This window comes from Croceicoccus naphthovorans, assembly GCF_001028705.1.
GTDB classification, from domain to species: domain Bacteria; phylum Pseudomonadota; class Alphaproteobacteria; order Sphingomonadales; family Sphingomonadaceae; genus Croceicoccus; species Croceicoccus naphthovorans.
This window is the reverse complement of the sequence record NZ_CP011770.1, coordinates 1759377-1814732: the sequence shown is the minus strand read 5'-3', so window position 1 is coordinate 1814732 and position 55356 is coordinate 1759377. Positions and strand designations below refer to the sequence as shown.

The following is a 55356-nucleotide window of genomic DNA, read 5'->3' as shown; positions in this document are numbered from 1 at the left end:
TCCTGCGCATCGGCAAGGTCGTCCGCTGCGCGGCACCATGCATAGAGCAACCAGACCCGTTCGCGCGTCACCCGGTCGAACAACATCGAGGCGGCGGCAAAGCTTTTCGACCCGCGCGCAATCGTGCGCCGGGCATGGGCCACCAGTTGCGTCCGGTCCTGCACGCGGTCAGCCCTTGGCAAGATCGGCCAGCATCAGCCGCGCTGTCGCCCGCGCCGATCCGACCACGCCTGGAATGCCCGCGCCCGGATGGGTGCCCGCGCCGACGATGTAGAGGTTGTTGATCTCGTCATCGCGGTTGTGGGCGCGGAACCACGCGCTCTGCGTCAGGATCGGTTCGAGGCTGAAGGCACTGCCCATGTGGGCGGCAAGGTCGGTGCTGAAATCGGCCGGGGTGTAGTGGAACTTTGTCACGATCCGCGAATGGATATCGGGGATCAACCGGCGGCCCACTTCGTCCAGAACGCGCTTTTCCAGCTCTGGCCCGATCTTGTCCCAATCCACCGCCAGTTTGCCCATGTGCGCGACGGGAACAAGGGCATAGAACGTGCTCATCCCCTCTGGCGCCATCGACGGGTCGGTTACGGTGGGGTGGTGCAGATAGATCGAGAAATCCTTGGGCAGCACGCCGTTGGTATAGATATCGTCCAGCAACCCTTTGTAGCGCGGGCCGAACAGGATCATGTGGTGCGGGATGCCGGGCCATGCGCCCTCTACGCCGAAATGCACGACGAACAGGCTGGGGCTCCACCGCTTGCGCGCCAGCGACTTCGCCATCTTCGGGCCGCGGCGGCTGCCCGCCAGCAGGTCGCGATAGCTGTGCATCAAATCGGCGTTGCTGGCCACCGCGTCGAAGCGTTCGGTCCACCCGCTCTTCGTCGTGACGCCGGTTGCCTTGTTGCCCACGGTATCGATCCGCGCCACCGCATCGCCCAGCCGGACCGTGCCGCCCAGCCGTTCGAAATGGCTGACCATCGCCGCGATCAACCGGTTGGTGCCGCCCTTGGCCCACCACACGCCGCCGTCCTTCTCCAGCTTGTGGATCAGGGCGTAAACCGAACTCGTCGTCATGGGATTGCCGCCGACCAGCAACGTGTGAAACGACAGCGCCTCTCTCAGCTTCGGGTTCTCGATATATTTCGAGACAATCGAATAGACCGACCGCCACGCCTGATACTTTGCCAGTGCGGGCGCGGCCTTGATCATGGTCGAAAACTTCAGGAACGGGACATGGCCCAGCTTCAGGTAGCCTTCCTCGTACACGCCTTCGGAGTATGCCGAGAACGCCTCGTACCCCGCCAGATCCTGCGGGCTGAGGCGCGAGATTTCCTGCGCCAGTTTCAGGTGATCGTTCGAATAGTCGAAGGTTGTCCCGTCATCCCATTGCAGGCGATAGAACGGCATGACCGGCATCAGTTCGATATCGTCGGCAATGTCGTGATCGGTCAGCCGCCAAAGCTGCGCCAGGCAGTCGGGATCGGTCACGACGGTCGGCCCCGCGTCGAACGTAAAGCCGTCCTTGTGCCACACGTACGCGCGCCCGCCGGGCTTGTCGCGCGCTTCGATCACCGTGGTCTGCACGCCCGCCGATTGCAGCCTGATGGCCAGCGCAAGGCCGCCAAAGCCCGCGCCGATCACGGCGGCTTTACGGGGTGGCATCTGGGCTTCGCTCATTCCGGTCCTTCCGGCGCAAGGGGAGGGGGCGCGCCAAATCCTGCCAGCACTTTGACCGCGCGCATCAATGGCACGGGCGGCTTGCCGGCCAACACGCGCAGCTTGTCGGCATGCGTACTGCGCCCTGCGTAGAAGCGTTCGACCAGCGCTTCGTCAAGCCCGTAGAACCTTTGCAGCACCTTGTAGCGGTCCGCCGGATCGGATGCGCCGAACAACATCCGGGCGAGCAGGCGGTAAAAGTTGCCCCGCCGCCAATGCGACTCTGCATAGTCGCGCGAGAATGCGGCGAGCGCGGCACTGTCCAGCGCGGGCAGGGCGGCGACCGCGCTGGCGAATCGCACCGCATCAGGCAGCGAGTAGCTGGTCAGCGGCTGGAACAGCCCGGCGCGAACGCCCGCTCGCCCGGTTCGGTTGTCCGTCTCTTCCCAGAACGCATCGAAATCGCCATCGGTGACGACCGGCAGAACACCGCTCTCGATCCGCGCGCTGGTGGGGGCTTGCCAGCCTTGGCGTTCGGCATAGTCGTGGGCGCGGGCCAGCAAAGCCTCGTGGTCGAGGTCGGGCGTATCGCTGTAATAGGTATCCTCGACGAACACGCTGCGCGGACCGAAAGGGAGTGAATAGACAAAGCGATAGCCGTCCAACTGTGGCACCGTCGCGTCCATGACGATGGGGCGGTCCATCCCGTGCGGTTCGTCGCATTCCAGCATGACGCCGACGAATTTTTGCCAGCCGCCGGAAAAATGCCGCAACAGATCGGGGGACAACCCACGCGCGTCGATCACGCCCGTCGCCGCGATCCGGGTGCCATCCTCCAGCGTAACGCTTGTCGCATCCACCGCCGCGACCGGCTGGCCGGTGATCACTGCATCGGCGGGCAGGGCATCGCGCACCGCCGCGTCGAGGTTTTCGGACGTGATGCTGCGATAAGGCGTCGCCAAAGTCCGGGTCAACGCCGGAAAGCGCACATCATAGCCCGCGTTCCACTGCGCCGCGAACATGGGTTCGACCAGATCGCGGTCCGCATCGGCAATATCGGTGGCAAAGAACGACCAGACGTGGTTGCCGCCGATCCGCTGGCCCGCTTCTATCAGCACGACCGAAAGGTTCGGGCGACGGGCCGCCAGCGCAAGTGCGATCAGCGATCCGGCAAGCCCGCCGCCGGCAATCGCGATGTCGTAACGGCCCTGCATGGCGCACCTGCTGACACGCGCAGCGCCGTGGGGCAAGCGCCTATCCGATACCATCCCCGAACCGTGCGCAAGGAACTGGCCCGTGCCGTGGGCGTTGGAAAGGAAAGTCTCCCCCGACTAAAGGATCGCACTTGCGAAATAATGCCCTCCGCCCGATTGCCGCAGTCACCCTGATAGCCAGCGGTTTCGTCGCCGCTCCCGCCCTTGCCAACAACACCGCCGCCGCTGCCGCCGCGCCGAACCGTCTGGGCGGTATTGACCGGCTGGGCGATTTCGACACCGGCACCGCCGAGGACGTCTTCGAAGGCGATTACGTCATCGTCGCCGTCGGCGCGGGCTATGTCTCGGACTATGACGGGGGCGACGAATACAGCGTGCAATACGGCGGCGCGGTAAGGGGCTCTGTCGGCGGCATCGGTTTCGCTACCAAGGGCATCGGTCTGGAACTGGACCTGATCCCGAACCTGCCGGGCGACATCGAGCTCTCGCTCGGCCCCGAATTCCGCTATCGCCAGACGCGTACCGGCGACCTGAAGGACGATGTGGTCGACCTGCTGCCAAAGCTGGACAAGACCTTCGAGGTCGGCATCGACGCGGGCATTTCGTTCAAGAAGCTGTTCACCCCGATGGATTCGCTGGCCTTCGGCGCCAGCAAGCGTTGGGACGTTTCGGGCAACGGCGCGGGCAGCAACCACAACGTCTCGGTCTCGTACTCGACCGCGCTGTCGAAGGGTATGGGCGCAGGCGTTTCGCTGGGCGCAAGCTGGTACGACGACGATTACGCCGACTATTACTATACGATCACGCCAGAGGGCAGCGCGGCGACCGGCGGGCAGCTTCCCACCTATAACGCGAAAAGCGGGATGAAGGACTGGGACGCGCGGATATTTTACGGCCTCGACCTCGACGGAGACTTCCGCAACGGCGGCCTCGCGCTAGCCGCGGCGCTCAGCTACCAGCGCCTGCAGGGCAGCGCGGCGGAAACGCCGATCGTGTCGATGCGCGGGGATCGGAACCAGTATGCGGCGCTGCTGGGCGTGGGGTATGCGTTTTGAAGGCTTAGTTCACCGCCACTTCGCTCGGATGTCGCAATTAGGGTGGTATTCGCATCCGTGGTAAGGTCCCCACGCTTGATACGGGGGACTTTCGATGCCTGGTTTGGAGACCCGTTTTTCAGGCACCGTTCCCGAAAATTACGACAGCGGGTTGGGGCCTTTCATCTTTGAGCGCTTTGCGGAAGAGATGGCTCGGCGAGCCTCGGATCTTCATCCATCGAGTGTTCTGGAGACGGCCGCTGGCACAGGAATCGTCACCCGGCGTTTGCGTGATCGTATCCCGCCGCAATGCGCCCTGATCGCCACCGATCTCAATTGCCCGATGCTCGACTTTGCTGCCCTGAAATTCGATGAGGACGAGAGCGTTGGGATAGAGGCGGCGGATGCTTGCAGACTTCCCTTTGACGATGGCGCTTTCGATGTGGTGATCTGCCAGTTTGGTGTCATGTTTTTCCCGGATCGCGGGGCAAGCTATGCAGAGGCGCTGCGCGTTCTGAAGCCGGGTGGGACATATCTGTTCAGCGTCTGGGGATCATGGAACGACAACCCATTTGGCCGGATAGCCTATTCGGTGGGGGCGGAGTTTTGCCCGAACGATCCGCCAGCTTTCTATAAGATTCCTTTCAGCTACCACGATGCCGGCAGGATCCGATCAGATCTGAAGGATGCGGGATTCGATGAACCGACAATCGATACTCTAACCCATCGCAAGGCATTGGATGATCCTGCCTTGTTTGCGCGGGGCATCGTTTACGGCAACCCGCTTGGCGAGGAATTGGTCGAACGCGGCATTGACCCTGATGTGGTCTGCAACCGGATGGCGGAGGCATTGCGGGCGCAACTTGGGGAATCGATGCCGGTTAAAGCAATGCTTATCGCGGCGACAAAGCCATGAACTATGATATGCCCCGCAGTATCGCACAGGCGCTTTACGCAGCGCCTTTCACCCTCTAAACATCGTCACGTACCCCGGGGAGCGAGCTTCCCCACTTCGATGTTTCGAAAGTGGGCGAAAAAATTCGCTGAGAGGGATGGGTAGCGCCATCCGACCCGTTGAACCTGAACCCGGTAATACGGGCGGAGGGAAGGGAGCCCGAGCCGCAAGACATCCGGGCGCTTACCCCCTCAAGCCCCGGTTGCCATGGCCCGGACGCAGTTGAAAAAGGAGGGGATTATCGTGCCTGTTATCGATGCAACCGCCTGGACAGCGACGCTGCTGGGCCTGTTCGCCACATTCGCCGCCATCGGTGCCCTGCGCAAACCGGGTATCTGGCAAACCCTTGTCAAAGAGGTTGAGGACAGCCCCGCGCTGCAGATGATCTCTGGCGTGGCCGAACTTGCGGCTGGCGCGGCGATCTACCTCGTCAATCCGTGGATTCCCGCCGACATCCTGTCGTGCGTGATGAAGACGATCGGCGGGCTTATGATGGCCGAGGCGCTTGTCGTCGTCGGCTTTTCCGACATCTATTTCCATTTCTGGCTGAAAAACCTGTCCTTCATGCACAAGGGCTGGGCGATCGCCAGTCTTGCCATCGGCGCGGCATTGACCGTGGCCGGGGCGTTTCATTTCACCTGAGCGTACAGAAAGGCTCCCCCCTCAATGGCCGACATCAACAGCAAGCTCGAAATCGGCGTAACGACCGGTCCGATCCGTGGTTCGAAGAAGGTCCACGTCGGCAACCGCCGCGTCGCTATGCGCGAAATCAGCCTGGAACCGTCAAGCGGGGAGCCGCCGGTGCGCGTGTACGACACCAGCGGGCCGTACACCGACCCCAATGCCACCATCGACATTCAGGCGGGCCTGCCTTCGCTGCGCCGCGAATGGATCATGGGCCGCGGCGATGTCGAGGAATACGACGCGCGGCTTGTGAAGCCGGAAGACAACGGCCAGCTCGGCCCCGACCGCAGCGGCGGCGTGCCCGCGTTCCCCAACGTCGTCCAGCGGCCCCTGCGCGCCAAGGCGGGCCAGAACGTCAGCCAGATGCACTATGCCCGCCGCGGCATCATCACGCCCGAAATGGAATACGTGGCAGAGCGTGAGAACCTTGGCCGCGAATTCGTGCGGCGCGAGATAGAGGGCAATTCGTGGGGTGCCGCCATCCCCGAATACGTCACCCCGGAATTCGTGCGGGACGAAGTGGCGCGCGGCCGGGCGATCATCCCGTCCAACATCAACCACCCGGAAAGCGAACCGATGGCCATCGGTCGCAACTTCCTCGTCAAGATCAATGCCAACATCGGCAATTCCGCCGTGGCGTCCGACGTGGCGGCAGAGGTCGACAAGATGGTCTGGTCGATCCGCTGGGGCGCGGACACGGTGATGGACCTGTCCACGGGCCGCAACATCCACGACACGCGCGAATGGATCATCCGCAACAGCCCCGTGCCCATCGGCACCGTTCCCATCTATCAGGCGCTGGAAAAGGTCGGCGGCATTGCCGAGGAACTGACGTGGGAGATTTTCCGCGACACGCTGATCGAACAGGCCGAACAAGGCGTCGATTACTTCACCATCCACGCCGGCGTGCGCCTGCCCTATGTGCCGCTGGCGGCCAAGCGGATGACCGGGATCGTCAGCCGCGGCGGATCGATCATGGCGAAGTGGTGCCTTGCCCACCACAAGGAATCGTTCCTGTATGAACGGTTCGACGACATTACAGAGATCATGAAGGCCTATGACATCGCCTATTCGCTGGGCGACGGTCTGCGCCCCGGCTCTATCTATGACGCGAATGACGAGGCGCAGTTCGCAGAACTCTACACGCTGGGAGAGCTGACCAAGCGCGCGTGGGAGCAGGACGTTCAGGTCATGATCGAAGGCCCCGGCCACGTGCCGATGCACAAGATCAAGGAGAACATGGACAAGCAGCTGGAAGCCTGCGGCGAGGCTCCGTTCTACACCCTCGGCCCCCTCGTCACCGACATCGCGCCGGGGTACGACCATATCACCAGCGGCATCGGCGCGGCGCAGATCGGCTGGTACGGCACGGCGATGCTTTGCTACGTCACGCCCAAGGAACACCTTGGCTTGCCCGACCGTGACGACGTGAAGGTCGGCGTGGTGACCTACAAGCTGGCCGCCCACGCGGCGGACCTGGCCAAGGGCCACCCGGCGGCACAGGTGCGCGACGATGCGCTGTCAAAAGCCCGCTTCGAATTCCGCTGGCGCGACCAGTTCAACCTGTCGCTCGATCCCGACACGGCGGAACAGTACCACGACCAGACCCTCCCGGCAGAGGGCGCAAAAACCGCGCACTTCTGCTCCATGTGCGGGCCGAAGTTCTGCTCGATGAAGATTTCGCAGGAGGTGCGGGAATTCGCGGCGAAGCAGAACCAGCCGTCGGACCGGTTCCTTGCCGCCGATGCCTCAGCCGAGGATGCGGAGAAGGGCATGGCGGAGATGAGCAAGGTGTTTAAGGAAACCGGCTCGGAGCTTTACATGGGTGCCGGGGATCGGGAGCACGATTGAGGGGGACGAGTTTGTAATAAGAAGTGCTGCGGTAATTGTATTTTCATTTCAACCGCCTAATGTCGATGCATAGCATAGATTACGCATAGGCAATAGGTGGTCGCAGTTCCATGAGTTCAATCGTACCCAATAATCCAGTTGCGTTGCCTGCAGTCGGCCAGTTTAGCGGGCCGATGTTAGATGCTCTTACTTCTGCACTAGGAGTAGAGAGATCTGTTTTGGCTAGCGACCAGCAAATAAACAACGCATGGGGCAATTTGCCACAGCTTCTGAATGAAGTTCCGGCGGAACTCAGGGATGAGGGCCTCATGCGAATGTGTGTTGCAGTCGCAACAGGGCTTTTTGATAGTGCGCTAAATTAGGGACCTATATACCTGTTTGACCCATCCCATGCCGTGGGATAAGGCTTCGCCAAAAGGAGCTCATTATGGCTAAGTTCGTTATCTCGATTGCCGATGGTCGCTTTACAACTGAATTAGAAGGCGAGAACGGCGAAGAGATTTCGGCTGAGATGGTGACAGCCTACTCTCAGATGAAAATTGGATGGGCGCTCGGCGAGATCGCAGACCGGCTTGTCGGCATCGACAATTCCTTGAATGCAATCGCTGACGCCTTGCGGGAATAGATAGCCCGGCGCGATGGCTGGGCGATCTGGCTAATTGAGCGGCTTGTCATTTATTCCGGTTATCGGGCTGGTCTCATTGTCGTCGGTATCGTTCGCATCCATATGGACCGCCAAGAGCATTTTGAGTGCAGCGACCTTCTTCTCAAGAAGGCCTAGCCCCTTCGCATCAAGCAGACCGCTGATCAGGACCTGATCGCCACGAATATCCATGTTGATCTTATTCAAGTCGTCAGCGGCGGGCGGCGGCGGAGGTGTTGGCGTATCGGCTGCGGGTTGCATTGGTGTCTCCTGTGTCTGTGCAGGAGAATCTGGGGCCTCATCGGCCCCACCACCATAACTTTCGCTTTCTCGAATATTCTCCACCTCATGGTATGTTTCCATGAAAGCGTTGATCGCGGGTCCAACGGCAGCGTCGGAAAAGCCTTCGCGCATCAGAAATGACTTGATGGTGCCCTCGCTCGGGATTCCATCGGGGAAGCGGCTATGGATGGACTGAAACAACTGGGGGGCGAATGCCGCTTTCAGTGTCGCCGAATCCCTTTCTTCCTGCGTTATGCCGTGCAGGATTTCTTCTGCGGTCTCAGTTACGCGCACTTCACCCTTGCCAGCCTTGGAGAGGAGGTCAAAATGAATGAGTGCGCCAAGCACCGTCATTGAGCGGCCAGTAAGACCTGAATAACCCATAGATTTAGCGGCATCCTCCCGAGTGATCACATTTGTTCGCTCAGTTCGATAGATTTTAGACACCATATCAATGGCTTGCCTAATTGAAAGGCTCGGGTAATTAGGGCTCCTCATCCGCGCCATGCTGCATCTCCTCATTGGAATTCTGGTCAAATACACGAAATTCCAGAGAAACGCTACTGAAACTTCCATCTGTGGAAGAAACGGTTTATAGCGGATTGACTCTGCGACCGGGCCGTGCTCCATATGTTCTGCGGAGTCCTGCAACGGGAACCGGCAGATCGGAGGTGCGTGCGATGTTAGATGTCTAAGCGGGTCCGGTAACGATAGCCGGAACGTAAAAGGGCCGACCCGAAGGCCGGCCCCTGGCTCAACCCAGCGGAGGAACCGCTGTGATCTCGCACGTGGTAATGTTGAGAATCGCATGTTCCTTCGCCAACAGCAAGAGAAATGCGATGGTGTGGGTTTGCTCCTACTTCCGTCTGCGCTTTGGTCGTGTTGAGCACGTCCGCGCACACTGGCGCTCTTTCCCGGCTTAGGCCCTAGCGTCGGTCATTGGGTTTAGACTTCGGTCTTGCCTTCCCATCATCACCTTGGCCCCGCTTCGGCGGGGCCTTTTTCTTGTCTATGCGATCCTTCAATTCCTTGGGATCAGTCTGCAAGAATCTCTGGAAGGCCTCGTCCGGGTCCATATCGAGATATAACGGTTTCTCGCGCTTATTGCCGTTTGTCACGCGATCAATTCCTTATAGGTGAGGCGTCCGGTTGTCTGTGCCAGCAGCGCATTCACGCGGTCGCCTTCGTCCAATTCCCGCAGATTGAAGCGCCATGTCATTTCACCGAGATAGCGGCTCAAATGCTTGGGCGAAAGCCAATGGTGCGTGCCGACGATCTGGCGTTTGAACAGCGCCCACACACTCTCGATGCCATTGGAATGCAGAATGTAGTGGCGAACGTATTCACCGGAACTGTGATTGACGCGATGGTGATTGTAGTCGCGGGCGAGACCGACAAACGAACCGTGCTCATCCGTCATAAGGTTTGCGCCGGGTTCGACGTGCTCGCGAATAACAGACTGAACGTTTTTCGCACCCATATTCGGCGTAATCGTCGTGCGGAGTTCGCCGCCGCGTTCTAGAACGCCCAGAACCGCAATCTTACCTTTACCGCCCTGCTTACCGCCGGTGCGCTGCCAAGCGTGCTTGTTCTTCTCTTTGCCGCCCACGAATGTCTCGTCAGCCTCGACCTCACCTTTGAGGGTGCGGTTGAAGGATTGCGTGCGGATCGCTTCGCGTAGGCGCTGAGTGACGAACCACGCGGATTTTTGCGTGATACCGATATCCTTGGCGAGTTGTGTGCTGGCGATACCCTTCTTGTGCGACGTAATCAGCCAGATCGCCAGCAACCACTTGCGCAGTGGCAGTTTGCTGTCCTCAAAGATCGTGCCGACGCGGATCGAGAACCGCTTACGGCAGTCGCCGCACTTGTGATTGCGCTTGTCAGAAAAGTGATAGACGCGGGTCGAACCGCAGTGGGGGCAAAATGCGCCGTTCTTCCAACGGATTGCCGTGAAATGGTCAATCGCCGCCTGTTCGTCGGGGATGGCTTCCATCATCTGGATCAGGCTGTTGAAGGACTTGAGCATCGGAGTTTTCCCTTTCGATGCCCCATTTATAGGTGTTTATGAGACCCAAGTCAATGGGTCACACAAGTATATAGGTCCCCTAAATTACGCCTGGAATGCTGCAGTCATTCAGCTTCGCGAAAAAGTGCGAAGTTTTGGCATTACAATTGTTCCGCAAATTATCGACAAGGATTTTGATGAGAAGAAGCTTTTAGATCTTCGTGACAGCGAGCTTTTAGATCTTTGTTTAAAGCTAAATTTAATATCAGAAACTGGCTATTTTATGCTCAGTCAGTGCAGGGATGTTAGAAATAATTTTTCTGCTGCTCATCCTACAATAGGTAAGGTTGATGATGACGTGACCCCCAGCTTTCCCCCAGCTGGGATTAGAGCCGGACCGCGTTGTTGCGCATGAGCGCGGTTGAAGCAATGGGCTGCGTAGCGGAGCCCGTAGGGCGTAGCGAAGCTGGCCATTGCTTATCCAGTTTGGCGGCGAACGCCGCCGGGGTGTCGTAGTCGAGGGAAGAATGCGGCCTCTCCCGGTTGTAGTCCTCCACCCAGGCAGCGATCTCGACGCGGGCGTGAGCCATGCTGAGGAACAAAGTCTCATTGAGCAGTTCGTCCCGCATGCGGCCATTAAAGCTCTCGACGTAAGCGTTTTGCATTGGCCTTCCCGGTGCGATGTAATGCCACTCCACACCGATCTCCCCACACCATGCCAGCACCGCATTGCTGGTGAGCTCGGTGCCATTGTCGCTGACGATCATGCCGGGCTTGCCACGCTGCGCGATCAGCTCAGTCAGTTCGCGCACGACACGGCGCCCGGAGATCGACGTATCCGGCACCGCTGCCAGGCACTCCCTCGTCACATCATCGACCACGTTGAGCACCCGGAATCGTCTTCCCGAAGCCATCTGGTCGTGAACAAAGTCCAGGCTCCAGCGCTGGTTCGGCAGCGCCAGCACCGGAGCAGGTGCTCTCGTGCCCACAGCACGCCTGCGACTGCGTCGTCGTCTGACCGCCAACCCTTCCTCACGGTAGAGCCTCTGGGTCTTCTTCCGGTTGATCATGATCCCCTCCCGGCGCAGCAGGATGTGCAGACGGCGATAGCCGAACCGCCGACGCTGGTTGGCCAGCTCGCGCAGCTTCTCACGCAGATCGGCGTCATCGTCCCGGGTGGAACGGTAACGCACGCTCTTGCGATCAGCATCGATGACACGGCACGCCCGCCGCTCGCTCATCCCGTGGCAGGCCTGGAGATGAGCGACAGCTTCCCGCTTGGCGGCGGGCGTCAGAACTTTTTTGCCAGAAGATCCTTCAACGCGGCCTGGTCCAACATGGCATCGGCGAGCAACCGCTTCAGCTTCGCGTTCTCGCTCTCGAGCTCCTTCAGTCGGCGGGCATCGGACACCTCCAGCCCGCCATACTTCGACTTCCAGTTGTAGATCGTCGCTTCCGACACTCCGTGTCGCCGGGCCAGGTCAGCGGTCTTCGCACCCGCCTCAGCCTCCTTCAGCACACCGATGATCTGCTCTTCGGAAAACCTCGTTCTCTTCATCTCGTCCGTCCTTCTGTAAGGGCCGGACTCTAATCCAAATTGGAGGAAAATCAGGGGGTCACGTCACCCAATAATCGCACCCCCTTCGTCGTCCAAGATGGTTGTTCCAGCCCGTTCATCTCGACTCAAAAACGGTCCAGCGGCTTCGCCAGTGAATCTTGTCCTAGGTTAGGGCAGGGTCGGAAGGCTTCCTGGAATATGATCTGGCACGGGAGATGTCACACCTGAAAGGAAAGACCATGGAAGACCGAACTGACACATTGAGCAGAAACGCGGATACAGATCGCGATGAAACTCATAACCTCATCGCGTCCGATAAAGTCGACGGCACGACCGTCCACGCCTCTGATGGCGACAAGATCGGCCATATATCTCATGTCATGCTTGGAAAGCGGAACGGTCGCGTCGAATACGCGGTTATGAGCTGCGGCGGCTTCCTCGGCATGGGAGAGGAATATCGGCCAGTCCCTTGGGATGCTCTCGAATATGACGTCGACGAGGGAGGTTACACCCTCAAAAGCGACAAGTCTCGTCTACCCGATGCCCCCTCTTACGAGCGTGATCGCGAGCCTGAATGGGATCGCGATTACGGGAATACGGTCTATTCGTATTATGGGATGACTTACTGACAATCTGAGACCGATCTGCTCCGGTCCTCACAGTGCCGTGGGGGCGGGGCGGGTCCATCGCTTGTGTATGATTAAGCTAAAGTCGGCATATTTTTTCCGAATTCTAAACTAACCAAGGAGTCAAGTTCATGCATTACATGCTTGTTTTCGATGGCAAAGATGGGGAGCCGGGAAAAGCAATTGAATTCGACGCTCAGGATGCCGCTGGTGCTTTGATCCATGCTCATCGAGAAGCACCGGACCGTTCGGCGACGCTTTGGGAGGGTGAGAGAGAACTATGCAAAATTCGCCGCACGGAAAATGCAGGCGTGGAACTGTGGCAAGTCTTACCGCTCGATTGAACGCTCTGACGATCTGCCAAGTCACTCTTTCAAGCAATCGAACAAAGGAGAGGCGATCCGGCCAGCTATCTGGAAGTGAGAAAAGATTTCACTTCTCGACCGGTCAGTTGAAAACGCTTCTTTCAACGGTTCCAGCCCGTTCGCCCCGTTGGATGATCGCAAATCCGAGCGGTGGAAGCTCGATGCCATGCTTGGATTTCTTGGTGACGCAACCGTCCAGATCAATAAGTTCGTCGCTGTCGTCAGTCGGAAACCATCGCTGATCGAGACTTACGTTGACGACGAAGGTCAGGCAGCGGGCCTTATCAAAGCGATCATAGGCAATCACCGGGGCAACATCGACATCGTAGACCAGTTCATCCCCGCAACGGATCAAAGGCTCCTTCCGCCGCCACGCCATCAGTGATCGAAAAAAATTCAGGACCGAATTTTCGTCTGAGTTTTGCGCCGATACAGAGAGGCAAGAGTGCTCTGGCGGTACGGGCAGCCACGCCTTTTTGGCGGTGGTGAAGCCGGCCTTTGTTTTCGACCGGGTCCACGGGATCGGCGTGCGCACGCCATCGCGGCCCGCGAAATCGGGCCAGAGGTTCTTGCCCCATGGGTCTTGCAAATCCTCGTACTCCAGCTCTGGCTGGGGCAGACCCAGTTCTTCGCCTTGGAAAATGATGCCGCCGCCCAGTAGGGTTGACTGCATGAAAAGCAATAACTTTGCCGCAGCTGCGCGATCACCTTCTTCCTCGGCGAACAATGTGAGATTGGAGACAGCCCTGACCGAATCGTGGTTGGTGAAGACGTTCATAATCCAACCGGACGCCATGAACCGGGCTCGAATGCTGAGCAGGTCACGCCAATCGTCGAGCGATTTTGCGGCGTTGATCAGGTCGAAGTCATAGACCGCGTGCAGGCGCTCTCCCCTCAAGGTATATTTCACGGCCATCCTGCTGGAATCGACATCGGCCAGTTCGCCGATTAGCACACGCTCCGGCTCATAGCTGCGCACTGCATCGCGCATTGCCTCCAGAATGGGGATCGCTTCCGGCACGTCACGATCGAATACATGCAATTGCTTGCGAAAGGGATTGTTGGGGCCGCCGCCGACCATGATGTTCGCTTCGCCACTGGGGGCAGGGGGATTGGGCCTGAGCCAAGGGTCGCAGCAGAGGCATTGTACGGCATCGAGCCGGAAACCGTCCACGCCGCGTTCCATCCAGTATTCGAACACACCGATAATAGCCTTCAGCACGTCGGGGTTGCGCAGGTTCAAGGCAGGCTGGCAGGTCAGAAAGGGATGGTAGTAATATTGGGACCGGCGCGGATCCCATTTCCAAGCCGAACCACCAAAACTGGAAAGCCAGTTGTTGGGCGGCCCGCCATCCGGCGCGCTATCAGCCCAGACGTACCAATCGGCTTTGGCGTTTTTCTGACCTGACCGGCTTTCCAGGAACCAGGGATGCTCTTCCGAGGTGTGGCACGGCACCAGATCGATCAGCAACTTCAGATTTCTGTCATGAACCGCTCCAATCAAATCCAGGAAATCTCCCATCGATCCGAACATGGGATCGACGTTGCAAAAGTCGGTGATATCGTAGCCGAAATCTTTTTGAGGTGAGGGATAGAAAGGCGACAGCCACAGACCATCAACCCCCAGACTCTCAACGTAATCGAGCTTGTCCAGCACGCCCTTAAGGTCGCCGATCCCGTCGCCGTCGCTGTCCTTGAAGCTGCGAAGATAGATTTCGTAGAACATGGCGCCGCGCCACCACTCTGCATCAGCGTGGCTCGATCTCGGATCGTGCAACATCGCTTCCGCGATCAACGCTTCGCGACCGGGCCGCATCAGCTTGAAGCCCCGAACCAGGCGCCGTGGGCGGGAACGACAAGAACCTCGTCTTCCAATACGGCGGCAAAGCTGTGCCCATGTAGCTGTTCGCCGCAGTCAATCAAATCCAGCGGGACCGGAACGTCAGTCGCCGAAAGATTGAACAAGCAGCATATATTTTGCCCATCGTATGTCCGGACAAAACCAAGTACGTCTTGGGGAACGTCGAGGAAGCGCATTTCACCTAGGCGAAGAGCAGGCATTTCCCGGCGCCAGTTCAAAAAACGGCGCATCCGATTAAGGGTCGATCCGGGTAAAGTTTCCTGTTGCCGCACCGATAGTCGACGATGGGGTTCGGTGACGGGTAGCCATGGTTTTGCCTCGCTAAAGCCAGCATGGGGTTTTTCTGCATCCCACGGCATCGGCGTACGCGCACCGTCGCGACCGATGAAGGAGGGGTAGAACTCGCGGCCGTAAGGATCGAGAAGATCTTCATAAGGAACATCGGCGTTCGGGAGGCCGAGTTCGGATCCCTGATACAGGCAGGTTGCACCACGCATGCAGGTTAGGGCGATCAGTGCGATAAGGGCTGCGTCGGGGCTCTCCTCCACGCCCAGACGTGAGACCGCACGATGAAAATCATGATTGTCCAGCGCCCAGCAAGGCCATCCATCATCAGGGCCGAAGCGCAAGTCCGTGGCAGTCTTGCGGATTGTTTCCGCGTTTAGTTCGTCGGCACCGAGCAACCAGTAGCCATAGGCGAGTTGCAGGCGATCCGGGCCGGTATAGGCGTGATGGAGCGCCTCGCCATCGCTTTGATGCAATTCGCCCAGAAGCACCCGATCATCGTATTCGTCGGCCAGCGCCCGCAGCTTTTCAAGGAACTGCAGGTTTTCTGGCTGCGCGATGTCGTGACGATGTTCCTGCAACGAATAGGGGTTGAACATGAAGTGCGACCCTTGCGGTGCTTCCGCCGGAGGATTGTCGATTAGCGAAGGGTCATGAAAATAAAATGCGCAGACGTCGAGGCGAAAGCCATCGACACCCATTTCAAGCCAGAACCGGCACACGTCCAGTACAGCTTGCTGCACGTCCTCGCAGTGATAATTGAGATCGGGCTGGTCGCGCAGGAAGTTGTGTAGGTAGTATTGCCCCCGGCGCGGCTCCCATTGCCAGGACGAACCGCCAAATACGGATAGCCAGTTGTTGGGTGGCGCTCCGCCCGGTGCCGGGTCGGACCAGACATACCAGTCCGCCTTGGCGTTGCCCCGCCCCTCCCGGCTTGCCAGAAACCACGGATGTTCACTGGAAGTATGCGACAGAACCTGATCCATCATTACTTTCAAACCGCGATCATGCGCGGCCTTCAGCAGAGACTGGAAATCCTCCAAGCTGCCGAAAAGCGGGTCGACCGAGAGATAGTCTGAAACGTCGTAGCCGAAATCACGCATCGGCGATTTGGCGAAGGGTGAAATCCAAATGGCATCAACACCCAGCTGCGCGATGTAATCCAGCCGCTGTTCTATCCCTCGAAGATCGCCGATCCCGTTCCCCGTGGAGTCCTGAAAACTGCGCGGATAAATGTGGTAGATGATTGCTCCCTGCCACCATTCCGCGCTTTCATCTGCCATTCGTACCTCGCGTCGTTGCATGTCATGAAACCCAACCGGATGAGGCAGGGCGGGTTCCGGGCCGAACTGGAAAACGGCGCCCGAAACCTCAAAGCCTGGATCAGCCGTTGACGATTACGCCGCCGTTGGGGTGCAGCACTTGCCCGCTCATGTAGCTTGCATCTTCGCAGGCGAGGAACAGGAATGCCGGCGCAACTTCGTTGGGCTGGCCGGGCCTGCCCATCGGCGTCGATTCCCCGAAATGCTCTAGCTTTTCCTTGTCTGCACCTCCACACGGGTTCAGAGGCGTCCAGATCGGACCGGGCGCAACCGCGTTCACACGAATGCCATCACCCACGAGGTTCTCGCTGAGCGATCTGGTGAATGCGGTGATTGCACCCTTCGTCGAGCTGTAATCGAGCAGGGATGCACTGCCCTGATACATCGTAACGCTGGTGCAATTGACGATGCTCGCACCTTTGCCGAGATGCGGGCGGACAGCTTGGGTAAGAAAAAACATGCCAAAAATGTTTGTCTGAAAAGTGCGTCGCAATTGCTCTTCGGTGATATTTACTATGTCGTCGTCGGGATGCTGCTCCCCTGCATTGTTGACGAGAATGTCGATCTTGCCGAACGCCTCCAGAGTTTTGTCGACGATGGTATTGCAAGCGTCTTTCGATCCAATGTCCGCCTTGATGCAGATCGCTTCGCTGCCCTCGTCCTTCACGATCGCTTTGGTCTTTTCGGCATCGTCGTCTTCAAGAAGGTAGACGATTGCAATCTTTGCGCCTTCACGAGCGTAAAGAGCCGCCACGGCGCGGCCGATGCCACTGTCCGCTCCGGTTACGATAGCCACTTTACCTTTTAGGCGGCCGGACCCCGGATAGCGCGGCTGCCAATCCGGTTTGGGTTCCAAGGCGCTTTCGTGGCCGGGAAGCGCGTCCTCGTGGATCATATCGATGGTTTCGGTCATGGCTAACTCCTTCGAGATTACAACGAAACCATCGCCTTGATGGTCCTTGCTCTACCCGAGAAACAGGTCAGCTACCCCTTGCCGCGAGACGGAATGTGAAAAAGAGGCTAGTCTGAGGCGGGAACGAGCACCCCGATTAATGTTTTCATTCCCTGAACTCGGTTGCCGAAAAAGGAATGCGCTTGCTTGCCTGGATCCCTTATTGTGGAGCCGCACCTGTGCCTTCGGCATTGCTCGAACGCTGGAACCTCGATCCCGTTCTTCTTATCGCGTTTGGGGTGGCGGCTGTGGCCTTGCAGATCTCTCGTGCAAGGGTCAGGCGTGGCTCCGCCATCTCAGTTCTTGGTTTGGTAGGTTTCCTTTACATCAGCCCTTTTTGTGCGCTTGGATCGGCCCTGTTTTCAGTTCGTGTCATCCACGATCTCATACTGGCAGCAGTGCTGGCTCCACTATCAGTGGCGACGTTCCGGCTCGACAAAACGCGTCTAGGTATCGGTCTTCCGGTCATAACCGCAATTCACGCGCTGACCTTCTGGCTGTGGCACGCGCCCCCGGCCTATGCCGCTGCGATGAGCAACGATGCGGTGTTCTGGGCGATGCAACTGACGATCGTGGGGACCGCGACGATCTGGTGGGCGAGGGTCTTGCAGGCGGCCGCACCTGCGGCGGTGTTGTCGCTCTTGGCAACGATGGTCGCGATGGGTGCGCTGGGCGCGTTGCTGACTTTTGCCCCCAATGCCATGTACGCGCCGCACTGGCTCACCACGCAGACATGGGGATGGAGCCCGCTAGACGATCAGCAGATGGCGGGCATCATCATGTGGGCACCCGCCAGCGCCATCTACCTGCTGGCTGCGCTTGCCTTGCTGTACCGCATGTTCGGCGACAAGGCGATCCATGAAGCTGCATAACCTTATCCGGAAATGGGCGGTCAGCTACACGAATGCGGGCAAGTATTCTCCCATTGGGGTCTGGTTCCACTGGATCATGGCCGCGCTTGTCCTGTTTCAGCTTTGGGTGGGCTGGATAATGACGCGCAGGCCGGTCGGCGGCGACAAATTGGATGCTTACGAACTGCATAGTGAGATCGGTTTGTCGATCCTGCTGCTTGCCATCCTGCGCTTTGGCTGGCGGCTGTTTATACCGGATCCGATCAATGATGCCGATGCTCCCGGCTGGCAAAGCAAGGCGGCGCATCTGACGCATTATCTTTTTTATGGTCTTTTCGCGCTGCTACCGTTGAGTGGGTGGGCGATGTGGTCGGCAATCCAGCCGGTGGAACCGCTGCGTCTCGCGGGCATCGTGCCGATCCCACCCATGCCATTTCATACCCTGTCGCCGGGATGGCAGTATCGCGTTCTGGATTGGGCAGAATGGTTGCACGTTCTGGGCGTGATCGGTCTGGCCGCGCTGGTTCCGCTTCACGTCGGTGCAGCGTTAAAACATCACTTCTGGGACCGCGACGATACCGTCATTGGCATTCTTCCTGAAATTCAGGACGATCCGGAGGCACCGGACCACCGGCAATATAATCCGACAGGGGTCTGATTTCATTTTCGCGCAAACCGGCAGCCGCCTTCTGCATCGCCCCCATCGCATCGCCATAGCGGCGACCGTCGCGCCATCGCTGCAATTGCTCTGCGATATAGCGGGCACTCTGATTTGTCAGGGATGGGTTCCCGAGACCGACGCCCTGGCCCTGTGATCCATGACAGCTTGCGCACGCTTGCAGGCCGCGATCCGGGTCGCCTTCCCGATAAAGCCTTGCCATCGACGTCGAGCAGCCGGGGGCTGAACCCACCCGGCTTACAGGCGGCAAGGGCATTTGTGCATAATAGGCTGAGACCGCGAGCCTTTCCGCGCTGTCCAGCTTTCCGGCCAGCCACGACATCTGCGGATGCATGCGCTGACCATCTGCGTAAAAGCCCAGTTGGCGGACGATGTATCCTGCGTCCAGGCCCGCTATACGTGGCACCAGCGCGCCATCGCCGACGCCGTCGAGCCCGTGACACGTGTGGCACGCCGCTTCCGGCCCGGCATCGGCACCGGACAGGGCAATCAATTCACCCGTGTCGTCGAACGGGTCTGCTACCGGCGCGGCACCGCAAGCAGCAAGGCATAGAAATGGTCCGAAGGCCACCGATCTGAGGGTCAGGTTATAAACGCGGCGCATGAACCTTGGGAACGGAGAGGCGATTGACCGGTTCCGGTTTGATGGCGGGTTTGCGGGATCACCCCAACGAAATCGATCGAATGGGCCGCTTTGCAGCGATGAAGAGGGCGGGTGTGGCAAGTGCGATGGTTCTGGGTCTCCTTTCCGCCTGCAAGAATCCGGTCGGTTCGCGTTACGAGCCGGACGATGCCGCACAGGAACGTGGGTTGTTGGCGATTAACGAGGCAGGGTGCGCCGCTTGTCACGAGATTCCGGGTGTCGCCTGGCCCAAGGGACGGCTCGGCCCATCGCTTGAAGGCTTCGACGATGTCGGGATGATCGCCGGACAATTGCCCAATCGCCCCGATCTGCTGGCCGCCTTTATTCGCAATGCTCCAGCCGTCAAGCGCGACAGCACGATGCCCGCGACGCCCATCACGCAACTCGAAGCGGTCGATATAGCCGCCTATCTTTACGGTCTTGACCATGATTGACGCGCTGTGGGGTTGGCCTCCGCCGGTCCTAGATCCGGCTGGTCCATATGCCGACAAGGTGACGACGCTGGCCTGGGCGCTCTTTGGCATGGGTCTGGTCGTTACGGCCATCGTTTGCGCCGCGCTGTGGCTCGCGGTGAGGGGATCGCCCAAGATAAAAGCTATGATCGGCGGAGAGCGCGCGATCTGGATCGGCGGGATCGCCTTTCCGGGCGTGGTCCTGCTGGGATTGCTCGTTTGGGGTCTTACCCTGACCGCAAGTCTTACCCAGCCGATCCGAGGCGATGAAATGCGCATCCGCATAACAGGTGAAATGTGGTGGTTCCGGGTGCAATACCTGAACGCCGATGGCGACATTGTCATGGAAGATGCCAACGAACTTCATTTACCCGTCGGGGTGCCCGTCGTGCTCGAACTTGAAGCGGCGGACGTGATTCACAGTTTTTGGGTGCCGCATCTGTCGGGCAAGAAAGACATGATCCCGGGTCGGCGCACTTTGCTACGGGTGCAAGCCGACCGCGCCGGCGAATTCGGCGGTCTGTGCGCCGAATATTGCGGAAGTCAACATGCGCTGATGGGCTTTGTCGCGATCGCACATAAAGCGTCGGATTGGCAGGCGTGGTTCGACGATCGCACCACGCGGGTCGCCCGCACAGAGATGCTTGCCGAGACTGCCCCGCCTGACGCGATGCCCTATCCCGGCGATGCAGCGGCTTATCCCATGGAACCGGAAACGTTGGAACGGTACGATGCCCGGCGCGGCATGCGGCTGTTCATGGAGAGTGGCTGCGCAGCCTGTCACCGCATCGCCGGGACCGAGGCTAACGGACTGGCCGGCCCGGATCTCACGCATGTTGGATCTCGCCGTTCGCTTGGCGCCGGCATCCTGCCCAATAATCGAGGCACGATGATGGGCTGGATCGGCGACAGCCAGTCGATCAAGCCGGGTAATCGCATGCCGAGCTATTACGTTCTGTCAGCAGAGGATATTGGCCACATCGCCGCGTTTCTGGAACTGCAGAAGTGAAGTCGGAGACCGGGTTCGACCACGCGCTCTACGATCGGTTTCCGACCGAGGCCCGGCCCGATGGCGAAGTCCGCGATCTGGAGCGGATCTGGGCCTCGCCCAAGGGCTGGCGGCGGCTGACCGCTGTAAACAATAACTACGTTGGATTCTGGTACATCGTCACGGCATTCGGCTTCTTCCTGGCGGCGGGGGTGCTGGCGCTAGGCATGCGGATACAGCTTGCTGCGCCGATGCAGGATTTTCTTGGCGTCGACACCTATAACCAGTTTTTCACCATGCATGGCACGGTGATGATGTTCCTGTTCGCGGTTCCTGCGGTAGAGGCGATCGGCATCATGCTTTTGCCGCAGATGCTGGCGGCGCGCGATCTACCTTTCCCCCGGCTTTCGGCCTACGCCTACTGGGCGTATTTCGTCGGCGGAACGATGTTCTTCCTCTCGCTTTTGGTCGGGCTTGCCCCGGATGGCGGGTGGTTCATGTATCCCCCGTTGACGTCGATTGCTTTCAGCCCCGGCATCAACACCGACTTCTGGCTGCTGGGTATCGGCTTCATCGAGATTTCGGCCATTGCCGGGGCGATAGAGATCATCGTCGGGGTGTTGCGAACCCGCGCGCCCGGTATGACGCTGGACAAGATGCCGATGTTCGCGTGGGCCATGCTGGTCTTTGCGGTAATGATCGTGGTGGCCTTTCCCAGCGTCATCTTGTGCACGATGCTGCTGGAGATAGAGCGAGCGTTTAACTGGCCGTTTTTCGACGCGACGCGCGGCGGCGATCCGCTTTTGTGGCAGCACCTGTTCTGGTTCTTCGGTCACCCGGAAGTCTACATCATCTTCATTCCCGCTGCAGGTTTGATGAGCATGATGGTAGCGACGGTCGCTCAAACCGAACTTGTCGGCTATCGCCTGAATGTGCTGGCGCTGGTGGCCACGGGCTTTATCAGTTTCGGCGTGTGGGCGCATCATATGTTCGCCACGGACATGCCGCGCGTTTCGGCTGGCTATTTCTCTGCGGCCAGCATGGCGGTCAGCCTGCCTGCGGGCATTCAGGTCTTCTGCTGGATCGCAACGCTGGCCAGTGGCAGGATCCGCTGGAGCACGCCTGCGCTGTTCGTGGTGGGCAGCGTGGTGATTTTTACCATGGGCGGCCTGACCGGGGTGATGGTCGGGATGGTGCCTTTCGACTGGCAGGCTCACGATACCTACTTCATCGTTGCCCATCTTCATTACGTTCTGATGGGCGGCATGGTGTTTCCAATGTTTGCCGCATTTTACCACTGGCACGGCATGACCAGCAGCCGCGCCCTGTCCGAACGGGTTGGGCGTTGGGTCTTCTGGCTAATGTTCGCAGGGCTGCACATCACGTTCTTTCCGATGCACCTGTCCGGTCTAATGGGCATGCCGCGCCGCATCTATACCTATATGCCCGGACGCGATCTGGATCTGCTGAACCTGATTTCGACGATCGGTGCCTTTGTCATGGCGGCGGGCATCCTGCTGTTTCTGGTCGATTGCGCCCGCCGGTTTCGCTTTACGGTCGATAGCGACGTGGGGAATATCTATGGGGGCGGCACGTTGGAATGGTTGCCGACAGGCCTTTATTCGACCCGATCGATTCCTGTCATCACGTCGCGTGAGCCGCTATGGGATCGGCCGGATTTGCCGCGCGAAGTTGCCGAAGGGCGATACTTCCTGCCAAATTCCGCAACCGGGCATCGCGAAACACTGATTACCTCTCCGCTATTGGCAGAGCCGCAATATGTGCAGTTGATGCCGGGCCCGTCTGCATGGCCACTGTCGGCGGCAATCTTCACGGCCGGATTTTTTCTTTCGCTTACCGTGCAGGCTTATGCTTTCGCCATCTTTTGCGGCCTTGTTGCCGTGGTCAGCACGCTGCGTTGGGTCTGGGAAACCGATCGGCCGATCAAGCAGGACAGGGCGGATATCGGGGCTGGCATCGAAGTGCCGATCGCGATTACCGGTCCGCAGAGCCATGGCTGGTGGGCGCTCAACACGCTGCTGGTCGTTGTCGGAATGATCGGCTTTATGGCGATCTTCGCCTATTTCTATCTCTACGGGATCAACGGCGAGGTCTGGCGGGCCCCGCCGCCATTGGGCGAAACCATCGTCATTTTGGCGGTAGAAGCCTTGGCACTCCTTGCCGCTTGGGGCGGTAGGCGGGTGCTGGCATTGCGCAGTGGCCGGTTGGCAGAGGACCTTCCGTGGATCATGCAGGCTGTTGCCGCCGCGCTTTTGACCGGCGCGCTCTGGCTGGACGTAAACGGCTGGCTGGAAAGCGGGCTGCATCCAACTGCAAGCGGGATGGGGGCAACAGTTTTCATGCTGTCCGTGCTTCAGGGTCAGGTCGTGGCGGTGGCTATTATCATGGCCATTTACCTGGCCTTTCGCGAAGCTCGCGGCATCATGACCACGCCGACCAATGTGACTATGGACATCGTCGGGCGCTTCATAGGGTATTGCGCAATACAGGGCATGGCCTTCACACTGGTCCCCCGGATATTTCCCGGTGGCTGAGTTACGCAATCCGAACGATCGGTTGATCTATCGAACGATGGTCTTGGCTTTTGCAATTTGGGCAGGGCACTTCATCCTCGCATATGGCGCGGCGCTCGTCTTTCCCGGAACGGCGACTGCAAACGGAATCGCGCTGATCGCTGCCTGCCTTGCCGTGGTTGCTATGGGCATACTGGCCTTTCGACTGCCTCGGCCACGACCGACTATAGCGGTCGGCTCTCTCTGCCTCTCGCTTGCAGCAATTGTTTTCGGCACTTTACCCGCAGTCGTGGGTTAGAGGGTGAGAGGGAGATAATCGCTTCATCCAGATTGGATGCGGGAGGACAGGAGAAGAGGCAGTCGATGGACCGCACCGTCAACCTGCAAAAACAACCTTTTACCAACACGCTGCATGCCATCGTTTTGGCTTTTCCGGTGGCGCTTTATCCTTCCGCATGGTTGGCGGATATCGCCTATTACAACACCGCCGTAATCCAGTGGACGAACTTTGCATCGTGGCTGATAGCCGGGGCCGATCTTTTTGCCGGGATCCTGCTGCTCTTCGCCGTGCTGGGCCTGTTTTTCGGACATGCTCGGCACGCGCGGGGGCGCGGATTGCTCTATCTCATTGTGGTCGCGGCGATGTTCGTAACCGGCGTCGTCAACGCTTTTCATCATGCGCGAGACGGTTGGCATTCAGTGGGGATGACCGGGCTGGTCCTTTCCGCTGTGTGCACGGTGCTTGCCCTGATTGCAGCCGTGATCGCCTACGGGAGTATCGAGCAACGGGAGGAACGCCCATGAACAGGCTTTTCCTTTCTGTCTTGCCCTTGGCGATAACCGTCGGCGCATGCGGTTCATCCAGCGATCCCTCGCTTGATCAGACCGGTGCGAACCCGGACCTTCCCGAACAGAACGACGCTCTGCTTCCAGCTATGGAAATTCCGACACCTGCGGGATGGAATGGCGAGTTGCCGACGGTCCCCGACGGTTTCAAAATCCGACCGATCGCAGAAAATCTGAAAATCCCGCGACAGCTGTTGATCCTGCCGAACGGCGACATTCTTGTCGCGGAAGGGTCGGGCGGCAAGGCGCCGAAGGTACGCCCAAAAGATGTCATCGCCGGGTGGATCAAAGGCCAAGGCAAAAGTCCGGTTGAGGGCGGTGACCGCCTTACCCTGCTGCGCGATGCGGACGGCGATGGGCAGACCGACTTGCAAACAACTTTCGCCAAAGGATTGGATGCTCCCTACGGACTCGCGTTTGTGGATGGTTCGATCTTTGTCGCCAATCAGGGAAATTTGCTTCGGTTCGAATACACTGATGGCATGACACAGGCATCTGGCCCCCCGGTTGAGGTGACGAAGTTGCCCGCAGTGATCAATCATCACTGGACCAAGGCAATGACGGCCAGTTCGGACGGTTCGAAACTTTATGTTGGCATCGGATCGAACAGCAACGTCGGCGAACGCGGTATGGATGTGGAGGAAGACCGTGCCGTCATCTGGGAAATCGATCCCGAAACCGGCGCCAGTCGCATTTTCGCGTCCGGCTTACGCAACCCGACCGCACTTGCGATTAATCCGTGGACCGACGCGTTGTGGACGGTTGTAAACGAACGCGACGAACTGGGCCCGCAGCTCGTGCCGGATTACATGACCTCGGTCAGGGAAGGGGCATTCTACGGATGGCCATACAGCTATTATGGACAGCATGTTGACCCTCGAATTCAGCCTCAACGTCCTGATCTCGTGCAAAAGGCGATCCGCCCGGATTATGCGCTTGGTTCTCATGTGGCAGCACTTGGATTGAGTTTTACGACGAGCGGCGGGCTGGGCGAGCCATTTACCGAAGGCGCTTTTGTCGGGCAGCACGGCAGCTGGAATCGCAAGGATCCCTCGGGTTACAGGGTGGTCTTCGTGCCATTCGCGAATGGCAGGCCAGCGGGCAAACCCATCGATGTAGCCACCGGGTTTCTCAAGGACGGACATGCAAGAGGGCGGCCTGTGGGCGTCGCCTATGATCGGGAGAGACGCGCGTTGTTTATTGCCGACGATGTTTCCAACACCGTCTGGCGCATTGACCCGACTGTGACAACAGAACAAGCGACCGAACCAATCCGGCGGTCTAATTCGGACTGACGGCACTGGCGCATACCCGACATATAGCGCGAGGCACCTTGGAGACTGCCGGGGTAGGGCCTAATGGTATCGCGTCTCGATATGTCTGATTAATGGATGCTAGAGAATCCAGGCAAATTCGAAACAATTCATGCCCAAGTGCGTTGAAATATTATCGTCCACATCTCTCTGAAAAGGGACGAAATATGTCGATCACAATTATTGGAATTGCAGCTGCGAGCAGCTTCGTCGCCTCGCTGGCGGCCGGTTTCTGGCTCGTGCTTCACCTGAACAGCCTTGCATCGGCCTTTGAGAGCAAAGCCGATCTGGTCGCCTCTGACACACGCGCACGTCATTCAAAGCAAGAAGTGCTGGTCGCGATCGCTGTCCTGCTTGGAGGTGCGGCGCTGTGCATTGCGTTGGCGATGGGTGTGATCGTGGCCTGATAATAGAGATCGAAACCAAGCGCATTTCTTGTGCAACCGAATTGTCGACGAAGCGCATCTTGGCCCTTTGTCGGCAGGGAAGGAAAACCAATGACATCTCCCGCCAAACACCCGTTCGCCACCGCCATTGCCAGTTCCTTGGCGGTGGTCGCACTGTCCGGCTGTGCGACTTCCACCATAGGGGCTAGTGCCGAGAGGGGCGAGGCTCGCCTCGCCGAGATGCTCGCTGGGCGAACTGCTGGCGAGCCGCAAAGCTGCATTTCTGCTTTTGCCGACAATCGCCTCACAGTGATCGACGAAACCGCCGTAGTCTACAATGCGGGCGACACGATCTATGTCGCGAGGCCCGACAATTCGCTCGATACCCAGGATGTGCTCGTCATCGAGCGCACTGGCGGCCAGTTGTGTAAACAGGACTTCGTTCGCACCGTGGACAGAACCCTTGGCTTCACAACCGGCGTCGTGTTCCTCGGCGATTTCGTGCCCTATCGCTGATCATGCGATGGAACCATCGTTGCGGCATACCGCTGGGAAGTTCACCCCGAAAAGGAAGAACAATTCCGTTCGGCATGGCGGCGGGGGAACGAGCTGATCAGGCGGAAGTATGGAAGCCTCGGTTCGAGGCTTCATCGCGCGGTCCCAGGACGATGACAAGATTTGCTTCGTCGGTGTTGCCGAATAGCCGGACGCGGCCAGCTGGCGCGAGGCGTCCGGTGGCGGCATGGCCTGTGGCGAGCTGGTCACGCGCAACTCGTTCCGCGATGCGATCTTCGCGGCGGGTAGTGATCCCATGCTGATGGGAAGTAACCGACGACCTGCTTGAAGCCGATCACGGCGAGAACCCCTGATTTGCATTCGCCGATTCAGGTCATGTATTCCGGCCGCACCAGCCGATCGAAAGTCGCTTCGTCCACCAGCCCGAGTTCCAGCGCCGCCTCGCGCAGGGTGAGCCCCTCGGCATGAGCGTGGGTGGCAATCTTCGACGCCTTGTCATAGCCAATCTCGGGCGCCAGCGCCGTCACCAGCATCAATGACTGGTCGACTAGTTGCGCGATCCGTGCACGGTTGGGCTCGATTCCCTCGACACACCGTTCGGCAAAGCTTGCCATGCCAGTGGCGAGCAGATTGATCGAGCGAATGACCGCAGCACCGATCATCGGTTTGAACACGTTGAGTTCGAATGCACCCTGCATGCCGCCGATGGTGACTGCATGCTGGTTGCCGATCACTTGCGCCGCCACCATCGTCAGCATCTCGCACTGCGACGGGTTGACCTTGCCAGGCATGATCGAGCTTCCCGGCTCGTTGGCCGGCAGGCTCAGTTCGCCTAGGCCCGAGCGCGGTCCCGAGGCGAGCCAGCGGATATCGTTCGCGATCTTGGTCAGCGCGACGGCCAGCGCGCCAAGCGCGCCAGACAGTCGCACCAAAGCATCGTTCGAAGCAAGCGCCTCAAACGGATTGGGAGCGGGCGTGAAGTCGTATCCGGTCAAATCGGACAATTCGGACGCCATCGCCTCACCGAAGCCATCGGGGGCATTTAGCCCCGTGCCGACCGCCGTACCGCCCTGCGCCAGCAACCTGACTTCCCGGAGAGCGAAGTCGATGGCCATGCGATTGGCGTCGAGCTGCGCAACATAGCCGGAAAATTCCTGCCCGAGCGTGAGCGGGGTTGCATCCTGAAGATGCGTTCGGCCGATCTTGACGATGGTGTCCCAGCTCCGTGCCTTGGCATCCAGCGCCGTGCGCAGCCGATCCAGGGCAGGAAGCAGGCGATCCGTAACCGCCAGGGTGGTGGCGATATGCATTGCAGTCGGGAAACTGTCGTTGGATGACTGGCTTTTGTTGACGTGATCATTGGGGTGCACAGGGCTCTTGCCGCCTCGGGATCCGGTAAGGATTTCGTTGGCGCGTCCGGCGATCACCTCGTTGACGTTCATGTTGCTGTGTGTCCCGCTGCCGGTCTGCCAGATCGGCAGCGGGAACTGGTCGTCATGCTGCCCCGCGATCACTTCGCGGGCGGCGGTTTCCACGGCATCGGCGAGATCTGCAGGCAAATCATGCACACGATTGACGCGCGACGCGGCCAGTTTGATGGTCGCCAGAGCGTGAATGACCTCCAACGGCATTCGCTCGTGTTTGGCAAAAGGAAAATTGATCAGGCTTCGCTGCGTCTGCGCTCCCCAATAGCAGTCCGCTGGCACGTCGACCGCGCCCAGGCTATCGATCTCGGCTCGCTTTCCCAGCATTCAATCCCCCTTTCGCGACACGGTCGTGCCCTTATCCCAGAAGTCAGATTGGCGCGCACAGTGCAGCAGTCCCGTTCGCCATCAACTACGCGAGCATGCCTAAGGGGCAATCCTCGGAGCCAAACCATGTCACGTAGATCGATCACGGCCAAGCCTTGGCTTGCTCACGGTCTGGCAAATATGACCAGCGAATTGCGACCGAAAGAGAGATTCATGCAATCGCCTTCGTAATCCAAGCGGGTTGCGGGATTGGCACATGATCGCACGAAAGCGAGTTCAAGATAAGCGAGACGCGATCACAGGTCCGAACTCCTCAGCGACGGCTCCATCAAATTTGGCGATCGAATAACGACCGTGCGCTCCTTCCCAATCGGCATCGATGTCGCGGCGTTCCGCACCGAGGCGCAACGCGATGGATCAAACCCTTTCGGGTCGAGCGGCGCGCCTGAGAAATTCGCTGTCGGCGTCGATCGCCTCGATTATACCAAGGGCTTGCCGAACCGCTTTAAGGCTTTTGGCCGCTATCTTGAATCGTGTGACAGCGAGAACCGGCCGTGCCTAATCCAAATAGCTCCGCCGACACGTCAGGAGGTTTCTGCGTATCAGGAAGTCACAGATGAACTCCAAGGCCTGACCGGTAAAATTAATGGGCAGTTTGCAGAACTTGACTGGACGCCTATCCGCTTCATCAATCGTTCGGTTCCACGTTCAAAGCTCGGGCGTCTCTATCGGCTCTCGCACTGTGGTCTCGTCACCTCCCTGGCTGATGGAATGAATCTCGTCGCTAAAGAGTTTGTCGCTGCGCAGGATCGCGAGGATCCTGGGGTCCTTGTTCTTTCGCGCTTCGCGGGGGCAGCCGAGGACATGACAGATGCGTTGCTGATAAACCCCTACGATATCGATGAGACTGCGAGAGCAATTGATGCAGCCTTCACAATGCCCTTGAGTGAACGGCTAGAACGCCATGCAAAATGTCTCGAAGTTGTGGAACGAACCGATGCCTCTCACTGGTCCGAAAGCTTTTTAAATATGCTAAAATCGAGATTACCGATGTTAGAGCCTTGGGTGTCCGGCGTCAGCGCCCATGGCACAGATTAGGTGTTGAGATTGAAGGAGGGTTTGGGCTTCGTCGTAGTGACGAAGGAACGAAGATGAAGCCCAAACCCTCCTTGCGAAAATCGCCGACGAAGGCCTCTGCCGAAGCCGTGGTGAAAGACATTCGCCGACAGACGCGGCGGCATTTCTCGGCCGAGGACAAGATCCGTATCGTGCTCGACGGACTGCGCGGTGACGACAGCATTGCCGAGCTGTGCCGGCGCGAAGGCATTGCCCAGAGCCTGTACTACACCTGGTCGAAAGAGTTCATGGAAGCCGGAAAACGCCGGCTCGCGGGCGACACCGCTCGTGCTGCGACCACGGGCGAGGTCCAGGACCTGCGCCGCGAAGCCCGTGCCCTGAAAGAATGCGTCGCCGACCTGACGCTGGAGAACCGCCTGCTCAAAAAAAGCATGATCGCGGATGGGGGCGACGACGAATGAGGTACCCCGCCACGGAAAAGCTGGAGATCATCAAGATCGTCGAACAGTCACACCTGCCCGCCAGGCACACACTGCACAAGCTCGGCATTCCTCGCCGGACATTCTACCGCTGGTATGATCGCTTTCTCGAAGGCGGCCCTGAAGCGCTGGAGGATCGCCCCTCGGCACCGAGCCGGGTATGGAACCGCATCGGCGAAGATATCCGCGCGCAGATCGTCGAGATGGCGCTTGATGCGACCGAACTCTCCCCTCGCGAACTGGCCGTGCGCTTCACCGACGAGAAACGCTACTTCGTGTCGGAAGCCACGGTTTACCGCCTGTTGAAGGCCCATGATCTGATCACCAGTCCGGCCTACACCGTGATCAAGGCCGCTGACCAGTTCCTCACGAAGACCACCCGGCCGAACGAGATATGGCAAACCGACTTCACCTACTTCAAGATCATCGGGTGGGGCTGGATGTACCTCTCGACCGTGCTCGACGACTACTCGCGCTACATCATCGCCTGGAAGCTGTGCACCAACATGCGCGCCGAGGACGTCACCGACACACTGGACCTGGCCCTCAAGGCATCGGGCTGCGACAGCGCCACGGTTCTGCACAAGCCCCGGCTACTATCGGACAATGGCCCCAGCTACATCGCGGGCGAACTCGCCGAGTACATCGAGGCCCAGCAGATGAGCCACGTGCGCGGAGCCCCGTTGCATCCGCAAACCCAGGGCAAGATCGAGCGCTGGCACCAGACCTTGAAGAACCGCATCCTGCTGGAAAACTACTTCCTGCCCGGCGACCTCGAGGCCCAGATCGAGGCGTTCGTGGAGCACTACAATCACCAGCGCTACCACGAGAGCCTGAACAACGTGACGCCAGCAGACGCCTACTTCGGCAGGGCTCCCGCCATCATCAAGCGCCGTGAAGCCATCAAGCGAAAGACCATCGAACATCGCCGCTTGCTTCACCGCAAGCTCGCCGCCTAACATCAAACCCCAGACGAGGCCCGCTCTTCGCTAATCCACGCCCCGATCTGTGCCAAATGTCTCGACGACGGACACCTTGGGAAATGACAGCCTGAGCTTTTGGATAGGATGAGTGTGCGGACAATGAAGCGCAGGCTTGGTAGCCGCGAAGTGGAGTGAGACTGATCTATCGGCATAAATCTCGCTAGGGGTCCTGATCAGTGGCTGACGATAACCTTCCAGATGATCATGCCGAGCGTAAGACCGATCTTGCGGAGGATCGGACCTTGCTCGCAAACGAACGGACGTTTGCGGGATGGGTTAGAACCGGGCTTGCTTCAGTTGGTATTGGACTGGGCTTCCATGCCCTTTTTGAAAAAAATGGAGCCCTCCTGGCTGCCCCGCGCTATTTCCACATGCTTCATCCTAGCAGGTATAACCATATTCTACCTTGCGGAACGCAATTCTCGAGCATTGCTGGAAAAGCTTGACGCACATGCCGTTGAACCTGTCCGACGCATGAATCTTCGCATTGTCGCAGTGGTGGTCGGGGCTGGATCATTCATTCTGTTGGCAGGCATCTGGCTGCTTGTTTGATCGAGCATTACCTGGTCAGCTCGGGCCTTAATTTGCGCGCTCGAACAATGATCGATTACGAGTTCTGTGTGATGCTCCCTTTCCTCCGATCTTTTTCGGGATAGTCTTCAGGCTTCACCACGCCCTGTTTGCGGGTGGCATTGTGAAGCTGGCTATTTTGACTTGGATCGTCGGTTTGCGGGTTCAGCGAAGCCTTTTTCGATCGAAACATCAGCGTTGCCTGCTGGAACCGCGGGTTGCCAGCTCACTTCCCTGCGAGACATCAGTTTCAACCGGCTCATTGCTCGAGCGCTGTTCCAATTCGGTACGGGCCCTTGTCTGGTTTACCGGCTTCCTATTGCCGGTGCCGGTTTTCGCAGCTTCTTTAAACTTGTCGAGGGGCTTGCGGGTGACTTCACCCGAATCTTTAGGTTCATACTGGCCCATTGCGAATGCCTTTCGGTGTAATCTTCACTATGAATGACGGTCGGAGAGCGAAACCGTTCCTCAACTTCGCCGGACGCTCACAGGATAAGTTCCTGTAAACTAGACAAGCACGCTGCGGCATTGCCCCTGCGGGTTTGCCTTTCATTTCATTCGGACAAATTTAGGCCGGAATCCGGACCTCGGGCCTGATCACTCTCCGCTTCCGGCGTATGCAATATGACGTTCGTCAGCCAGATGATAAGAAGTACCACGGCCAGTAGGCTGGAGATGATTGTCATCTGTCGGGTCACATATTTTTAAGCATCGAACGCCGCGAAAGTTTCCAAGAGATATCGTGAGATGGTGTTCTGAGGGGAACCGAGCGGCATGGCGGTTCATTTTATCGTTTGATGCTGACAGATCCAATCATGTTGACCATAGCAACAGGGGCGGCGCGCTGGTTTGAATTGGCGGGTATTGCCGTTATCATTACGGGTACATTGGTAGCTTTTGCCCGTACCGCTGTAATCCTGATCGCCGGCAAGAGCTATTCGCAGGAACCTCAATCCGCTTTGACACCGGTTTTCCGCCGCACGCTTGGACGGTCAATTCTGGCGGGATTGGAATTACTGGTCGCGGCGGATATCATCCGCACTGTGGCGATTGAGCCAACACTCAGAAACGCGATGGTACTTGGATTAATCGTTCTGATCCGGACGTTTTTGTCGATTAGTCTCGAAGTCGAAATCGAAGGCAGATGGCCATGGCGCTCTCGATCGTGATTGGTTCTGGCAACGGCCAGGGTAGGATCCTGCTGGATTGGGTACGACCGGCGTTGCCGAGTGGAGAGGAGCAAGGATAGCGCGATGATTGCTGCTTCTGACGCTCAGCTGAGCCGGGCAAAAAGGGTAATGCAAGCCCTAAAACAGCATGAGCTCACGATAGCAACGGCCGAAAGCTGCACCGGCGGTGTGCTTGCGTCAATTCTAACTGACTTGCGGGGCTTGAGCCATGTTTTTGAATGCAGCTTCGTCGTATATTCTGATCAAGCCAAGTGCGATCTTCTGGGCATCGACAGGGTATTGGTGACAAACTTCGGCGCAGTGAGCCGAGAGGTTGCCGAGGCGATGGCCGGCGGCGCGTTGCGGCGATCGAGAGCGAGTATCGCTATCGCAATCACCGGCTTTGCGGGTCCCGGTGGAGAAGGAGACGAAGAAGGGCTTGTGCACTTCGCCTGCGCGCGCGGTCAAAGCCTGCGTCATCGAGAAAAGCATTTTGGCCCGATTGGACGGGATCGGGTTCGGAGACATGCGATCGACAGCGCGTTGGACCTCATCGAAGAAGCAATTGCAGGGTGAGTGCACTTCCGCGTATCTGAAAGCGTGTTGCAGCAAATCGTTCCATTTAGCACTGGGCGACCTGCAGATGGACTGGGAATCTCCGATTCGAGCCCTCAAGCCGAGGGTTGAGGGCGCTCATTAGACATGTGCCGACATTTCGATCGAACCTACCCTTCTCTTCGATCCAGACGGGTGATGCGAGTAAGTCCACTTTTGCACCCGAAGACGCAGAAACGTCTTGCTCGCCACGCGGATCGGGATAATCCTCGGGCGCGGAGGGGACGAAAAGTGATCAGACTTCCCACAGTCGAGCGCGCCATCCTGCGTCAGAAATCAAGAGCTGAAGTCGCTCTCTGGACGGCCGCATCCGTCATAATTCCTACGGCGATGCGACTGGTGATTGATGGTGGCGAGGCAGGCGTGCCGTTCGTCACGTATTTTCCGGCTGTCATTCTTTCGGCGCTGTTTCTGGGTTGGCGATCGGCTACCTTGACCGCGATATTTTCAGCGATCATCGCCAATCGGCTTTTTCGACCCGAACTTCCTGTTTGGGACTTCGAGCTCTCTGATTTTATCATGGCAGGACTTTTTGCGATCTCATGCGGCATTCTCATTAACGTTGGACACATTGTCAGACAGCTGCTCGAAGCGGAACATTCAGCCAGAGATCGCGAAGAAATGCTCAACGCGGAATTGCGGCACCGAGTACGGAACATGCTGACAGTCATCCAGTCTCTCGCCACCAGCACCCTTAGACACTCGGGGCCGGATCAGTTCCTTTCCACATTTTCCAAACGAATTAACGCGTTGGCCAAAGCCACCGAACTTGTAACAAGCGGGGAACAGGACTCTCAGTCGATAGGCGAGATCGTAAGTCTGACGATTGACCCATTTCGATCTGACGGAAATTTCCGACTGGAAGGTCCAGAACTCAAGGTTCCCAATGCGGCCTGCGTCCCCCTGGCGCTTGCGTTACATGAGTTGTGCACCAATGCCGTCAAATACGGCTCTCTTTCGAACTCCGATGGTAACGTGACCATTACCTGGGAGGGTGCCCATTCCGACGATCAGGTGGCGATCACATGGAAGGAGTCCGGTGGCCCCATGGTGAAACAACCGACCAGAAAAGGCATGGGGTCAGGTCTGTTGCGCCCAGGGAGGGGGTTGGATTCGGTTGAGCTTGAGTTTCGTCCTGACGGAGTCAAATGCGCGATTTGCCTAAAAGTCACGCCGGGGAGCGTCCGAAGCGATACGGCTCGCGCGGAAATGAAGGACCTCCTTGACGAGGTGCGTTCGGTCGAGGAGGCGGTTTAGATTTCAGGCATTGCCATTCTTACGTCGTGTTTCCCAACCTTTCTTCGCTGCTTTTGACCGCTTATCATCGCTCTGGCTCGAACCAGTCTTCTTGCCCCCTTTCCGTGAACTTTCGTGGCTGTCCTTTTTGCCGCGCCCCGATCCGGATTTGTTTCCTCCGCCGGATTCCTTGTTTACCGTAGCCCACGCCCGACGTTCGGCCTCCTCATGGCCCACGCCTTTGTTCTCGTATCCTTCTTCTATATGCTCGGCTTTCCGCTTCTGCTTGTCAGTATAGCTGGATTTGTCCCCTTGAGGCATGGCCTGTGGAACAAGACCAGCTTCCTGGCTGAACGTGTGCTCGGCAATGTCGTTTCGGCGGGCATCAAGGTCATGGTGCTTGCAGTCATTGTCGCGATCGGCACCAATCTCTTCGACGAACTGACCGCGCTCGTCGGTGGCGAGCCGGACATTGCCGAGGCGCTCAGCCTGCTGATGGGCGCGCTCACCCTGTTCGGCCTTGGCATCTTCGGTCCCGGCATTGCAGCGGGCCTTGTTTCCGGCGCACCGCAGCTTGGTGCCGGTGCCGCTGTCGGCACGGTGGCAGGCGCTGCGATCATGTCCGGCGGGGCGGCGATGCTCGGTGCGCGCGGCGCGATGATGGCGGGACGGGGTGGCATGGGCGCGATCCGGGCCGGAACCGCGATGGGATCGGCCGCCTCGAGCGCCTACCGGCTTGGTCAGGAAACCGCCGGGAGCGCAAGCATCGGTGCCGGCCTTGGCGGTCTGGCCACCGCTGCCGGAGGCGCTGCATCGCAAGGCGCGAGAGCGGCCGCTTCGCGCATCGCAACCCCACTTCGATCCAGTGTGGAGAAGGGCCGGCAGGTCGCCTGGAACGCCGGGCAAACCTCATCGACATCACCTGCGTCCGGCACAGGGCCGGTGGCCGGGGCGGGTACATCGCCTGCCGGCATGCCTGCCTGGGCGCAGAACCTGCGCTCCGAGCAGACCGCCCGTCATCGCCGGCACATGGCGATGCAGGCGCTGCGCGACGGAGACCGGCCCGGCAGCGGCGCAAATCCCAACCTCAGCGAGAAGGAGTAAACCCCATGATCTTCAAGCGATCGATCCAACGCTATGGGGTGACGCCCCAGCCCGAGACACCCTATCAGCGTGCCGGTCAGCTCTGGGATGAGCGTATCGGCTCGGCCCGTGTCCAGGCCCGGAACTGGCGGTTTCTCGCCTTTTCCTGCCTTGGCCTTACCGGCATCCTGATCGGTGCGAATGTCTGGCAGTCGATGCAGAGCCGCGTCGCGCCCTATGTGGTGGAAGTCGATCGTCTCGGCGAAGCGCGCAGCGTCGCCCCGGCAATCCAGAACTACCAGCCCACGGACGGGCAGGTCGCCTGGCATCTGGGGCGCTTCATATCGAATGTCCGCTCGGTCTCGACCGATCCGGTGCTGGTGAAACGCAACTGGCTCGATGCCTATGATTTCGCCACCGACCGCGCGGCGATCTTCCTCAACGAATATGCCCGCAGCAACGACCCTTTCGCCGGTATCGGCCGGCGCAGCGTCTCGGTCCAGGTGACGAGCGTTGTGCGCACTTCGGACAGCAGCTTTCAGGTCAAATGGACGGAGAGCATTTATGAGCGCGGCAGCCTCGCCAAGACCGAGCGCTGGACGGCCATGCTCACTGTGACGATGCAGCCGCCCAAAACGGCTGATGCCCTGCGCAAGAACCCGCTCGGCCTGTTCGTCAATGCGATCGACTGGGCCCGCGAACTCGATGGCCAGCCATCCCTGTCTCCGCAGCAGGGGCAAGCATCTGACCTTGCTGTGCCCGCAGTCCCTGCCGCCGCGCCCCCGCTGGCTGCCGACCCAGAACAGAAAGGAGTCCGTCCATGATTGCCCGTCTTTCCCTGTCCCTTCCCGTGATGGTGCTGCTTTCAGCCTGCGCCGGGAAGACGCCGCCGCCTGCAATCGCGCTCGACAGCGCGCAGTTTCGGCCTGCCGTGCTTGAAGCTGAACCAGCCAAGCCCGTCGAGATCGTCGAAACACCCGTGCCGCTACCCTTGCCAGGCCAGCTTCTCCCGCTGCCATCGGTCAGGACTGAGGTCGGGCCTCCTACGGCACGGGTTGAAGCGGCGAACCGTGCGGCCACGCGCGAACCGTCGAGCGCAGGCTATATCAACGCGGTGCAGGTCTACCCCTGGACCGACGGCGCGCTCTACCGGCTTTACGCAGCCCCGGAGCAGGTGAGCGACATCGCGCTCCAACCCGGCGAAAAGCTCGTGGCGGTTTCGGCAGGCGATACCGTGCGCTGGGTCATCGGTGATACCTCGAGCGGCGCCGGTGAGACCGCCCGGGCGCACATATTGGTCAAGCCCTTCGCACCGGGGCTCGCGACCAATATGGTCATTACCACCGACCGGCGCGCCTATCATTTGGCGCTCGAAAGCACTGACAAGACCGCGATGGCGGCGATCAGCTGGACTTACCCGCAAGATCACCTGTTCGCCTTGCAGAGGCAGAACGAACGTGCCGAGGAAGCACGGCCGGTGGTGGACAATGTCGCGCTCACCAATCTGCGCTTCCGCTATGCCATTACTGGCGACAATCCGCCCTGGCGCCCCGTCCGGGCATGGGATGATGGCAACAAGGTCTATATCGAGTTTCCGGCCCGGCTCGACCAGGGAGTAGCGCCGCCCCTGTTTGTGGTCGGGCCGCTCGGGCAAAGCCAGCTGGTCAATTACCGTGTCAGCGGCAATCACTATATCGTCGATCGCCTCTTCGGCGCCGCCGAGCTGCGGCTTGGCGAAGACCCGCAGGCTGTCGTGCGCATTTCCCGCACCGATGCGGCGCAGGGGAGGCCACGCCCATGAGCGGTCCCGACAAGGATGACGCTGGCCCGGAACCACGTCCTGATGGGGAGCCGACAGCGCTCCCGCCTGAGCGGGCCAAGCTGAGTGCGGAAAAGCTCGTCCTGCGCGCCGCACCACGGCGTGTTGTCCGATTCCGGCGCAGTGTGATCATCGGCGGAGCCGCTTGCGCCTCGCTCGCCATCTCCGGTGTCGCCTGGATGGCGCTGGGGCCGAAGACGTTGCAGGTTGTCGCCACCGGTGACGAGAAGGCTGTCGCGGACCGGCGCACGCCCGCCGATGCCGTCGCCAATTTGCCAGGAACCTATGGCGAGCTGCCGCCCGGTGTTCCGGTGCTGGGCGATCCGCTGCCCGGCGATCTGGGTCGACCGATATTGGAGCACCAGCGCGGTCTTGGCGTCGATCCGGCAACCGATCGGGGTGCCATGCCGCCGTCCATGAGCATGGAGCAGCAGGCCGCCGAGGCTGAGCGTCAGCGGATCGCTAGCCAGGCGGCGCAGGCCCGCGAAGCAGGCGTCATGGTCCAGTCGTCTGGGCGGGGTGCAGCGGCGCCGGTCACAGGTGCGGATAGCACTCCCACAGGCAGTGCAGCGCCAGGCCAGAGCGAGCAGGCGGGGCGTCTCGCGCTCGATCCGGAGCGGGACCAGAACAACCAGCAGCGCAAGCTCGACTTTGTCGGGAGCCAGGCGGTGGGTGGCATTACCAACGCTCATGCGCTGCAGACTCCGGCATCGCCTTATCAGTTGATGGCCGGCAGTGTGATCGCTGCCAGCCTGATGACGGGGCTCAATTCCGACCTTCCGGGCATGGTTGTGGCGCAAGTGACCGAACCGGTCTTCGATACCGTGACCGGGCGTATCCTGCTCATTCCGCAAGGCTCGCGTCTGATCGGCAGCTATGACAGCGTCGTGGCCTTCGGCCAGCGGCGCGCCTTGCTGGTCTGGCAGCGGATCATCCTGCCCGACGGCAGCTCGGTCCAGATCGACAATCTGCCCGCCACCGACAGCGCGGGCTATGCGGGCCTCGCCGACAAGGTCGACTTCCATAGCTGGCAATTGCTCAAGGGCGTCGCGCTTTCGACCCTGCTGGGCGTCGGCACCGAACTCACGCTCGGCAGTGACGAGAGCGATCTTGTCCGCGCGATCCGGCAATCGACCCAGCAATCCGCCAATCAGGCGGGTCAGCAGATCGTCTCGAAGAACCTCAACATCCAGCCCACCATCACCGTCCGTCCCGGATGGCCGCTGCGCGTGATCGTCCACAAGGACATCGTGCTGCGGCCCTGGGCGGGCGCTCGCTAGACAAGGAGAGCCGCGATGCTCAAGCTCGCAAAACTGCCCGACCGAACGCCGGTCAAACTGGCCATCACCATTACGCCCGATCTCGCCCATGCGCTCGGCGACTATGTGACGATCTACAACCGGACCTACGGCGACAAGGCCGAAGTGGCGGACCTTGTTCCCGCCATGCTCGAGAGCTTTCTGGCCAGTGATCGGGCCTTTGCCAAGGCGCGCAAGGACATGGAGGCGGGGACATGACGCGCAAGCGGACGATCGGCCGCTTGCGGCGCTCGAAGCAGGGCGGATGGGAAGGGGAGATCCACACCCTCTCCATCCAGCGCGCAATCCGTCTCGTGCCCAACGACAATAGGGTCAGCGAAAACGCCCCGGCGTTACGGGTCATGCTGGGCTGGCAGCATATCGGCGATGCCTGGGAGCGCCTGTCACGCACCGAGCCTCCCCGTGAATATTGGCGGGTGCGGATCGACGATCCCCTCTGTCCGCTCAGCGCCATGCTGTTCCCCGATGCTGAAGGCATGACCGCGCAGCTGGTGCTGCAGGTCTGACCATGGGCGAGGGAGCCGAGCGCGTTCTGACCATCCGGGAAGCGGCGGCGCTGCTCAAGGTGCACCCCAATACCATCCGCAATCTGCTGGCCGAGGGGCGCATTCCGGCGGCCCGGGTCGGGCGCCAGTGGCGCTTTCTGGAAGGCGAACTTGTCGCCTGGATTCGCTCGGGCTACGCTGCGCCTGCACGAATGCAGTCAGGTGCCCAACGAAAGGAGGCATTATGGCACTCTGGAAACGTGCAGGAAAATACTACGTCAAGCTCACAGCACCTGACGGAACGCTCATTAGACGCCTACTGGAACGACCGACAGGCTGAAGGCGCTCGAATTTCACGACAAGCTGAAGGCCGAGCTGTGGGACCTTGCCAGGCTGAAGCAGAAGCCGAAACGGACATGGGACGAGGCGGCTTTGCGGTGGCTGAAGGAGAAGGCACACAAGAAGTCCTACCGGGACGACGTGAGCCGGATCCGGTGGTTCACCAAACATCTGCGTGGCAAGACATTGGATCAGGTGAGCAGGGACATGATCGACCGGCTCATATCGCGCCATTTCGCCCGCAAGAGCGATCGCACCAAGGATCTCTATGTCGCGCTCATCCGCGCGATCTTCCGGAAGGCGATGCGGGAATGGGAATGGATCGCGCATGTGCCGGCGTTCAAGACCTATGCGCGCAGTGGTCGGGTCAGGGTGCGGTTTCTCACCCATGATCAGGCAGCCGAGCTCATGGGTCGGCTTCCTGAACACCAGCGCGAGGTGGTGCTGTTCGCTTTGTCGACCGGCCTGCGTCAGGGCAACATACTCCATCTGCGATGGGATCAGGTCGATATGACCCGGCGCATCGTCACGATCGGATATGGCGAGACCAAGAACGGGGAGGCGCTCGGCGTGCCCCTGAACGAGGCGGCCCTTGGCGTATTACGGCGGCAGAAGGGCAAGCATCCGGTTCATGTGTTCACATTTCGGGGCAAGCGCCTTGCCAATGCGAATACGCGGACCTGGCGTGCGGCATTGAAGGCCTGCGGGATCGAGGATTTCCGCTGGCACGATCTGCGGCACACCTGGGCGACCTGGCTCCGGCAGAATGACGTGCCCACCTGGGTGCTTCAGGAGCTGGGGGGATGGAAATCGGAGTCGATGGTGCGGCGTTATGCGCACATGTCGGTGAAGCATCTCCAGCCCTATGCCGACCAGCTGATTTTACCGGGCACAGACCCGCTGATTAATCCGGTCACAGACACGAAAAAGTCTAACTGCCCGGAAAAGCTGGAAAGCCCAGGTCACAAAAATGGTCACAGTGAGAGCCGTCCGCGGCTCAAGCTTGTTGCCGGCCTCGACGTAAACTCTTGATTATAAAGGAAGAAAAATGGTGGACGCACTAGGGCTCGAACCTAGGACCCGCTGATTAAGAGTCAGCTGCTCTACCAACTGAGCTATGCGTCCACTTCGCCGCGAAAACAGCGATACGGCTGCCATCCCGAAAGGGGTGATTCGCCGTGGGAGCGCCCCATATAGCGGCGCGTGCGTGGGATGGAAGGGGGTTCTTCCGCTTTTTTCGAAACGCCTATTCGAACCCGCCACGCACGTCGCGTTTGCCCCAGCGATCGGTCGCCATGATCAGGCCGACGCAGATCATGATCGTCATCATCGAAGACCCGCCGTGGCTCATGAAAGGCAGCGGAATGCCGACAACGGGGGCAAGGCCCATCACCATCATCAGGTTGACGGCGGCATAGAAAAAGATCGTCGCCGTCAGGCCCGCGGCCATCAGACGGCCGAACCGATCAGGTGCATCGCGCGCCACGCGCAGGCCATAGCGCAGCAGGATACCGAATACGAACAGCACGAACAGCCCGCCCATGATGCCCCATTCCTCGGCCATCGTCGCAAACACGAAGTCGGTATGCGGTTCGGGCAGGTAGTTCAGGTGGCTTTGTGTGCCGTTGCCGAATCCCTTGCCGAAAATACCGCCCGATCCGATGGCGATTTTCGACTGGGTGATGTGATACCCGGTACCCAATGGATCGCTCTCCGGGTCAAGAAAGGTCATCACGCGCTGTTGCTGATAGGGGTGCAAGGCGGCGAAGAAGAGAATTGGAATCGCGATCACGCCCGCTATGCCGCAAGCGATAAACCAAATCATCGGCAATCCGGCGAGGTACATGACGATGACCGCGCCGAACACGATTGCAAGGCTGGTCCCAAGGTCGGGCTGTAGCAGCACCAGACCGACCGGAAAGCCGATCAGCAAGCCGGGCACGACAAGCGAACGAAACTCGCGCGTCGCCCCCGGTGGTAGCATGTCGTAAAAGCGCGCGAGGATCAGGACGATGGCGGGCTTCATCAGTTCGGACGGCTGCAAGGTCATGAAACCAAGGTTCAGCCAGCGCTGGCTACCGCCGCCGACGAAACCCATCGCTTCCACCGCCATCAGCAGCAGGCAGAGCATCACGTAGATCGGGATCGTCATGAACCGCACGAAATCGCGGCTGAACCGCGCGATCACCAACGCCATGACGAGGAAGACGATAAACCGCACGATATGCAGCGCCGCCCACGGCATCCAGTGCCCACCGGCTGCGGAATAGAGCACCGACGCGCCGAAACAGACGAGCAACAGCAGAGGAACGATTACGCCCCAAGGCTGCCGCCCGAAAGTGGTGGGCAAGGTGTGCAGCACGCTCATTGCTGTTGCCCCGATGGCGTGCGCGACGGGCTGGGCGAGGGCGCAGGGGCGGCGGCCTCTGCAGATGCAGCGGGGACGGCGGCGTCGCCTTCGCTGGGGCGCGGTTCGTCTGCAACGTTGACCGGGGCAGGGGCCGTGCCGGCGCTGTCGGCAACGGCATTTTCGATCGCACCGCTTTCCGGCTTGGGCGCGGCGCCGCCATAGGCGCGTTCGTAGGATTGGTATTTGCGCGCAAGCCGTTCCTGCGCGGTGCCGCCCCATTCCTCTTCATAACGGTGCAGCACCTCGAGCGCCTTTTGCGGGTCGAAGAGGTAGGTCATGACATCGCGCGCGACCGGATAGGCCGATGACGAACCCGCGCCATGTTCAATCGCGACAGCACAGGCGTATTTCGGATTGTCGTAGGGCGCGAACGAAATGAAGTGCCCGTGGTCGCGGTATTTCCATGGCACGCCTTTGCCGCCGCGGCCGTAGGCTAGGCTGACCACCTGTGCCGTGCCGGTCTTGCCGGACAATTCGATACCATCCAGCGGCAGCCGTGCGCGCCCGGCGGTGCCTGCGCCGTTCACCACCTCCCACATTGCGTGGCGAACCGTTTCCATATGCGCGGCCGGAATGCCCAGCGTGGGGGCAGGGCGGGGGTTGGCCGTCATCAAAAGACGGGGTTGCAGCCGCCGCCCGGTGGCGATGCGCGACGTCATCACCGCTTGTTGCAAGGGGTTCACAAGGAAATAGCCCTGACCGATGGTGGCGTTCACCGTGTCATAGGTCTGCCATTCCCTGCCGTATTTTTTCAGCTTCCACGGCGGGTCGGGCACGGTGCCGAACGACTGGCTGGCCACGGGCAGCGGGTACTTCCATCCCAGACCCAGCTTGCGCGCCATGTCGGCGATCGGCTGCATCCCGATGCGCTGTGCCATCGCGTAGAAATAGACGTCGCAAGATTGGTAGATGCCTTTGGCCATATCCACCGTGCCGTGCCCGCGACGGTTCCAGCAGCCGAAGACGCGATTTCCGACGCGCAGGCCGCCGCCGCAATAGACTGTCTCGTCCGGGTCGATCCCTTCCTGAAGCAGCGCAAGGCTGACGAAAGGCTTGACCGTCGATCCCGGCGGATAGAGGCCCGACAACACCTTGTTGCGCAGTGGAACATGGTCGTCTTCCGACAACATCTTCCATTCGACACGGCCGATACCGTCGGAAAAGCTGTTCGGATCGAAGCTGGGCATCGACGCGGCGCAGAGCAGATCACCGTTCTCTAAATCCATCACCACGACGGAGCCGGATTCCAGTCCGATGCGTCGGGCGGCATAGTCCTGTAGCTTGGCATTGATTGTCAGGCGGATCGGATCGCCCTGTACGTCCTCGCGCGTTTCAAGGTCGCGCACGATCTTGCCGCTGGCGGTAACTTCGGCCCGCCGTGCGCCGGGTTTGCCGCGCAGGTCCTTCTCGAAATACTTCTCCACCCCGTCCTTGCCGATCTTGAAGCCGGGGGTGATCAGCAGGGGGTTCTTCTCTTCCTCGTATTCTTCTGCAGACACCGTGCCGACATAGCCGAGCAGATGGCCGACCGAAGGGCCGGTGGGGTAGAACCGGGTAAAGCCACGCTGAGGAATAACACCCGGCAGGTCGGGCAGGCGCACGGACAACGCCGCGAACTGTTCCCAATCGACGCCGGTCGCGACTTCGACAGGGCGGAACCCGCGCGCGCCATCCAACTTGTCGCGAAGGTCGGTGACGGAGGCGGGGGTGAGGTCGAGAACCTCGCCCAGAACCGCCAGCGTGCGATCCTTGTCGATCACGCGTTCGGGAACGAGGTCGACGCGGAAATCCGCACGGTTCGACGCCATCGGGATATTGTTGCGATCCAGAATCCAGCCCCGCCGCGGCGGGATCAGCGTCAGGTCGACGCGGTTCGATTCCGAGGCCAGTTCGTACTTCTCGTTCTCCGCCACCGCGAGGTATGTCATCCGCGCGGCCAGGAGCACGCCGATGCCGCCCTGAACCGCGCCGAGGACGAAGCTGCGTCGGTCGAACCGGTTACGCAGCTCTCCGCTAGACACACGAGAGGCCGGGCGCGCGGCCCGCCTTTTTCGGAAGCGCAGCCTCATCCCAGCACCCGGATACGGGCCAGGCGAAGAATGTCGAGAATCGCGATCACACGCGTCAGTAACGGAAAGGCGATGAACGAGATCAGAAGCTGCGGCACGATCAGGCCCGGATCGAACCGGCCACCGGCAATCGCGGCAAAGACGTGGCCAAGAAAAAGGTACGCCGTGATCAGCACCATCGCGACCAGCCAGTCCTGCCAGAACCCGCGCCAGCGCAGCCATCCGTCTATAAGCTCGATCCCGATCATCGTCAGCGACCACAACAGGATCGCGCTGCCGAACGGCTGGCCCGAATAGAGATCGTCGATCAGGCCCAGCGGCGCGCCCGCCCACAATGGCAACAATCCGGGGCGCAACAGCCGCCACCCGATCAGGAAGAGATAGGCCAGCGGCGGCAGCACCGGGGCCGAGGCGATTACCGGCGACAGCGGCATTAGCGAGGCCAGCGCAATGACGATCCACGGCACAGCCGTCGCCAGCAAAAGCGACGGCGCACGATTGATCCGCCGGGTAAACAGGTCCGACCCGGGCAGGCGATCTCCGCCCAGACTCATGCCGGGCCTCGCTTCGCAAACCGCTCAGGGGCGGCGATCATGATGGCTGGTCGCCGGAGACCGGGTCCCGCAGCTCTGTAATCGGTTGCCAGATCGGTTCGACAAGCACGAATTCGCTGGCCGCCGGGTCGGACACGATGCGCGCGACCGCACCGTCGCGGGTAACGCTGCGGACCACCGCGACGGGCACATTGGGGCGGTACAGCCCGCCCGAGCCCGAAGTAACGAAGACGTCGCCCTTCTTCAGCGGATTGATGCCAAGGTCGATCAGCCGGATGATCAGGGTGCCGTCGGCCTGTCCCTGCGCGAACCCGGCGATGTCGCCCTTTACGCGGCGGACCGGCACGACACTCTCGCCATCGGTGATCAGCAGGACCCGCGCGGTGCGATTGCCGACTTCCAGTACACGCCCGACGAGGCCAGTGGCGGACCGCACTGGTTGGCCGACCAGAACCCCGTCGCGCTTGCCCGCGCCGAGCAGGGCGAAACGCCGCGTGCTGGTAGAGCTGGACCCGATGAGACGCGCGGCGGTCACCGCCTGTCCATCGGTTTCGCGCACGGCAAGCAGTGCTTTAAGACGGCGGTTTTCCGATGCGACCGCTTCGGCCTCGGCCAGCTTGGATCGGGCGATCTTCAGCTCTTCTTCCATGCGGGCATTCTTGCTGCCCGCCGCGATATAGCCCGAGATGACATCAATGATCGACTTGCTGCTGCTGCGCCCCGTGGCCGATATGCGGCCCGCCGGGGCGGCGACATCGTTGGCGGCGGCACGCGCGAAGGCGAACGCCGTCGGGTGGATCAGCGATACGACGAGCAGGACAAAGCCGATCGCGGCCCCGCTAATGGCCGCGACATAGCTTGAAAACAGGCCGAACTGCGCTTTTCGTGAAAAGCCGCCCTTCCTGGATAGTCCCGGGCGCTCATGTGGCGGCGCCATCGCCTCGCCCCCTTTCCTTGCGTAAGTGTCAGGCCGTCATCAGCACGCCGCGATAGACCGGCTCTTCCAGAGCGCGGCCCGTACCCAGTGCCACGCACGACAGCGGGTCTTCGGCAACGGTCACCGGCAAGCCGGTTTCCTCGCGCAGATACTCGTCCAGCCCCTTGATCAGCGCACCGCCGCCGGTCAGCACGATACCCTGATCGACAATGTCAGCGGCCAGTTCGGGCGCGGTGTTTTCCAGCGCGATACGCACGGCTTCGACGATGGCACCGATCGGTTCGGACAGCGCCTCGGCAATGTTGGCCTGCGTGATCGTGATTTCCTTGGGCACGCCGTTGACGAGGTCGCGACCGCGAATGTGGATGGTCTCGCCTTCTCCATCCTCCGGCACGGTGGCGACGGCGTATTCTTGCTTGATGCGTTCAGCCGTGGCTTCACCGATCAGCAGGTTGTGATGGCGGCGGACGTAGGAAACGATGGCTTCGTCCATCTTGTCCCCACCGACGCGCACGCTGGTCGTATAGGCAAGGCCGCGCAGCGAAAGCACGGCGACTTCGGTCGTGCCGCCGCCGATGTCGACCACCATCGAGCCGACCGGTTCGGTCACCGGCATGTCCGCGCCGATCGCGGCGGCCATTGGTTCAAGGATCAGGTAGACCTGCGACGCGCCCGCATTGCTGGCCGCATCGCGGATCGCGCGGCGTTCCACGCTGGTCGAACCGCTGGGCACGCAGATCACGATTTCGGGATAGCGCAGCAGGCTCTTCTTTCCATGTACCTTTTTGATGAAGTACTTGATCATCTCTTCCGCGACCTCGATGTCGGCGATGACACCGTCGCGCAAGGGGCGGATCGCTTCGATGCTGTCGGGCGTCTTGCCCATCATCATCTTGGCATCGTCGCCCACGGCCTTCACCTTCTTGATGCCGTTCAGCGTTTCGATGGCGACCACGGAAGGCTCGTTCAGAACGATGCCGCGCCCTTCGACATAGACCAGCGTGTTCGCGGTGCCGAGGTCGATGGCCATGTTCTGAGAGCCGAACTGGAACAGGCGAGAAAAGAATGAAGCCATGGAAGGTGCGGGTCCCTGGTAAAAAATTTTAGCGCGCTTTCGCACACTGGATAGCATTGCTGGCCGATTGCCTAGCCTAATGGGCGACCTATGGATAATTTTTCGTGTGGCTCAACCCGCTTTTCCACACCGTCCGCCTCGAAAAAGCCGGTGTTCGTCGCTAGAGCCGCGTTCATGCCCGTAATTCGACGTCTTCCCGAAAACCTCGTCAACCGGATCGCGGCGGGCGAAGTCGTCGAACGGCCCGCCGCCGCGCTGAAGGAACTGGTCGAAAACGCCATCGATGCGGGCAGCACCCGGATCGACATCGCGCTGAAGCTGGGCGGGCTCGACGGGATCGAGGTGACCGATGACGGTTGCGGGATGACGCCCGCCGAAATGGCGCTGGCGCTGGAACGGCATGCGACATCGAAGCTACCCGATGAAGCCATTGAACAGGTCGTTACGCTCGGCTTTCGGGGCGAGGCTTTGCCCTCCATCGCGAGCGTATCGCGCATGACGCTGGAGAGCCGCCCGCGCGGTGCGGAAGGCTGGCGGCGCGTGGTCGACCATGGCGCTGTGGCGGAAGAGGGCCCCGCCGCGTTGCCACCCGGAACACGGGTGCGCGTGGAGCAGGTTTTCGCCAAGGTGCCCGCTCGCCGCAAGTTTCTGCGCACCTCGCGCAGCGAATATGCCGCGTGCCACGATGTCGTGCGCAGGCTGGCGATGGCGCGGCCCGATGTGGGCTTCACGCTTTCGAACGACGGACGGCGGATATTCCAGGTCGCTCCGGGTGAGGATTTGTCCACCCGCGTCAGCCGCCTTGTGGCGCGCGAGTTGGGCGACAACTCTGTGTCGGTCGATATTCTACGTGGCCCGGCAGACGCACCGATCCGACTGACCGGCATCGCGGGCTTGCCGACGTACAATCGAGGCGTGGCCGATCATCAGTACCTGTTCGTCAACGGCCGCCCGGTGAAGGATCGGCTTCTGACCGGCGCGGTACGCGGAGCCTATTCGGATATGTTGACGCGGGATCGCCATGCGGTATTGGCGCTCTTCCTCGACGTTCCGGCCAGCGAGGTCGACGTCAACGTCCACCCGGCCAAGACCGAGGTTCGCTTTCGCGATCCGGCAATGGTGCGCGGGATCATCGTATCGGGCCTGCGCAACGCATTGTCGAGCGGCGACAAGCGCAGCGCGCAAGCGCCCGATCCCAAGGCGATGGGCAACTGGGTGAGCGAGATCAACACGCCGCCGAAGCAGCCCGACAGCTTGCAAGACAATCGCAGCATTTTCGCCGGGATGGGCTGGCAAGGGCGCGTCGACGCGCCGACACCGCCGATCTGGCGCGATACGGAAAGCGCGATCTTCGCCGAGAACGGCTTCGCGCCGCAGGCCCCGGCAGAAGAGGCCATCGAGCAACCGGGCGATGCCACCACGTTTCCAATGGGCGTCGCGCGCGGGCAGATCGCGCTGACCTATATTGTGGCGGAAGCGGAGGGCGGGCTGGTTATCGTCGACCAGCACGCCGCGCATGAGCGCCTGACGTTGGAACGCCTACGCGCCGCAGGGGCCGAGGATGCGATGGCGCGGTCGCAGGCGCTGCTGATGCCCGATGTCGTAGAACTGGACGAGGCCGACTGCGACCGGATCGAGGAAGCGGCGGATAAACTGGCGACATTGGGCCTCTCGGTCGAACGCTTCGGGCCGGACGCGATGTTGGTTCGCGCGGTACCCGCCGCGCTGAAGGGCGCCGATCCGCAAAAGCTGCTGCGCGATATTGCCGACGATATTGCGCAAAGCGGCGACACGCTTTTGCTCGGTGAGCGGCTCGATCACGTGCTGGCGACGATGGCTTGTCATGGATCGGTTCGGGCAGGGCGGCGGCTATCGGTGGCAGAGATGAACGCCCTGTTGCGCGAGATGGAGCGCACGCCGCGTTCAGGCCAGTGCAATCACGGTCGCCCGACATGGGTGAAACTGTCGATGGACGACGTCGAAAAGCTGTTCGGACGAAAATAAGGGAGAAGTGCGGGTGAGGGCGATGGCATTGGGCGCGCTGGCGGGTGCAGTGTTGCTGGCGGGCTGCGAAGATGGATCAGACCCGGCCAAGGACGCCGCCGACGTGGCCGAGATCGAAGCAATGCACGACATGCCGCCCGCCGATATGCTGAAGCCCGAACGCATCAGCTATACCGATATCGAGAAGAACAACCTGTTCGGTGCGGGTTGCGGCTTTGCGCCCGAGGACAGCACCGCGATCCTGTTCCTTGCGCAGGAGAAGCATGGGTTCGTGAAGCTCGACAAGCGCATCGTCACGCTATCGCCCGATGTCGGTAGCACCGAACTGCCAATGAAGGCCTATGGCAAGTACGACGGCAAGGAATTTGCCGCCGAACTCACCATCGATCAAGCGGCGGACGGCGAACAGTCCGGGATCGAGACAACGCAATATCCCGGCAAACTGGTGCTGCACGATACCAAGGGCCGGACGGTGTTCGAACGGACCGGCACTGTAGGTTGCGGCGCATAGAGCTTCAGTCGGTCCCGTCGGGATCGCGCGTGCGCACCATGTCGGAAACGATCATGTGCAGCACGACATCGCCATCCTGATTCAGCGTTTCGAATCGCGTACGGCGGAGCCCCAGTTCGGGCCGCGACTTACTGCGCCGCTTACCCAGCAAGGTTTCGCGAACCGTCAGCGTATCGCCGGGATTGACGGGTATTTTCCACGCCAGTTCCTCTGCGCCCGAACCGCCGCATACCTGTAGCTGCGAGTCCTTGAAGCGATCCGCGATCATTCGCATGGTCACCGCGCAGGTCATCCATCCGCTGCCTGTCAGCCGACCGAAAAAGCCGGCCTCAGCCGCCTTGTCGTCCAGATGGAAATCCTGCGGATCGTAGCGCGAGGCAAATTCGATCACTTCGTCGCGGGTGATGGGGTAATGGCCGTAGCTTGCAGTCTCACCGACTGTCAGGTCTTCGTAATAGCGCATGGCGCGCTGCGTAGCGCGCCATGCCCATGCTTGCCAGCCGGATTGGTGCCGATGTTAACCATTGTAGCGGAATTCCGGACGCAGACCCTCCGGCCCAAGGTCGGGAATGATGCGATAGCGGGCGACGATGATCGAGAACACGCCGAACAGAACCAGCCCCAATGCCACGAGCGTAAAGATCATTCCGTTGTCGGACAGCGAGGCGATCGCATCGCCCAGCGACTTCACATCGTTGCCGCTTGAAAGGAAACCCGACTGCACCAGCGACCAGCCGATGATGAGGAAAACCACGGCACGGGCGACGTGCCCGGCCTGACCCACCGGCTTGGTGAACGAAGGCGCCGCACCCGACACGCGGTTCATGAAGCTGCCGGTAATGCCTTTCTTGCCCTGCATCACGCCTGCGACGAGGAAACCGATACCGACAATGCCAAGCAGCAGTCCGCCAAGGGTCATCGAAAGGACGGTATTTGCCGCCTCCTGCGTGCTGTCACCGCTGCTGCCGCTGCCGCTGGCATATTGCACGGCGGTATAGGCAAGGACGAGGTGGGCAACGCCGCTGGCCCCGTGGCCGATGCGATGCATCCAGCCCTTGTTGTCCGACCCTTGGTGCTCGACATCGAAAAGCAGCGATGCGAACCGATAGATCGCATAGGCTAGTAGGCCCAGCGCAGCGAGCCACAGGATAACCGAGCCCAGCGGAAGGTTGTCCTGCACATGATTGAAAGCAGCGGCAGGGCCTTCGCGAACCTCGTCACGCGACGTCAGCGCGATATAGCCGAGAAGTCCGTAGACCAGCCCGCGCGCCGCGTAGCCAAGGCGCACGCCCCAGTTGAATTTCTCGGATTTGTCGACCATTTCTCGTATCCCCTTTGGTATTGCGGGATGAACGGGCGACGCGCCGAAAAGTGCCCGACCGGCGTCAGGTTGCGGTAAACAGCATCCAGATTGCCATGCCGATCATGAACAGGTTCTCGGTCAGCGAAACGAAGCCGAGCGGCACCCGGCCCGACCCGCCGACGCAGGCGCATTTCAGCTCTCGCTTCTGGATATAGACAGCATAGAAAACGCTCACCGCGCCGATTGTCCCGATGAACAGCCCGATGGGAATGGACAGCCATGGCAGCAGGTGCCCAGCCATCAGCACGCCCGCCGTCGCCTCTGCAAAGGGATAGACCCGCGCATAAGGCACCCAGCGCCGCGCCAGCAGGTCATAGCCCAGGAACATCGTCGCAAACTTGGTCACGTCTTGCAGCTTCAGCATGGCCAGGATTGCCATAGAGAAACTGACGAACCACTCCGCCGCGCGTACCGTAAGCGGTGTGCCGAACATCATCCAGCTCACCGCCAAGGCCAGTCCGGCGGCGATGGCGAAGACGGCCAGCACCGGCTGATAGCTGACGGCATCGGGATCCTGCACCGGCAGGTTCAGATGGCGGCGCAAGTCCTCGTATCCGCCGATCCGCTGGCCATCGATAAAGGTCTGCGGCGTGGTCGTTACGCCGTGCTCGGTCTTGAACGCTTCGGTTTCTTCCTTGGTGGTGAGGTGGTGATCCTCAACATTGAAGCCGTGCTTTTTCAGCAGGTGCTTGGCCTGAAGCCCATAGGGGCAGATGTGCTTGTCCATCACCATACGGTAGAGGGCGGCGGTTTTCGGGGTGTCTTGTTTGCTCATGAGTCGCGTTGTACATTGCGTACCATGGTACGGAGTCAAACGGAAAACGCAGCGGGGAAACGTCCGTTCCGCATCTCGGAACTCGCGGCCGCGGCTGACGTGGGGGTAGAGACGGTTCGTTTCTACCAGCGCAAGGGCCTGCTGCCCGCGCCGACCGGCCCCGCGACGGGCGGCAGGCATTACGGTGACGACGATGTGCAGCGACTGCGCTTCATCCGCCAATCTCAGGCGGCGGGTTTTAGGCTGAGCGAGATCAAGCGATTGCTTGACCTCGACCGGATGGACGACCGGCCGCAGGCGCGCGCCATGGCGCAGGAACGGATTGCCGCGCTGGATCTGGAAATCGCGCGACTTGAACAGGCGCGCGCATCGCTGAAGAAGCTGGCGAGCGAATGCGCGAAGGGCGGGGCGGGGCCGTGCCCGATCCTGTCGGCGTTCGACCCCGCCTAAATTCCGTCAGACGTTGAACTTGAACAGCATCACGTCGCCATCCTTGACGACGTATTCCTTGCCTTCCTGACGCAGCTTGCCCGCCTCGCGCGCGGGGCCTTCGCCGCCCAGTGCGACGTAATCGTCATAGGCGATGGTTTCGGCGCGGATGAAGCCGCGTTCGAAGTCGGTGTGGATTTCGCCCGCCGCTTGCGGAGCCTTGGCGCCATTGGGGAAGGTCCACGCGCGGGCCTCCTTCGGACCGGCGGTGAAGAACGTCTTCAGGCCCAGCAGTTCGTACCCGGCGCGGATCACGCGGGCGAGGCCGCTTTCTTCCAGCCCCAGTTCGTTCAGGAAGTCGGTGCGATCTTCCGGGGCCATCGCCACGATCTCGCTTTCGATCGCGGCGGAGACGACGACGGCCTGCGCTCCCTCCGCCTCGGCCTTGGCGAAAACCTTGGCCGACAGGTCGTTGCCGGTCGCCGCATCTTCCTCGGCCACGTTGCAAACGTAGAGGATCGGCTTGGCGGTCAACAACTGCGCTTGGGCGAAGACGCGCGCTTCCTCGTCATCCTGCGGCTGCGTCAGGCGGGCGGGCTTGCCTTCGCGCAGCAGTTCCAGCGCCTGTCCCAGAACAGAGGCGATCAGTTTCGATTCCTTGTCGCCCGTCGTCGCGCGCTTGGCGGCGGCGGGGACCCGCTTTTCAAGGCTTTCAAGGTCCGCCATCAGCAGTTCGGTCTCGACCACTTCGGCATCGGCCAAGGGGTCGACCTTGTTGGCGACGTGCTGGATGTCGTCATCCTCGAAACAGCGCAACACGTGGACGATCGCATCCACCTCGCGAATGTTGCCGAGGAACTGGTTGCCCAGACCTTCGCCCTTTGACGCGCCCTTCACAAGGCCCGCGATGTCGACGAAAGCCAGCTGTGTCGGCACGATCTTCGCACTGCCCGCGATCCTGGCGATTTCGTCCAGCCGCGGATCGGGCACGCCGACTTGCCCGACGTTGGGCTCGATCGTGCAGAACGGATAGTTCGCCGCCTGCGCCGCCTGCGTTTCGGTCAGCGCGTTGAATAGGGTGGACTTGCCGACGTTGGGAAGGCCGACGATGCCGCAGCGAAAACCCATGAAATGCTCCGTAATTCAGGTGTGGTGGCCCGATAGAGCGGTGGACCGGGAAAGGCTAGGGCTGATTGATCGCGACAGGCACGGCTTCAACGCGATCGCCAGCCATGCGGCAAAGGCCCGACCCTGTCTTCCAGTTGCGCCATATCGTCCGCCCAAAGCTCGAAAATTCGCGCATGCCAACCCTCTGGCAGGTTATTGGCGCGGCCGGGATTTACGACTTTAGAGACCAGCGGTTTTTGAGACTGGTCGGGCTCGATCTCCAGCCACGTGCACAATCGGCAATAGAAATCCCATGGATCGGCAACGAGATCGTCGAAAAACATCACCTGCACCCGGTCCGGGAAATAGGCCCTCCACCGGTCCAGAGCGGTCGCAAACGAGGAACGCCCCCGTTGCTGCTCGATAAACCGCCACATCGCCTGTTCGTCATTCGCGATATAGCCAAGCCGCGCGAACCAGCGCGCGAATGACCAGATCCAGTCGACCGGATGCCGTAGCGTGACGAGGACCCGGGCCTCAGGCGCAACGCTCGCTGCGTGCGCGACCATCTCGTCGGTCATGAAAAAGTATTGGGGGCTAACCTCACCAACGACCTGTTCGTCGCGGTCGGCAAATGTCGTGCGGTACCAGTCGTCATCGTGCTCACGAAATACGAAATCACAATCCCAGCGGAACTGCCGCGTATCCCGTATGGGATAAAGCGGGTGCGTAAGCCAGTGCTTGATGCGGCGACGCAAGTAGGCGCGATAGCGTGATCGGCGCGGGTCGTTCATCACCGAGAACCGCTGAAGCCAGTTGTCGCCCGGTACCTCTCTGACCATGTTGAAGTATCGCAGCTCTTTTTCCGGCGGTAACCATACGTCGGAAGGTTCGGAGAGCTGGGCATGAACCCATGTCGTCCCCGTCTTTTCAGGGCCTACGCCAAGGAAGCTCGGCCCTGAGCCGCTTGCAGAACGACGCATCAATCCTGCGACCGCAATGCCGTGTCGAGCATGAACCGGGCATCGCCTTTATTAATCCAGTCGCCGATGCCGCAGCGAAAAACCATGAAATGCTCCGTTAGAATTCGGCCTGAAATGCGGCGGCGAGCAGTACTAGGAGAAAGCCATAATTGCCAGTAGGTTCGCACTCCTGCGGGACAGGCCGCATCGCGTGGTAAACAAAACCCTCCGGCCAAATAAGGGGCGGTGCGGGTAGGTTGGGTTTCATGGTTTGTCAGGCATATTCATTAACCCATCGCCACGCGGACAATCGTATTTGTGGATTGTCAAAACGACACGATTACAGAACGCTAGTCAGGTATTCGCCGTGCCCAACATGCCAGAGACCCAACTCGCAAGGAAAATTCTCGCCCAGAGAATGGGACGGGAAATATTCTTCGCTAATGAGCTTTTCGGAGAGCCCGCATGGGACATGCTCCTCGACCTATACGTATGCCGGGCATCCGGAAAGGAAGTGTCGGTAACCAGCCTTTGCATCGCATCTTGCGTGCCCCAGACGACCGCGCTGCGGTATATCGGCCTGCTTGAAGAAAAGGGCATGATCGTCAGCAAGCGCAGCAACATCGATGCGCGGCGCCGGATCATCGAGTTGACCGAACAGGGCTGGACCCAACTTGACAATTATCTGAAGCGAGCCGTGGTCGACGAAGAGGCTCAAGCGGTAAAGATAACGGCCCCGGTCGAACCTTCGCCCGATCTTATTCCCGTATCGGAAATGATGTCGCTTCTCGAAAGCTTTGTGAGAGAGCGCATGTTCGCCCGGCCACAATCCTCCGATCTCGACATCAAGCATCGGCAGACATTGCAATAACGACCTAATCCTGCAAGCGCAGCGCAAGATCGCTCATGAACCGGGCATCGTCGCCCTTGGCCAGCCACTCCGCCTCTGCCGCGATGCCGCCTAGCATGGCGACAAGGTCGTCCATCTCGGCCTTTGCATAGTTGCCAAGGACGTGGCCGGTTACCCGGTCCTTCGATCCGGGGTGGCCGATACCGATGCGGACGCGGCGGAAGTCGGGACTCCCGATGCTGGACAAGTGCTTGTCGATCGATCGCAGTCCGTTGTGTCCGGCCAGTCCGCCACCCATGCGGACCTTTACCTTGAAGGGGGCAAGGTCCAGCTCGTCATGAAACACGGTCAGCGCGTCGATGCTCAATTTGTAGAACCGCATCGCTTCCTGCACTGAAACGCCGCTGTCGTTCATGAACGTCGCGGGTTTGAGCAGCAGAACCTTGTTCGTGCCGATGCGGCCTTCCTGCAACCAGCCGGAAAACTTCTTTTGCACCGGGCCGAACCCGTGCACCTCGGCAATCGTGTCCATCGCCATGAACCCGATGTTGTGACGGTTGAGCGCGTATTTCGCGCCCGGATTCCCAAGGCCGACCCAAAGCTGCATGGCCGCCCCCTAACCAAGGTTCAGCAAAAAGGGAACGCCGCAAAGGAAAACGCCGGCCCCGCAAGGGACCGGCGTTTCGATAAGATTCCGCGAAAGGAGGGGGAGGATCAGTCCTCGCCGCCTTCTTCCTCGGTCGCTTCGCCTTCTTCGCCTTCGGCCGCGGCAGCGCCCTCGGCCTTTTTCAGCGCCGACGGAGCGACCAGCGTGGCGATGGTGAAGTCGCGATCGGTGATCGCGCTCTCGCTACCCTCGGGAAGATTTACTTCGCTGATGTGGA

60 protein-coding genes, 1 tRNA gene, 2 pseudogenes and 1 riboswitch (2 of these 64 running past the window's edge) are annotated in these 55356 nt (G+C 60.3%); of the genes and pseudogenes, 37 read left to right on the top strand and 26 right to left on the bottom strand.

Annotation, left to right across the window (positions count from 1 at the left end):
* The 3 genes in view from AB433_RS09235 to crtY are tightly spaced (at most 4 nt apart) and all read right to left on the bottom strand, a layout consistent with a single transcriptional unit that may run on beyond the window.
* Positions 1-164, bottom strand: the 5' portion of a protein-coding gene (locus AB433_RS09235) for a phytoene/squalene synthase family protein (RefSeq protein ID WP_047820792.1). Its footprint begins 823 nt before the window's first position; 164 of the gene's 987 nt are visible here — the first part of the coding sequence; its start codon is at positions 162-164; its stop codon lies off the left edge, out of view.
* 4 nt (positions 165-168) lie between these two features.
* A complete protein-coding gene (locus AB433_RS09230; RefSeq protein WP_245626626.1) occupies positions 169-1674 on the bottom strand; it encodes a phytoene desaturase in 1506 nt (501 codons plus the stop codon).
* Positions 1671-2867: a lycopene beta-cyclase CrtY gene (crtY, locus tag AB433_RS09225; RefSeq protein WP_047820791.1), complete on the bottom strand. Its 1197-nt coding sequence runs from the start codon at positions 2865-2867 to the stop codon at positions 1671-1673. Before crtY ends, AB433_RS09230 begins: the two co-directional genes overlap by 4 nt.
* Before the next feature lie 131 nt (positions 2868-2998).
* Between crtY and AB433_RS09220 the strand changes: the two genes are divergently transcribed.
* The 5 genes from AB433_RS09220 to AB433_RS09200 all read left to right on the top strand — a co-directional run bounded on the left by AB433_RS09220 (position 2999) and on the right by AB433_RS09200 (position 8016).
* The gene (locus AB433_RS09220) at positions 2999-3922 is read left to right on the top strand and encodes a MipA/OmpV family protein (RefSeq protein ID WP_053059086.1); all 924 of its coding nucleotides are present in this window, start codon (positions 2999-3001) and stop codon (positions 3920-3922) included.
* Between the two features lie 103 nt (positions 3923-4025).
* Positions 4026-4817: a class I SAM-dependent methyltransferase gene (locus tag AB433_RS09215; protein ID WP_218916934.1), complete on the top strand. Its 792-nt coding sequence runs from the start codon at positions 4026-4028 to the stop codon at positions 4815-4817.
* A gap of 65 nt (positions 4818-4882) precedes the next feature.
* A riboswitch (TPP riboswitch) is annotated at positions 4883-5026 on the top strand.
* 73 nt (positions 5027-5099) lie between these two features.
* A complete protein-coding gene (locus tag AB433_RS09210; protein ID WP_047823731.1) occupies positions 5100-5498 on the top strand; it encodes a hypothetical protein in 399 nt (132 codons plus the stop codon).
* A gap of 24 nt (positions 5499-5522) precedes the next feature.
* On the top strand, positions 5523-7391 hold the full coding sequence (gene thiC / locus AB433_RS09205; RefSeq protein WP_047820789.1) for a phosphomethylpyrimidine synthase ThiC: 1869 nt from the start codon (positions 5523-5525) through the stop codon (positions 7389-7391).
* 427 nt (positions 7392-7818) lie between these two features.
* Positions 7819-8016, top strand: a complete 198-nt coding sequence (locus AB433_RS09200; protein ID WP_047820788.1) for a hypothetical protein — start codon at positions 7819-7821, stop codon at positions 8014-8016.
* Between the two features lie 30 nt (positions 8017-8046).
* Here the strand turns inward: AB433_RS09200 and AB433_RS09195 are convergent, their stop codons facing one another.
* Together AB433_RS09195 and AB433_RS09185 are read right to left on the bottom strand one after the other, a co-directional pair.
* The gene (locus AB433_RS09195; protein WP_156170763.1) at positions 8047-8823 is read right to left on the bottom strand and encodes a hypothetical protein; all 777 of its coding nucleotides are present in this window, start codon (positions 8821-8823) and stop codon (positions 8047-8049) included.
* Between the two features lie 607 nt (positions 8824-9430).
* Positions 9431-10315: an IS1595 family transposase gene (locus AB433_RS09185; protein ID WP_218916933.1), complete on the bottom strand. Its 885-nt coding sequence runs from the start codon at positions 10313-10315 to the stop codon at positions 9431-9433.
* On the opposite strand from AB433_RS09185, the gene AB433_RS20940 reads away from it, so the two are divergent.
* The gene (locus AB433_RS20940; protein WP_218916932.1) at positions 10302-10739 is read left to right on the top strand and encodes a hypothetical protein; all 438 of its coding nucleotides are present in this window, start codon (positions 10302-10304) and stop codon (positions 10737-10739) included. The two genes, AB433_RS09185 and AB433_RS20940, sit on opposite strands and share 14 nt — an antisense overlap.
* On the opposite strand, the gene AB433_RS09180 is transcribed toward AB433_RS20940, so the two are convergent.
* A protein-coding gene (locus AB433_RS09180) for an IS3 family transposase (protein WP_156170623.1) occupies positions 10711-11882 on the bottom strand; the annotation gives its coding sequence in 2 pieces (ribosomal slippage) (positions 10711-11630 and positions 11630-11882; 1173 coding nt in all). The two genes, AB433_RS20940 and AB433_RS09180, sit on opposite strands and share 29 nt — an antisense overlap.
* A 239-nt stretch (positions 11883-12121) precedes the next feature.
* On the opposite strand from AB433_RS09180, the gene AB433_RS09170 reads away from it, so the two are divergent.
* Positions 12122-12511, top strand: coding sequence for a PRC-barrel domain-containing protein (locus AB433_RS09170; protein ID WP_047820784.1), 390 nt, complete (start codon positions 12122-12124; stop codon positions 12509-12511).
* A 128-nt stretch (positions 12512-12639) separates the two neighbouring features.
* Complete coding sequence (locus AB433_RS09165; RefSeq protein WP_047820783.1) at positions 12640-12852, top strand: hypothetical protein; 213 nt, start codon at positions 12640-12642, stop codon at positions 12850-12852.
* Positions 12853-12955: 103 nt separating this feature from the next.
* Here the strand turns inward: AB433_RS09165 and AB433_RS09160 are convergent, their stop codons facing one another.
* The 3 genes from AB433_RS09160 to AB433_RS09150 all read right to left on the bottom strand — a co-directional run bounded on the left by AB433_RS09160 (position 12956) and on the right by AB433_RS09150 (position 17254).
* Positions 12956-14689: an alpha-amylase family glycosyl hydrolase gene (locus AB433_RS09160; RefSeq protein ID WP_053059085.1), complete on the bottom strand. Its 1734-nt coding sequence runs from the start codon at positions 14687-14689 to the stop codon at positions 12956-12958.
* Positions 14689-16302: an alpha-glucosidase family protein gene (locus AB433_RS09155; protein ID WP_047820782.1), complete on the bottom strand. Its 1614-nt coding sequence runs from the start codon at positions 16300-16302 to the stop codon at positions 14689-14691. The genes AB433_RS09160 and AB433_RS09155 overlap by 1 nt, the downstream gene beginning before the upstream one ends.
* A 100-nt stretch (positions 16303-16402) precedes the next feature.
* On the bottom strand, positions 16403-17254 hold the full coding sequence (locus tag AB433_RS09150; RefSeq protein ID WP_047820781.1) for a glucose 1-dehydrogenase: 852 nt from the start codon (positions 17252-17254) through the stop codon (positions 16403-16405).
* Positions 17255-17436: 182 nt separating this feature from the next.
* Between AB433_RS09150 and AB433_RS09145 the strand changes: the two genes are divergently transcribed.
* Together AB433_RS09145 and AB433_RS09140 are read left to right on the top strand one after the other, a co-directional pair.
* Positions 17437-18165 carry a cytochrome c oxidase assembly protein gene (locus AB433_RS09145; protein WP_375782407.1) on the top strand — a complete coding sequence of 243 codons (729 nt, stop codon included), beginning with the start codon at positions 17437-17439 and terminating at the stop codon, positions 18163-18165.
* Positions 18152-18802 (top strand): cytochrome b, encoded by a 651-nt coding sequence (locus tag AB433_RS09140; RefSeq protein ID WP_047820779.1) that lies wholly within the window; start codon positions 18152-18154, stop codon positions 18800-18802. The genes AB433_RS09145 and AB433_RS09140 overlap by 14 nt, the downstream gene beginning before the upstream one ends.
* On the opposite strand, the gene AB433_RS21780 is transcribed toward AB433_RS09140, so the two are convergent.
* The gene (locus AB433_RS21780) at positions 18726-19025 is read right to left on the bottom strand and encodes a c-type cytochrome (protein WP_425389123.1); all 300 of its coding nucleotides are present in this window, start codon (positions 19023-19025) and stop codon (positions 18726-18728) included. The two genes, AB433_RS09140 and AB433_RS21780, sit on opposite strands and share 77 nt — an antisense overlap.
* Positions 19026-19151: 126 nt before the next feature.
* On the opposite strand from AB433_RS21780, the gene AB433_RS20825 reads away from it, so the two are divergent.
* The 9 genes and pseudogenes from AB433_RS20825 to AB433_RS21245 all read left to right on the top strand — a co-directional run bounded on the left by AB433_RS20825 (position 19152) and on the right by AB433_RS21245 (position 26854).
* Positions 19152-19376 (top strand): hypothetical protein, encoded by a 225-nt coding sequence (locus tag AB433_RS20825; RefSeq protein ID WP_047820778.1) that lies wholly within the window; start codon positions 19152-19154, stop codon positions 19374-19376.
* A gap of 176 nt (positions 19377-19552) precedes the next feature.
* Positions 19553-19900, top strand: a complete 348-nt coding sequence (locus AB433_RS09130) for a c-type cytochrome (RefSeq protein ID WP_245626625.1) — start codon at positions 19553-19555, stop codon at positions 19898-19900.
* On the top strand, positions 19893-20927 hold the full coding sequence (locus AB433_RS09125; protein ID WP_047820777.1) for a cytochrome c oxidase subunit II: 1035 nt from the start codon (positions 19893-19895) through the stop codon (positions 20925-20927). Before AB433_RS09130 ends, AB433_RS09125 begins: the two co-directional genes overlap by 8 nt.
* Positions 20924-23461, top strand: coding sequence for a cbb3-type cytochrome c oxidase subunit I (locus AB433_RS09120; RefSeq protein ID WP_047820776.1), 2538 nt, complete (start codon positions 20924-20926; stop codon positions 23459-23461). Before AB433_RS09125 ends, AB433_RS09120 begins: the two co-directional genes overlap by 4 nt.
* 342 nt (positions 23462-23803) lie before the next feature.
* Complete coding sequence (locus tag AB433_RS09115; protein WP_047820775.1) at positions 23804-24244, top strand: DUF2231 domain-containing protein; 441 nt, start codon at positions 23804-23806, stop codon at positions 24242-24244.
* Positions 24241-25581, top strand: coding sequence for a PQQ-dependent sugar dehydrogenase (locus tag AB433_RS09110; RefSeq protein WP_047820774.1), 1341 nt, complete (start codon positions 24241-24243; stop codon positions 25579-25581). Before AB433_RS09115 ends, AB433_RS09110 begins: the two co-directional genes overlap by 4 nt.
* Before the next feature lie 143 nt (positions 25582-25724).
* On the top strand, positions 25725-26006 hold the full coding sequence (locus AB433_RS09105; RefSeq protein WP_156170762.1) for a hypothetical protein: 282 nt from the start codon (positions 25725-25727) through the stop codon (positions 26004-26006).
* A gap of 90 nt (positions 26007-26096) precedes the next feature.
* Positions 26097-26501 (top strand): hypothetical protein, encoded by a 405-nt coding sequence (locus tag AB433_RS20505; protein WP_053059084.1) that lies wholly within the window; start codon positions 26097-26099, stop codon positions 26499-26501.
* A 15-nt stretch (positions 26502-26516) separates the two neighbouring features.
* Positions 26517-26854, top strand: a pseudogene (locus AB433_RS21245) (antibiotic biosynthesis monooxygenase family protein).
* Positions 26855-26869: 15 nt separating this feature from the next.
* Here the strand turns inward: AB433_RS21245 and fumC are convergent.
* A complete protein-coding gene (gene fumC / locus AB433_RS09095; protein WP_047820772.1) occupies positions 26870-28252 on the bottom strand; it encodes a class II fumarate hydratase in 1383 nt (460 codons plus the stop codon).
* 327 nt (positions 28253-28579) lie between these two features.
* Here fumC and AB433_RS09090 point away from each other — a divergent pair, with 327 nt between their 5' ends.
* From AB433_RS09090 to AB433_RS19900, 3 genes are all read left to right on the top strand, one after another.
* Positions 28580-29350 (top strand): alpha,alpha-trehalose-phosphate synthase (UDP-forming), encoded by a 771-nt coding sequence (locus tag AB433_RS09090; RefSeq protein ID WP_082134858.1) that lies wholly within the window; start codon positions 28580-28582, stop codon positions 29348-29350.
* A gap of 53 nt (positions 29351-29403) precedes the next feature.
* Positions 29404-30767, top strand: a protein-coding gene (locus AB433_RS09080) for an IS3 family transposase (protein ID WP_156170761.1) whose coding sequence is annotated in 2 segments (ribosomal slippage) — positions 29404-29751 and positions 29754-30767 — 1362 coding nt in all. Because the reading frame shifts where the segments join, the coding sequence is not laid out codon by codon here.
* 200 nt (positions 30768-30967) lie between these two features.
* Positions 30968-31237, top strand: a complete 270-nt coding sequence (locus tag AB433_RS19900) for a DUF202 domain-containing protein (protein ID WP_156170760.1) — start codon at positions 30968-30970, stop codon at positions 31235-31237.
* Positions 31238-31553: 316 nt separating this feature from the next.
* Here AB433_RS19900 and AB433_RS20500 read toward each other — a convergent pair whose 3' ends face one another.
* Entirely contained in the window at positions 31554-31769 is a 216-nt protein-coding gene (locus AB433_RS20500) for a hypothetical protein (protein ID WP_156170759.1), read from the bottom strand.
* 407 nt (positions 31770-32176) lie between these two features.
* On the opposite strand from AB433_RS20500, the gene AB433_RS09075 reads away from it, so the two are divergent.
* From AB433_RS09075 to AB433_RS19470, 3 genes are all read left to right on the top strand, one after another.
* Positions 32177-32530 carry a DUF1622 domain-containing protein gene (locus AB433_RS09075; RefSeq protein WP_047823721.1) on the top strand — a complete coding sequence of 118 codons (354 nt, stop codon included), beginning with the start codon at positions 32177-32179 and terminating at the stop codon, positions 32528-32530.
* An 84-nt stretch (positions 32531-32614) separates the two neighbouring features.
* Positions 32615-33106, top strand: a complete 492-nt coding sequence (locus AB433_RS09070) for a CinA family protein (protein WP_047823719.1) — start codon at positions 32615-32617, stop codon at positions 33104-33106.
* A gap of 270 nt (positions 33107-33376) precedes the next feature.
* On the top strand, positions 33377-34402 hold the full coding sequence (locus AB433_RS19470) for a sensor histidine kinase (protein ID WP_169749326.1): 1026 nt from the start codon (positions 33377-33379) through the stop codon (positions 34400-34402).
* Positions 34403-34405: 3 nt separating this feature from the next.
* Here the strand turns inward: AB433_RS19470 and AB433_RS21040 are convergent, their stop codons facing one another.
* Positions 34406-34702, bottom strand: a complete 297-nt coding sequence (locus AB433_RS21040; protein ID WP_082135044.1) for a plasmid stabilization protein — start codon at positions 34700-34702, stop codon at positions 34406-34408.
* Between AB433_RS21040 and AB433_RS09060 the strand changes: the two genes are divergently transcribed.
* The 8 genes and pseudogenes from AB433_RS09060 (at position 34610) to AB433_RS21035 (ending at position 40458) form a co-directional block, all read left to right on the top strand.
* Positions 34610-35485, top strand: a complete 876-nt coding sequence (locus AB433_RS09060) for a type IV secretion system protein (protein WP_082134855.1) — start codon at positions 34610-34612, stop codon at positions 35483-35485. The two genes, AB433_RS21040 and AB433_RS09060, sit on opposite strands and share 93 nt — an antisense overlap.
* A gap of 5 nt (positions 35486-35490) precedes the next feature.
* Positions 35491-36288, top strand: coding sequence for a conjugal transfer protein TrbF (gene trbF / locus AB433_RS09055; RefSeq protein WP_047820769.1), 798 nt, complete (start codon positions 35491-35493; stop codon positions 36286-36288).
* Positions 36285-37265 (top strand): P-type conjugative transfer protein TrbG, encoded by a 981-nt coding sequence (gene trbG / locus AB433_RS09050; RefSeq protein ID WP_047820768.1) that lies wholly within the window; start codon positions 36285-36287, stop codon positions 37263-37265. Before trbF ends, trbG begins: the two co-directional genes overlap by 4 nt.
* A complete protein-coding gene (locus AB433_RS09045; protein ID WP_053059081.1) occupies positions 37262-38563 on the top strand; it encodes a TraB/TrbI/VirB10 family type IV secretion system protein in 1302 nt (433 codons plus the stop codon). Before trbG ends, AB433_RS09045 begins: the two co-directional genes overlap by 4 nt.
* Positions 38564-38578: 15 nt before the next feature.
* On the top strand, positions 38579-38800 hold the full coding sequence (locus AB433_RS09040) for a DUF2274 domain-containing protein (protein ID WP_047820767.1): 222 nt from the start codon (positions 38579-38581) through the stop codon (positions 38798-38800).
* Positions 38797-39108, top strand: a complete 312-nt coding sequence (locus AB433_RS09035) for a DUF736 domain-containing protein (protein ID WP_047820766.1) — start codon at positions 38797-38799, stop codon at positions 39106-39108. The genes AB433_RS09040 and AB433_RS09035 overlap by 4 nt, the downstream gene beginning before the upstream one ends.
* 2 nt (positions 39109-39110) lie before the next feature.
* A pseudogene (locus tag AB433_RS21775) lies at positions 39111-39266 on the top strand (helix-turn-helix domain-containing protein); the annotation flags it as partial.
* A 253-nt stretch (positions 39267-39519) separates the two neighbouring features.
* Positions 39520-40458, top strand: coding sequence for a tyrosine-type recombinase/integrase (locus AB433_RS21035; RefSeq protein ID WP_053059080.1), 939 nt, complete (start codon positions 39520-39522; stop codon positions 40456-40458).
* 17 nt (positions 40459-40475) lie between these two features.
* On the opposite strand, the gene AB433_RS09020 is transcribed toward AB433_RS21035, so the two are convergent.
* The 6 genes from AB433_RS09020 to AB433_RS08995 all read right to left on the bottom strand — a co-directional run bounded on the left by AB433_RS09020 (position 40476) and on the right by AB433_RS08995 (position 46471).
* Positions 40476-40551 (bottom strand) — tRNA-Lys (locus AB433_RS09020).
* Between the two features lie 121 nt (positions 40552-40672).
* Positions 40673-41794: a rod shape-determining protein RodA gene (gene rodA / locus AB433_RS09015; RefSeq protein ID WP_047820765.1), complete on the bottom strand. Its 1122-nt coding sequence runs from the start codon at positions 41792-41794 to the stop codon at positions 40673-40675.
* Positions 41791-43905, bottom strand: a complete 2115-nt coding sequence (gene mrdA, locus AB433_RS09010; RefSeq protein WP_047820764.1) for a penicillin-binding protein 2 — start codon at positions 43903-43905, stop codon at positions 41791-41793. Before mrdA ends, rodA begins: the two co-directional genes overlap by 4 nt.
* A complete protein-coding gene (gene mreD / locus AB433_RS09005; protein WP_047820763.1) occupies positions 43902-44459 on the bottom strand; it encodes a rod shape-determining protein MreD in 558 nt (185 codons plus the stop codon). The genes mrdA and mreD overlap by 4 nt, the downstream gene beginning before the upstream one ends.
* A gap of 37 nt (positions 44460-44496) precedes the next feature.
* Complete coding sequence (locus AB433_RS09000) at positions 44497-45396, bottom strand: rod shape-determining protein MreC (protein WP_047820762.1); 900 nt, start codon at positions 45394-45396, stop codon at positions 44497-44499.
* 28 nt (positions 45397-45424) lie between these two features.
* A complete protein-coding gene (locus tag AB433_RS08995; protein ID WP_047820761.1) occupies positions 45425-46471 on the bottom strand; it encodes a rod shape-determining protein in 1047 nt (348 codons plus the stop codon).
* Between the two features lie 174 nt (positions 46472-46645).
* Here AB433_RS08995 and mutL point away from each other — a divergent pair, with 174 nt between their 5' ends.
* Both mutL and AB433_RS08985 read left to right on the top strand, forming a co-directional pair.
* Positions 46646-48475, top strand: coding sequence for a DNA mismatch repair endonuclease MutL (gene mutL / locus AB433_RS08990; RefSeq protein ID WP_047820760.1), 1830 nt, complete (start codon positions 46646-46648; stop codon positions 48473-48475).
* A 13-nt stretch (positions 48476-48488) separates the two neighbouring features.
* Positions 48489-48986: a hypothetical protein gene (locus tag AB433_RS08985; protein WP_156170758.1), complete on the top strand. Its 498-nt coding sequence runs from the start codon at positions 48489-48491 to the stop codon at positions 48984-48986.
* 4 nt (positions 48987-48990) lie between these two features.
* On the opposite strand, the gene AB433_RS08980 is transcribed toward AB433_RS08985, so the two are convergent.
* From AB433_RS08980 to AB433_RS08970, 3 genes are all read right to left on the bottom strand, one after another.
* Positions 48991-49449 carry a MaoC family dehydratase gene (locus AB433_RS08980; protein WP_047820758.1) on the bottom strand — a complete coding sequence of 153 codons (459 nt, stop codon included), beginning with the start codon at positions 49447-49449 and terminating at the stop codon, positions 48991-48993.
* Positions 49450-49503: 54 nt separating this feature from the next.
* Entirely contained in the window at positions 49504-50307 is an 804-nt protein-coding gene (locus AB433_RS08975) for a DUF1206 domain-containing protein (protein WP_047820757.1), read from the bottom strand.
* Between the two features lie 64 nt (positions 50308-50371).
* Positions 50372-51124, bottom strand: a complete 753-nt coding sequence (locus tag AB433_RS08970; protein WP_047820756.1) for a glutaredoxin family protein — start codon at positions 51122-51124, stop codon at positions 50372-50374.
* A 24-nt stretch (positions 51125-51148) separates the two neighbouring features.
* Between AB433_RS08970 and AB433_RS08965 the strand changes: the two genes are divergently transcribed.
* The gene (locus AB433_RS08965) at positions 51149-51574 is read left to right on the top strand and encodes a MerR family transcriptional regulator (protein WP_047820755.1); all 426 of its coding nucleotides are present in this window, start codon (positions 51149-51151) and stop codon (positions 51572-51574) included.
* 6 nt (positions 51575-51580) lie between these two features.
* Here AB433_RS08965 and ychF read toward each other — a convergent pair whose 3' ends face one another.
* Complete coding sequence (gene ychF, locus AB433_RS08960) at positions 51581-52681, bottom strand: redox-regulated ATPase YchF (protein WP_047820754.1); 1101 nt, start codon at positions 52679-52681, stop codon at positions 51581-51583.
* 86 nt (positions 52682-52767) lie between these two features.
* Entirely contained in the window at positions 52768-53643 is an 876-nt protein-coding gene (locus AB433_RS08955) for a sulfotransferase (protein WP_047820753.1), read from the bottom strand.
* A 295-nt stretch (positions 53644-53938) separates the two neighbouring features.
* Here AB433_RS08955 and AB433_RS19465 point away from each other — a divergent pair, with 295 nt between their 5' ends.
* Entirely contained in the window at positions 53939-54493 is a 555-nt protein-coding gene (locus tag AB433_RS19465) for a helix-turn-helix domain-containing protein (RefSeq protein ID WP_156170757.1), read from the top strand.
* Positions 54494-54497: 4 nt separating this feature from the next.
* Here the strand turns inward: AB433_RS19465 and pth are convergent, their stop codons facing one another.
* A complete protein-coding gene (gene pth / locus AB433_RS08945; protein ID WP_047820752.1) occupies positions 54498-55079 on the bottom strand; it encodes an aminoacyl-tRNA hydrolase in 582 nt (193 codons plus the stop codon).
* Positions 55080-55186: 107 nt separating this feature from the next.
* Positions 55187-55356, bottom strand: the final stretch of a protein-coding gene (locus AB433_RS08940; RefSeq protein WP_047820751.1) for a 50S ribosomal protein L25/general stress protein Ctc. It continues 475 nt past the right edge of the window; 170 of the gene's 645 nt are visible here — the last part of the coding sequence; its start codon lies beyond the right edge, outside the window — the gene reads right to left on this strand; its stop codon occupies positions 55187-55189.

Bases quoted from the DNA above. Each gene is read 5' to 3' on its own strand.
- AB433_RS09070 (WP_047823719.1), top strand. From the start codon at position 32,615: ATGATTGCTGCTTCTGACGCTCAGCTGAGCCGGGCAAAAAGGGTAATG.
- AB433_RS20825 (WP_047820778.1), top strand. From the start codon at position 19,152: ATGCATGCGCTGACCATCTGCGTAAAAGCCCAGTTGGCGGACGATGTA.
- AB433_RS09045 (WP_053059081.1), top strand. From the start codon at position 37,262: ATGAGCGGTCCCGACAAGGATGACGCTGGCCCGGAACCACGTCCTGAT.
- AB433_RS09040 (WP_047820767.1), top strand. From the start codon at position 38,579: ATGCTCAAGCTCGCAAAACTGCCCGACCGAACGCCGGTCAAACTGGCC.
- AB433_RS09200 (WP_047820788.1), top strand. From the start codon at position 7,819: ATGGCTAAGTTCGTTATCTCGATTGCCGATGGTCGCTTTACAACTGAA.
- AB433_RS08995 (WP_047820761.1), bottom strand. From the start codon at position 46,471: ATGGCTTCATTCTTTTCTCGCCTGTTCCAGTTCGGCTCTCAGAACATG.
- AB433_RS09150 (WP_047820781.1), bottom strand. From the start codon at position 17,254: ATGACCGAAACCATCGATATGATCCACGAGGACGCGCTTCCCGGCCAC.
- AB433_RS09230 (WP_245626626.1), bottom strand. From the start codon at position 1,674: ATGAGCGAAGCCCAGATGCCACCCCGTAAAGCCGCCGTGATCGGCGCG.
- AB433_RS09000 (WP_047820762.1), bottom strand. From the start codon at position 45,396: ATGGCGCCGCCACATGAGCGCCCGGGACTATCCAGGAAGGGCGGCTTT.
- AB433_RS09155 (WP_047820782.1), bottom strand. From the start codon at position 16,302: ATGGCAGATGAAAGCGCGGAATGGTGGCAGGGAGCAATCATCTACCAC.
- AB433_RS20505 (WP_053059084.1), top strand. From the start codon at position 26,097: ATGACATCTCCCGCCAAACACCCGTTCGCCACCGCCATTGCCAGTTCC.
- AB433_RS09185 (WP_218916933.1), bottom strand. From the start codon at position 10,315: ATGATGGAAGCCATCCCCGACGAACAGGCGGCGATTGACCATTTCACG.
- mreD (WP_047820763.1), bottom strand. From the start codon at position 44,459: ATGAGTCTGGGCGGAGATCGCCTGCCCGGGTCGGACCTGTTTACCCGG.
- rodA (WP_047820765.1), bottom strand. From the start codon at position 41,794: ATGAGCGTGCTGCACACCTTGCCCACCACTTTCGGGCGGCAGCCTTGG.
- AB433_RS08980 (WP_047820758.1), bottom strand. From the start codon at position 49,449: ATGCGCTATTACGAAGACCTGACAGTCGGTGAGACTGCAAGCTACGGC.
- AB433_RS21780 (WP_425389123.1), bottom strand. From the start codon at position 19,025: ATGGCAAGGCTTTATCGGGAAGGCGACCCGGATCGCGGCCTGCAAGCG.
- AB433_RS08970 (WP_047820756.1), bottom strand. From the start codon at position 51,124: ATGAGCAAACAAGACACCCCGAAAACCGCCGCCCTCTACCGTATGGTG.
- mutL (WP_047820760.1), top strand. From the start codon at position 46,646: ATGCCCGTAATTCGACGTCTTCCCGAAAACCTCGTCAACCGGATCGCG.
- AB433_RS09035 (WP_047820766.1), top strand. From the start codon at position 38,797: ATGACGCGCAAGCGGACGATCGGCCGCTTGCGGCGCTCGAAGCAGGGC.
- AB433_RS09060 (WP_082134855.1), top strand. From the start codon at position 34,610: ATGGCCCACGCCTTTGTTCTCGTATCCTTCTTCTATATGCTCGGCTTT.
- mrdA (WP_047820764.1), bottom strand. From the start codon at position 43,905: ATGAGGCTGCGCTTCCGAAAAAGGCGGGCCGCGCGCCCGGCCTCTCGT.
- AB433_RS08965 (WP_047820755.1), top strand. From the start codon at position 51,149: ATGGTACGGAGTCAAACGGAAAACGCAGCGGGGAAACGTCCGTTCCGC.
- AB433_RS20940 (WP_218916932.1), top strand. From the start codon at position 10,302: ATGGCTTCCATCATCTGGATCAGGCTGTTGAAGGACTTGAGCATCGGA.
- AB433_RS09110 (WP_047820774.1), top strand. From the start codon at position 24,241: ATGAACAGGCTTTTCCTTTCTGTCTTGCCCTTGGCGATAACCGTCGGC.
- trbG (WP_047820768.1), top strand. From the start codon at position 36,285: ATGATTGCCCGTCTTTCCCTGTCCCTTCCCGTGATGGTGCTGCTTTCA.
- AB433_RS08955 (WP_047820753.1), bottom strand. From the start codon at position 53,643: ATGCGTCGTTCTGCAAGCGGCTCAGGGCCGAGCTTCCTTGGCGTAGGC.
- AB433_RS21040 (WP_082135044.1), bottom strand. From the start codon at position 34,702: ATGCCTCAAGGGGACAAATCCAGCTATACTGACAAGCAGAAGCGGAAA.
- AB433_RS09125 (WP_047820777.1), top strand. From the start codon at position 19,893: ATGATTGACGCGCTGTGGGGTTGGCCTCCGCCGGTCCTAGATCCGGCT.
- AB433_RS08975 (WP_047820757.1), bottom strand. From the start codon at position 50,307: ATGGTCGACAAATCCGAGAAATTCAACTGGGGCGTGCGCCTTGGCTAC.
- AB433_RS20500 (WP_156170759.1), bottom strand. From the start codon at position 31,769: ATGGGCCAGTATGAACCTAAAGATTCGGGTGAAGTCACCCGCAAGCCC.
- trbF (WP_047820769.1), top strand. From the start codon at position 35,491: ATGATCTTCAAGCGATCGATCCAACGCTATGGGGTGACGCCCCAGCCC.
- AB433_RS09115 (WP_047820775.1), top strand. From the start codon at position 23,804: ATGGACCGCACCGTCAACCTGCAAAAACAACCTTTTACCAACACGCTG.
- thiC (WP_047820789.1), top strand. From the start codon at position 5,523: ATGGCCGACATCAACAGCAAGCTCGAAATCGGCGTAACGACCGGTCCG.
- pth (WP_047820752.1), bottom strand. From the start codon at position 55,079: ATGCAGCTTTGGGTCGGCCTTGGGAATCCGGGCGCGAAATACGCGCTC.
- fumC (WP_047820772.1), bottom strand. From the start codon at position 28,252: ATGCTGGGAAAGCGAGCCGAGATCGATAGCCTGGGCGCGGTCGACGTG.
- AB433_RS09075 (WP_047823721.1), top strand. From the start codon at position 32,177: ATGTTGACCATAGCAACAGGGGCGGCGCGCTGGTTTGAATTGGCGGGT.
- AB433_RS09195 (WP_156170763.1), bottom strand. From the start codon at position 8,823: ATGGCGCGGATGAGGAGCCCTAATTACCCGAGCCTTTCAATTAGGCAA.
- AB433_RS09170 (WP_047820784.1), top strand. From the start codon at position 12,122: ATGGAAGACCGAACTGACACATTGAGCAGAAACGCGGATACAGATCGC.
- crtY (WP_047820791.1), bottom strand. From the start codon at position 2,867: ATGCAGGGCCGTTACGACATCGCGATTGCCGGCGGCGGGCTTGCCGGA.
- ychF (WP_047820754.1), bottom strand. From the start codon at position 52,681: ATGGGTTTTCGCTGCGGCATCGTCGGCCTTCCCAACGTCGGCAAGTCC.
- AB433_RS09130 (WP_245626625.1), top strand. From the start codon at position 19,553: ATGGTTCTGGGTCTCCTTTCCGCCTGCAAGAATCCGGTCGGTTCGCGT.
- AB433_RS09165 (WP_047820783.1), top strand. From the start codon at position 12,640: ATGCATTACATGCTTGTTTTCGATGGCAAAGATGGGGAGCCGGGAAAA.
- AB433_RS09160 (WP_053059085.1), bottom strand. From the start codon at position 14,689: ATGCGGCCCGGTCGCGAAGCGTTGATCGCGGAAGCGATGTTGCACGAT.
- AB433_RS09140 (WP_047820779.1), top strand. From the start codon at position 18,152: ATGAAGCTGCATAACCTTATCCGGAAATGGGCGGTCAGCTACACGAAT.